At 33.5% G+C, this 56,564-nt stretch carries 71 protein-coding genes and 1 pseudogene (1 of these 72 running past the window's edge); 43 read left to right on the forward strand and 29 right to left on the reverse strand.

All coding sequences use genetic code 11. The features are described 5' to 3' along the window. Positions 1-2,030 (forward strand): BspA family leucine-rich repeat surface protein (locus BHU68_RS07115; protein WP_069473726.1); only part of this gene is annotated, 2,030 nt, incomplete at its 5' end. 202 nt (positions 2,031-2,232) lie between these two features. On the opposite strand, the gene BHU68_RS07120 is transcribed toward BHU68_RS07115, so the two are convergent. Both BHU68_RS07120 and BHU68_RS07125 read right to left on the reverse strand, forming a co-directional pair. After that, positions 2,233-2,715 (reverse strand): hypothetical protein, encoded by a 483-nt coding sequence (locus BHU68_RS07120; RefSeq protein ID WP_069471598.1) that lies wholly within the window; start codon positions 2,713-2,715, stop codon positions 2,233-2,235. Beyond that, complete coding sequence (locus tag BHU68_RS07125; protein WP_069471597.1) at positions 2,712-3,041, reverse strand: UPF0175 family protein; 330 nt, start codon at positions 3,039-3,041, stop codon at positions 2,712-2,714. The genes BHU68_RS07120 and BHU68_RS07125 overlap by 4 nt, the downstream gene beginning before the upstream one ends. Positions 3,042-3,213: 172 nt before the next feature. Between BHU68_RS07125 and BHU68_RS07130 the strand changes: the two genes are divergently transcribed. The 8 genes from BHU68_RS07130 to BHU68_RS07160 all read left to right on the forward strand — a co-directional run bounded on the left by BHU68_RS07130 (position 3,214) and on the right by BHU68_RS07160 (position 11,185). Continuing rightward, positions 3,214-5,175, forward strand: a complete 1,962-nt coding sequence (locus tag BHU68_RS07130) for an LVIVD repeat-containing protein (RefSeq protein WP_069471596.1) — start codon at positions 3,214-3,216, stop codon at positions 5,173-5,175. 143 nt (positions 5,176-5,318) lie between these two features. After that, positions 5,319-5,636: a hypothetical protein gene (locus BHU68_RS07135; protein ID WP_069471595.1), complete on the forward strand. Its 318-nt coding sequence runs from the start codon at positions 5,319-5,321 to the stop codon at positions 5,634-5,636. A 398-nt stretch (positions 5,637-6,034) separates the two neighbouring features. Next, entirely contained in the window at positions 6,035-6,193 is a 159-nt protein-coding gene (locus tag BHU68_RS18320; RefSeq protein ID WP_216092553.1) for a recombinase family protein, read from the forward strand. Between the two features lie 155 nt (positions 6,194-6,348). Continuing rightward, positions 6,349-7,272: an RNA-guided endonuclease InsQ/TnpB family protein gene (locus BHU68_RS07140; protein WP_256359150.1), complete on the forward strand. Its 924-nt coding sequence runs from the start codon at positions 6,349-6,351 to the stop codon at positions 7,270-7,272. A 21-nt stretch (positions 7,273-7,293) separates the two neighbouring features. Next, positions 7,294-7,983, forward strand: coding sequence for a peptidoglycan-binding domain-containing protein (locus BHU68_RS07145; RefSeq protein WP_069471593.1), 690 nt, complete (start codon positions 7,294-7,296; stop codon positions 7,981-7,983). 7 nt (positions 7,984-7,990) lie between these two features. Next, positions 7,991-8,704: an ABC transporter ATP-binding protein gene (locus tag BHU68_RS07150; RefSeq protein ID WP_216092554.1), complete on the forward strand. Its 714-nt coding sequence runs from the start codon at positions 7,991-7,993 to the stop codon at positions 8,702-8,704. Continuing rightward, entirely contained in the window at positions 8,695-9,606 is a 912-nt protein-coding gene (gene ftsX, locus BHU68_RS07155) for a permease-like cell division protein FtsX (protein ID WP_069471592.1), read from the forward strand. The genes BHU68_RS07150 and ftsX overlap by 10 nt, the downstream gene beginning before the upstream one ends. A 412-nt stretch (positions 9,607-10,018) precedes the next feature. Beyond that, positions 10,019-11,185 (forward strand): LamG domain-containing protein, encoded by a 1,167-nt coding sequence (locus BHU68_RS07160; protein ID WP_069472933.1) that lies wholly within the window; start codon positions 10,019-10,021, stop codon positions 11,183-11,185. Between the two features lie 111 nt (positions 11,186-11,296). Here BHU68_RS07160 and BHU68_RS07165 read toward each other — a convergent pair whose 3' ends face one another. Next, entirely contained in the window at positions 11,297-11,908 is a 612-nt protein-coding gene (locus BHU68_RS07165; protein WP_069471590.1) for a 4'-phosphopantetheinyl transferase family protein, read from the reverse strand. A 45-nt stretch (positions 11,909-11,953) separates the two neighbouring features. Here BHU68_RS07165 and BHU68_RS07170 point away from each other — a divergent pair, with 45 nt between their 5' ends. The 10 genes from BHU68_RS07170 to era are packed head-to-tail and all read left to right on the forward strand — an operon-like array spanning position 11,954 to position 19,635. Then, positions 11,954-12,379 (forward strand): hypothetical protein, encoded by a 426-nt coding sequence (locus BHU68_RS07170; protein ID WP_141698832.1) that lies wholly within the window; start codon positions 11,954-11,956, stop codon positions 12,377-12,379. 1 nt (position 12,380) lies between these two features. Beyond that, complete coding sequence (locus BHU68_RS07175) at positions 12,381-12,869, forward strand: DUF29 domain-containing protein (RefSeq protein WP_069471603.1); 489 nt, start codon at positions 12,381-12,383, stop codon at positions 12,867-12,869. Further along, positions 12,833-13,396 (forward strand): pyridoxamine 5'-phosphate oxidase family protein, encoded by a 564-nt coding sequence (locus BHU68_RS07180; protein ID WP_069471588.1) that lies wholly within the window; start codon positions 12,833-12,835, stop codon positions 13,394-13,396. The genes BHU68_RS07175 and BHU68_RS07180 overlap by 37 nt, the downstream gene beginning before the upstream one ends. A 1-nt stretch (position 13,397) precedes the next feature. Next, positions 13,398-13,799 (forward strand): SoxR reducing system RseC family protein, encoded by a 402-nt coding sequence (locus BHU68_RS07185; RefSeq protein ID WP_069471587.1) that lies wholly within the window; start codon positions 13,398-13,400, stop codon positions 13,797-13,799. A 5-nt stretch (positions 13,800-13,804) separates the two neighbouring features. Continuing rightward, positions 13,805-15,220 carry a DegQ family serine endoprotease gene (locus BHU68_RS07190; protein ID WP_069471586.1) on the forward strand — a complete coding sequence of 472 codons (1,416 nt, stop codon included), beginning with the start codon at positions 13,805-13,807 and terminating at the stop codon, positions 15,218-15,220. Next, positions 15,217-15,468, forward strand: coding sequence for a glutaredoxin family protein (locus BHU68_RS07195; protein ID WP_069471585.1), 252 nt, complete (start codon positions 15,217-15,219; stop codon positions 15,466-15,468). The genes BHU68_RS07190 and BHU68_RS07195 overlap by 4 nt, the downstream gene beginning before the upstream one ends. Beyond that, positions 15,468-17,261: a translation elongation factor 4 gene (gene lepA / locus BHU68_RS07200; RefSeq protein ID WP_069471584.1), complete on the forward strand. Its 1,794-nt coding sequence runs from the start codon at positions 15,468-15,470 to the stop codon at positions 17,259-17,261. The genes BHU68_RS07195 and lepA overlap by 1 nt, the downstream gene beginning before the upstream one ends. Positions 17,262-17,283: 22 nt before the next feature. After that, positions 17,284-18,084: a signal peptidase I gene (gene lepB, locus BHU68_RS07205; RefSeq protein WP_069471583.1), complete on the forward strand. Its 801-nt coding sequence runs from the start codon at positions 17,284-17,286 to the stop codon at positions 18,082-18,084. Positions 18,085-18,086: 2 nt separating this feature from the next. Beyond that, on the forward strand, positions 18,087-18,764 hold the full coding sequence (rnc, locus tag BHU68_RS07210; RefSeq protein WP_069471582.1) for a ribonuclease III: 678 nt from the start codon (positions 18,087-18,089) through the stop codon (positions 18,762-18,764). Continuing rightward, positions 18,754-19,635 (forward strand): GTPase Era, encoded by an 882-nt coding sequence (gene era, locus BHU68_RS07215; protein WP_069471581.1) that lies wholly within the window; start codon positions 18,754-18,756, stop codon positions 19,633-19,635. Before rnc ends, era begins: the two co-directional genes overlap by 11 nt. 63 nt (positions 19,636-19,698) lie before the next feature. Here the strand turns inward: era and argA are convergent, their stop codons facing one another. After that, complete coding sequence (argA, locus tag BHU68_RS07220; RefSeq protein WP_069471580.1) at positions 19,699-20,931, reverse strand: amino-acid N-acetyltransferase; 1,233 nt, start codon at positions 20,929-20,931, stop codon at positions 19,699-19,701. 86 nt (positions 20,932-21,017) lie between these two features. Between argA and BHU68_RS07225 the strand changes: the two genes are divergently transcribed. Then, positions 21,018-21,314, forward strand: a complete 297-nt coding sequence (locus BHU68_RS07225; protein WP_069471579.1) for a hypothetical protein — start codon at positions 21,018-21,020, stop codon at positions 21,312-21,314. Here the strand turns inward: BHU68_RS07225 and argE are convergent. Both argE and BHU68_RS17230 read right to left on the reverse strand, forming a co-directional pair. After that, on the reverse strand, positions 21,291-22,448 hold the full coding sequence (argE, locus tag BHU68_RS07230; RefSeq protein ID WP_069471578.1) for an acetylornithine deacetylase: 1,158 nt from the start codon (positions 22,446-22,448) through the stop codon (positions 21,291-21,293). The genes BHU68_RS07225 and argE overlap by 24 nt on opposite strands. Before the next feature lie 306 nt (positions 22,449-22,754). Then, a complete protein-coding gene (locus tag BHU68_RS17230; protein WP_171899511.1) occupies positions 22,755-22,898 on the reverse strand; it encodes a hypothetical protein in 144 nt (47 codons plus the stop codon). 442 nt (positions 22,899-23,340) lie between these two features. On the opposite strand from BHU68_RS17230, the gene BHU68_RS07235 reads away from it, so the two are divergent. Next, a complete protein-coding gene (locus tag BHU68_RS07235) occupies positions 23,341-23,769 on the forward strand; it encodes a hypothetical protein (protein ID WP_141698945.1) in 429 nt (142 codons plus the stop codon). 178 nt (positions 23,770-23,947) lie between these two features. Here the strand turns inward: BHU68_RS07235 and BHU68_RS16890 are convergent, their stop codons facing one another. Both BHU68_RS16890 and BHU68_RS07240 read right to left on the reverse strand, forming a co-directional pair. Continuing rightward, the gene (locus tag BHU68_RS16890) at positions 23,948-24,151 is read right to left on the reverse strand and encodes a hypothetical protein (RefSeq protein WP_069471576.1); all 204 of its coding nucleotides are present in this window, start codon (positions 24,149-24,151) and stop codon (positions 23,948-23,950) included. Positions 24,152-24,218: 67 nt separating this feature from the next. Next, complete coding sequence (locus BHU68_RS07240; RefSeq protein WP_069471575.1) at positions 24,219-24,434, reverse strand: hypothetical protein; 216 nt, start codon at positions 24,432-24,434, stop codon at positions 24,219-24,221. A gap of 49 nt (positions 24,435-24,483) precedes the next feature. On the opposite strand from BHU68_RS07240, the gene BHU68_RS07245 reads away from it, so the two are divergent. The 5 genes from BHU68_RS07245 to BHU68_RS07265 are packed head-to-tail and all read left to right on the forward strand — an operon-like array spanning position 24,484 to position 26,438. After that, a complete protein-coding gene (locus BHU68_RS07245; protein ID WP_069471574.1) occupies positions 24,484-24,909 on the forward strand; it encodes a GNAT family N-acetyltransferase in 426 nt (141 codons plus the stop codon). 20 nt (positions 24,910-24,929) lie between these two features. Continuing rightward, positions 24,930-25,556, forward strand: a complete 627-nt coding sequence (locus BHU68_RS07250) for a riboflavin synthase (RefSeq protein WP_069471573.1) — start codon at positions 24,930-24,932, stop codon at positions 25,554-25,556. Between the two features lie 13 nt (positions 25,557-25,569). Next, a complete protein-coding gene (locus BHU68_RS07255) occupies positions 25,570-25,974 on the forward strand; it encodes a 6,7-dimethyl-8-ribityllumazine synthase (protein ID WP_069471572.1) in 405 nt (134 codons plus the stop codon). 51 nt (positions 25,975-26,025) lie between these two features. After that, on the forward strand, positions 26,026-26,220 hold the full coding sequence (locus tag BHU68_RS07260) for a type II toxin-antitoxin system HicB family antitoxin (protein ID WP_069471571.1): 195 nt from the start codon (positions 26,026-26,028) through the stop codon (positions 26,218-26,220). Further along, on the forward strand, positions 26,220-26,438 hold the full coding sequence (locus tag BHU68_RS07265) for a type II toxin-antitoxin system HicA family toxin (protein WP_069471570.1): 219 nt from the start codon (positions 26,220-26,222) through the stop codon (positions 26,436-26,438). Before BHU68_RS07260 ends, BHU68_RS07265 begins: the two co-directional genes overlap by 1 nt. A gap of 185 nt (positions 26,439-26,623) precedes the next feature. Here BHU68_RS07265 and BHU68_RS07270 read toward each other — a convergent pair whose 3' ends face one another. The 5 genes and pseudogenes from BHU68_RS07270 to BHU68_RS17235 form a co-directional block, all read right to left on the reverse strand. Beyond that, the gene (locus tag BHU68_RS07270; protein ID WP_069471569.1) at positions 26,624-26,935 is read right to left on the reverse strand and encodes a hypothetical protein; all 312 of its coding nucleotides are present in this window, start codon (positions 26,933-26,935) and stop codon (positions 26,624-26,626) included. Then, the gene (locus BHU68_RS07275) at positions 26,935-27,144 is read right to left on the reverse strand and encodes a hypothetical protein (protein ID WP_069471568.1); all 210 of its coding nucleotides are present in this window, start codon (positions 27,142-27,144) and stop codon (positions 26,935-26,937) included. The genes BHU68_RS07270 and BHU68_RS07275 overlap by 1 nt, the downstream gene beginning before the upstream one ends. Before the next feature lie 306 nt (positions 27,145-27,450). Next, positions 27,451-27,804, reverse strand: a pseudogene (locus tag BHU68_RS16400) (DUF4276 family protein); the annotation flags it as partial. 57 nt (positions 27,805-27,861) lie between these two features. Continuing rightward, on the reverse strand, positions 27,862-28,731 hold the full coding sequence (locus BHU68_RS07280) for an AAA family ATPase (protein WP_216092677.1): 870 nt from the start codon (positions 28,729-28,731) through the stop codon (positions 27,862-27,864). A gap of 321 nt (positions 28,732-29,052) precedes the next feature. Then, complete coding sequence (locus BHU68_RS17235; protein ID WP_171899617.1) at positions 29,053-29,214, reverse strand: hypothetical protein; 162 nt, start codon at positions 29,212-29,214, stop codon at positions 29,053-29,055. A gap of 74 nt (positions 29,215-29,288) precedes the next feature. Between BHU68_RS17235 and BHU68_RS07285 the strand changes: the two genes are divergently transcribed. After that, positions 29,289-29,507 carry a BrnT family toxin gene (locus tag BHU68_RS07285; RefSeq protein ID WP_216092678.1) on the forward strand — a complete coding sequence of 73 codons (219 nt, stop codon included), beginning with the start codon at positions 29,289-29,291 and terminating at the stop codon, positions 29,505-29,507. Further along, positions 29,494-29,703 carry a hypothetical protein gene (locus tag BHU68_RS07290; RefSeq protein WP_069471567.1) on the forward strand — a complete coding sequence of 70 codons (210 nt, stop codon included), beginning with the start codon at positions 29,494-29,496 and terminating at the stop codon, positions 29,701-29,703. The genes BHU68_RS07285 and BHU68_RS07290 overlap by 14 nt, the downstream gene beginning before the upstream one ends. Here the strand turns inward: BHU68_RS07290 and BHU68_RS07295 are convergent. Beyond that, the gene (locus BHU68_RS07295) at positions 29,677-29,868 is read right to left on the reverse strand and encodes a hypothetical protein (RefSeq protein ID WP_069471566.1); all 192 of its coding nucleotides are present in this window, start codon (positions 29,866-29,868) and stop codon (positions 29,677-29,679) included. The genes BHU68_RS07290 and BHU68_RS07295 overlap by 27 nt on opposite strands. A 305-nt stretch (positions 29,869-30,173) precedes the next feature. Here BHU68_RS07295 and BHU68_RS07300 point away from each other — a divergent pair, with 305 nt between their 5' ends. Then, positions 30,174-31,661: a DUF2779 domain-containing protein gene (locus BHU68_RS07300; protein ID WP_083234985.1), complete on the forward strand. Its 1,488-nt coding sequence runs from the start codon at positions 30,174-30,176 to the stop codon at positions 31,659-31,661. Positions 31,662-31,742: 81 nt separating this feature from the next. Here the strand turns inward: BHU68_RS07300 and BHU68_RS07305 are convergent, their stop codons facing one another. Next, positions 31,743-33,032 (reverse strand): DUF6035 family protein, encoded by a 1,290-nt coding sequence (locus tag BHU68_RS07305; RefSeq protein WP_069471565.1) that lies wholly within the window; start codon positions 33,030-33,032, stop codon positions 31,743-31,745. A 124-nt stretch (positions 33,033-33,156) separates the two neighbouring features. Between BHU68_RS07305 and BHU68_RS07310 the strand changes: the two genes are divergently transcribed. Together BHU68_RS07310 and BHU68_RS07315 are read left to right on the forward strand one after the other, a co-directional pair. After that, positions 33,157-34,209 carry an AAA family ATPase gene (locus tag BHU68_RS07310; RefSeq protein WP_069471564.1) on the forward strand — a complete coding sequence of 351 codons (1,053 nt, stop codon included), beginning with the start codon at positions 33,157-33,159 and terminating at the stop codon, positions 34,207-34,209. A 78-nt stretch (positions 34,210-34,287) separates the two neighbouring features. Next, entirely contained in the window at positions 34,288-34,941 is a 654-nt protein-coding gene (locus BHU68_RS07315) for an HNH endonuclease (RefSeq protein ID WP_141699501.1), read from the forward strand. A 72-nt stretch (positions 34,942-35,013) separates the two neighbouring features. Here the strand turns inward: BHU68_RS07315 and BHU68_RS18030 are convergent, their stop codons facing one another. From BHU68_RS18030 to BHU68_RS17615, 10 genes are all read right to left on the reverse strand, one after another. Continuing rightward, on the reverse strand, positions 35,014-35,148 hold the full coding sequence (locus BHU68_RS18030; RefSeq protein WP_256359149.1) for a hypothetical protein: 135 nt from the start codon (positions 35,146-35,148) through the stop codon (positions 35,014-35,016). Positions 35,149-35,219: 71 nt separating this feature from the next. Continuing rightward, positions 35,220-36,557 (reverse strand): hypothetical protein, encoded by a 1,338-nt coding sequence (locus BHU68_RS07320; protein ID WP_069471563.1) that lies wholly within the window; start codon positions 36,555-36,557, stop codon positions 35,220-35,222. 45 nt (positions 36,558-36,602) lie between these two features. Beyond that, positions 36,603-37,100: a hypothetical protein gene (locus tag BHU68_RS07325; RefSeq protein WP_069472935.1), complete on the reverse strand. Its 498-nt coding sequence runs from the start codon at positions 37,098-37,100 to the stop codon at positions 36,603-36,605. Positions 37,101-37,218: 118 nt separating this feature from the next. Next, the gene (locus BHU68_RS07330) at positions 37,219-37,581 is read right to left on the reverse strand and encodes a PIN domain-containing protein (protein ID WP_171900391.1); all 363 of its coding nucleotides are present in this window, start codon (positions 37,579-37,581) and stop codon (positions 37,219-37,221) included. Between the two features lie 10 nt (positions 37,582-37,591). Beyond that, positions 37,592-37,816, reverse strand: a complete 225-nt coding sequence (locus tag BHU68_RS07335) for a hypothetical protein (RefSeq protein WP_069471825.1) — start codon at positions 37,814-37,816, stop codon at positions 37,592-37,594. Between the two features lie 288 nt (positions 37,817-38,104). Beyond that, a complete protein-coding gene (locus BHU68_RS07340) occupies positions 38,105-38,320 on the reverse strand; it encodes a BrnA antitoxin family protein (RefSeq protein ID WP_069471824.1) in 216 nt (71 codons plus the stop codon). Positions 38,321-38,432: 112 nt separating this feature from the next. Then, a complete protein-coding gene (locus tag BHU68_RS17600; RefSeq protein ID WP_069471823.1) occupies positions 38,433-39,638 on the reverse strand; it encodes a hypothetical protein in 1,206 nt (401 codons plus the stop codon). Positions 39,639-39,750: 112 nt separating this feature from the next. After that, on the reverse strand, positions 39,751-39,921 hold the full coding sequence (locus BHU68_RS17605) for a hypothetical protein (protein ID WP_216092889.1): 171 nt from the start codon (positions 39,919-39,921) through the stop codon (positions 39,751-39,753). Further along, positions 39,903-40,046, reverse strand: a complete 144-nt coding sequence (locus tag BHU68_RS17610) for a hypothetical protein (protein ID WP_216092923.1) — start codon at positions 40,044-40,046, stop codon at positions 39,903-39,905. Before BHU68_RS17610 ends, BHU68_RS17605 begins: the two co-directional genes overlap by 19 nt. Before the next feature lie 90 nt (positions 40,047-40,136). Beyond that, positions 40,137-40,472 carry a hypothetical protein gene (locus tag BHU68_RS17615; RefSeq protein WP_171899513.1) on the reverse strand — a complete coding sequence of 112 codons (336 nt, stop codon included), beginning with the start codon at positions 40,470-40,472 and terminating at the stop codon, positions 40,137-40,139. Between the two features lie 14 nt (positions 40,473-40,486). On the opposite strand from BHU68_RS17615, the gene BHU68_RS07355 reads away from it, so the two are divergent. From BHU68_RS07355 to BHU68_RS07365, 4 genes are all read left to right on the forward strand, one after another. Then, the gene (locus BHU68_RS07355) at positions 40,487-40,711 is read left to right on the forward strand and encodes a hypothetical protein (RefSeq protein ID WP_069471821.1); all 225 of its coding nucleotides are present in this window, start codon (positions 40,487-40,489) and stop codon (positions 40,709-40,711) included. A gap of 57 nt (positions 40,712-40,768) precedes the next feature. Then, positions 40,769-40,903, forward strand: coding sequence for a type II toxin-antitoxin system VapC family toxin (locus BHU68_RS18035; RefSeq protein ID WP_141698835.1), 135 nt, complete (start codon positions 40,769-40,771; stop codon positions 40,901-40,903). A gap of 73 nt (positions 40,904-40,976) precedes the next feature. Further along, the gene (locus BHU68_RS07360; RefSeq protein ID WP_069471820.1) at positions 40,977-41,909 is read left to right on the forward strand and encodes a hypothetical protein; all 933 of its coding nucleotides are present in this window, start codon (positions 40,977-40,979) and stop codon (positions 41,907-41,909) included. After that, a complete protein-coding gene (locus BHU68_RS07365; RefSeq protein WP_069471819.1) occupies positions 41,903-43,426 on the forward strand; it encodes a class I SAM-dependent methyltransferase in 1,524 nt (507 codons plus the stop codon). Before BHU68_RS07360 ends, BHU68_RS07365 begins: the two co-directional genes overlap by 7 nt. A gap of 1,055 nt (positions 43,427-44,481) precedes the next feature. Here the strand turns inward: BHU68_RS07365 and BHU68_RS07370 are convergent. Then, positions 44,482-47,784, reverse strand: coding sequence for an FAD-dependent oxidoreductase (locus BHU68_RS07370; protein ID WP_069472936.1), 3,303 nt, complete (start codon positions 47,782-47,784; stop codon positions 44,482-44,484). A gap of 30 nt (positions 47,785-47,814) precedes the next feature. On the opposite strand from BHU68_RS07370, the gene trxA reads away from it, so the two are divergent. The 8 genes from trxA to BHU68_RS07410 all read left to right on the forward strand — a co-directional run bounded on the left by trxA (position 47,815) and on the right by BHU68_RS07410 (position 54,111). Beyond that, a complete protein-coding gene (gene trxA / locus BHU68_RS07375) occupies positions 47,815-48,141 on the forward strand; it encodes a thioredoxin TrxA (RefSeq protein WP_069471525.1) in 327 nt (108 codons plus the stop codon). A gap of 81 nt (positions 48,142-48,222) precedes the next feature. Next, positions 48,223-49,479: a transcription termination factor Rho gene (gene rho / locus BHU68_RS07380; protein WP_069471524.1), complete on the forward strand. Its 1,257-nt coding sequence runs from the start codon at positions 48,223-48,225 to the stop codon at positions 49,477-49,479. Between the two features lie 5 nt (positions 49,480-49,484). Beyond that, the gene (locus BHU68_RS07385; protein ID WP_069471523.1) at positions 49,485-50,339 is read left to right on the forward strand and encodes a glycosyltransferase family 2 protein; all 855 of its coding nucleotides are present in this window, start codon (positions 49,485-49,487) and stop codon (positions 50,337-50,339) included. Continuing rightward, entirely contained in the window at positions 50,336-52,006 is a 1,671-nt protein-coding gene (gene mutL, locus BHU68_RS07390; RefSeq protein ID WP_069471522.1) for a DNA mismatch repair endonuclease MutL, read from the forward strand. Before BHU68_RS07385 ends, mutL begins: the two co-directional genes overlap by 4 nt. 11 nt (positions 52,007-52,017) lie before the next feature. Continuing rightward, positions 52,018-52,341: an FHA domain-containing protein gene (locus BHU68_RS07395; RefSeq protein ID WP_069471521.1), complete on the forward strand. Its 324-nt coding sequence runs from the start codon at positions 52,018-52,020 to the stop codon at positions 52,339-52,341. 20 nt (positions 52,342-52,361) lie between these two features. Further along, positions 52,362-52,799, forward strand: a complete 438-nt coding sequence (locus BHU68_RS07400; RefSeq protein WP_069471520.1) for an FHA domain-containing protein — start codon at positions 52,362-52,364, stop codon at positions 52,797-52,799. Next, complete coding sequence (locus BHU68_RS07405; protein WP_069471519.1) at positions 52,774-53,571, forward strand: PP2C family protein-serine/threonine phosphatase; 798 nt, start codon at positions 52,774-52,776, stop codon at positions 53,569-53,571. The genes BHU68_RS07400 and BHU68_RS07405 overlap by 26 nt, the downstream gene beginning before the upstream one ends. Positions 53,572-53,580: 9 nt before the next feature. Further along, positions 53,581-54,111, forward strand: a complete 531-nt coding sequence (locus BHU68_RS07410; RefSeq protein ID WP_171899620.1) for a helix-turn-helix transcriptional regulator — start codon at positions 53,581-53,583, stop codon at positions 54,109-54,111. 56 nt (positions 54,112-54,167) lie between these two features. Here BHU68_RS07410 and BHU68_RS07415 read toward each other — a convergent pair whose 3' ends face one another. The 3 genes in view from BHU68_RS07415 to BHU68_RS07425 are tightly spaced (at most 8 nt apart) and all read right to left on the reverse strand, a layout consistent with a single transcriptional unit that may run on beyond the window. Further along, positions 54,168-55,253: a glycosyltransferase gene (locus tag BHU68_RS07415; protein ID WP_069471517.1), complete on the reverse strand. Its 1,086-nt coding sequence runs from the start codon at positions 55,251-55,253 to the stop codon at positions 54,168-54,170. Beyond that, on the reverse strand, positions 55,250-56,428 hold the full coding sequence (locus BHU68_RS07420; RefSeq protein WP_069471516.1) for an oligosaccharide flippase family protein: 1,179 nt from the start codon (positions 56,426-56,428) through the stop codon (positions 55,250-55,252). The genes BHU68_RS07415 and BHU68_RS07420 overlap by 4 nt, the downstream gene beginning before the upstream one ends. An 8-nt stretch (positions 56,429-56,436) precedes the next feature. Beyond that, positions 56,437-56,564: the 3' end of an ArnT family glycosyltransferase gene (locus BHU68_RS07425; protein ID WP_069471515.1), read on the reverse strand. The gene runs 2,152 nt beyond the window's last position; 128 of the gene's 2,280 nt are visible here — the last part of the coding sequence; its start codon lies off the right edge, out of view; it ends in the stop codon at positions 56,437-56,439.

A 56,564-nucleotide genomic window follows, 5' to 3' on the forward strand; every position in this document is an offset into this window, starting at 1 on the left:
TAAGCGGCAATGCTGTGGCTGATGAGGTTTCCTCAAAAGCTATTTACGATTCAAAATTTAAAACACTATCTTTAGATGGTATTTTGGTTCCTTTTATAGATGAGTTCACTGGTAAAGAAACTGATAATAAAGGAATCTTTGATGCTCAATTGCAAGAAAAAACCAAGCTCGTATTTGAATTGATTCCTTGGAGTATCAATTTTAAAAACACATTTAATGGGGAAAATACTAGCGGCTATATTTTGTATGATCATAACACCAGATCAGTTAAGATTCCTTGTTTTGAAGTTACTACTATTGCTAAGTTTGGTGATGGTATTCAAGGAGAATCCATATATTACAAAGATGTAAACATGAAGCAGCGGCATGTAGCCTATCCAATATTTCATGTTGATAATATGACAAAAACTGATAGTTGTGAAAATTCAGTAGAACCAATTCAAAAACCAACTTTAACAACAACTCCAACAACAACTAAAGATGACACTGTAGAAGTTGAAGTTAATGGAGAAGATGGAACAACTGTTTTTGTAAATGGTATTGATAGTGGAAAAACTATTGATTCAACAGGGAAAGTTAAAGTCACACTTGATACTAGCGGTGATTATGGGGATAAACCTTTTTCTATTAGTTTGAAAGATAGTGCTGGTAATGAGAGTGAGGCTTTGACTTTTAGTATTACTAAACCACAAATAATTAATTTTCAGTTTAGTTATATTGGAGTATATAAGCCTGATGCTAATAATATTGTTGAATTTATAGCACAAAGTGATGGACTAAAACCAGTAGATATGACAATAAAATGGGATGATAACACAATAGAAAAAGTGGAAGTAGCTATTAATGGTTCAAAAACGATAAGTCATACATATAGTGATAATGAAAACAAAGATATATATATGAATGGCTTTGTTGGAGTGAAAAATACCAAGGGCAAAATTCAAGATGTGAATAGATGGGGTAAAGAGACCAAGTTTGTGTATATGAGAGAAATGTTCAAAATGTATGAAAAGACTGATTGGACTGCTACTGATACCCCACATACTAGGTATGTAACTAATATGACATATATGTTCAGTGGTAATAGAAGTGGTAAAAAGATTTCTCTTAATCCTAATATAGGTGATTGGGATGTCTCAAATGTGACTAATATGACATCTATGTTTTATCAAAACATTGGATTTAATCAAGATATATCAAATTGGGATGTATCAAATGTGGTTACTATGAATACTATGTTCCAAGTTGCTACAAGTTTCAATCAAGATATTGGAAATTGGGATGTATCCAATGTAACTGATATGTCATATATGTTTCATGTAGCTCGTAGTTTTAATCAAGATATTGGGAATTGGGATGTTTCTAAAGTAACTAGCATGAGAACTATGTTTGAAAGCACTCCTTTTAATCAAAATATTGGAAATTGGGATGTATCTAATGTACAACAGATAGGAGGAATGTTTAGTAGTACAGCTTTTAATCAAGACATAAGCAACTGGGATGTTTCTAATGTAGTTTACATGGATTATATGTTTAGTGGGGCAAGATATTTTAACCAAGATATATCTAAATGGAATGTTTCTAAGGTGCAAAATATGTATATGATGTTTCGGAGAGCGAATTCTTTTAATCAAGATATAAGCAACTGGGATGTTTCCAATGTTCGAGATATGCAATGGATGTTTGGAGGTACAACCTCATTTAATCAAGATATATCAAAATGGGATGTTTCTAATGTAAATAATATGTATTCCATGTTTAATGGTGCAAGTTTTAATCAAAATATAGGTAATTGGAATGTATCTAAAGTTAGAAGTATGAAATGGATGTTTAGAAATGCAATCTTTTTCAATCAAGATATAAGTAACTGGGATGTTTCAAATGTGACTGATATGGCACTGATGTTTGAAAATGCTAATTCATTTTCAAATAATGATCTATCAAATTGGGATGTATCAAAAGTATCAAGGCGTGAAAGATTTGCAAATAATTGGGGAAGTGGAAACACAGAACCAAATTGGAAAAATTAGCTCGTAGAATATATAAGCGATAGCCCGTTATACACCAAAACCTAATCGATGTAGTTTCGAACACTCGAAACCCCGCTTTGCTTATACATCCTACACTGGCTGTTATATATTCTGTAGGTTGGACTTAGCATCTGATACATGTAAAAATTGCAAATTGATTTATCATTAGGTGAATTTTGCTAGACACATGGTATTGGTACTGTTAATCAAATTCATAAACTAATGCTTTTAGATTATCAGATAATCTGAATTTATTTGCTTCTACTTCCTTTATAATCTCTATTGCTTTATTTTTTGTAATTTTATTACTCTCTATCAATTTCAAGAGAATACCAATCAAACCAACAATACCAATTCCAAGTGATTTTGCAACAGAACGTCCTTTTTTTTCGTCAATCAGCAAAGGTAGCTGAAGTTTCTTTGCTAAAACAATAGATTCAGATTCTCCTCTATCCAATCTTTTGATTAATATTTCATAAAATTCATCATAAGTTATAGATTGAGAAAATATTTTAGCATGTTTAATATAAGTATCAATGGTTAATTTATGTTTACTTTTATTAGTAACTTCCTTGTAAACTTCATTGGTTATGATTATTTCATCAAAAAACTTAAAAAGAAGGTTAAAATTATCTGTATCTAACAGTGTTATAAGTGTAGAACTATCAACAACTATTTGTTTCATAAATTATCAAGAAGCTCAAGCTCATCTTTTATATCATCAGTAGAGTAATTAATTACTGGCATATTAAGTGTTATAAACATATTACGAAGTTTTTCTTTACTAACATTAAGAAGTTCAGCCAATTTTCCAAAAGATATTTCTCCAGTTTTGTAAAGATCAAAAAGGAGAAGTTCTTTTATGCTTTGATCAACCATGTTATCTTTTAGAGGAATTGTAATCCCAATGGGTTTACTATGCTCAGTTAAAAAAATAGGCATTCCTCTCGCCAAACAACTACTTATGGTAGTTGTATTCTTTTTTAGTTCATTAATAGTTACACTTTGCATTAGTTATCTATCTCATATTCAGTTAGTTTAATGTTTGGTATTGTACCATAAAGCGTTGCTTGAAAACAGAGTTAAAAATTCCTTGAATTCCAATGAATGGCCCATACTATCACAAACAGGCCATTTCAAATATTGTTTCAAATGTTTTTCAATATTAACATCAATAAAAATTATGACTAAATTTAAGTTAATAAATACTATGCTTTTATTTGCCGTATTAAGCGGCAATGCTGTGGCTGATGAGGTTTCCTCAAAAGCCATTTACGATTCAAAATTTAAAACACTATCTTTAGATGGTATTTTGGTTCCTTTTATAGATGAGTTCACTGGTAAAGAAACTGATAATAAAGGAATCTTTGACGTTCAATTGCAAGAAAAAACTAAACTGGTTTTTGAATTAATCCCTTGGAGTATCAATTTTAAAAACACATTTAATGGGGAAAATACTAGCGGCTATATTTTGTATGATCATAACACCAGATCAGTTAAGATTCCTTGTTTTGAAGTTACTACTATTGCTAAATTTGGAGATGCAATTGAAGGAGAATCCATATATTACAAGGATGTAAATATGAAGCAGAGGCATGTAGCCTATCCAATCTTTCATGTTGATAATATGACAAAAACTGATAGTTGTACTCCAACACCTCAAAAACTAACTTCTAAAGCACAACTGAAAGGCAACCTATCAAATGCAAATGTAAAAATATATAGAGTAGAAGATAATGCTGATAAAACTCTTCTTTATCAAGAAAAAACCGATTCTGATGGCTTATTTTATGAACATAAAGATGAACTTGAAAATGATAAGTTTTATATTTATGAAGTTAGTGATGGTGGTATAGAGGGAACAATTCGAGCCGTTAGCAAAGGAGCTTGGATTACCAAAGATTTCAAAGTTTCTTTAGCATCTGAAATTGCTTATATCTTTTTGGCTAAGGATTTGAAGTATGATTTTAATGCTACAAAAGTTGAGAATAGATTGAATGAAGTGGCTAAGACTATTCTTAATGGTGATATAAATGAGGATGGGAATATTGATGTTTCTGATTTATTAGTGTTTGATTATCAAACTAATTTAAATGATATAAATAGTTCGGAATTTTCTAGTGATAAGTTACAACAAATTGTTTCGGAGATTTATCGAGGTGATTTAAGTTATGCGGATCGTATTTCTAGTGCTACTGTTGGACATTACAATACAAATGGTATTGCAAACTCTGTAGCCTTATCCCAAGATGAAACAAAAGCATTTGTAACAGATAGACAAAATGGTTTGGTGATAATAGATATAACAAATCCAACAAATCCAACTAAAGTTGGTCGCTATAATACAAGTACTTATGCATATCAAGTAGTCTTATCTCAAGATGACACCAAAGCATTTGTAGCAAATTATCTTAATGGCTTAGTAGTCATAGATATAACAGATCCTAGCAATCCAAGTCAATTGGCTCATTATAATGCAAGTGTGTATGGATTTGGAGTAAGCTTATCCAAAGATGGAACAAAACTATTCGTAGCGGATAATCCTAATGGTTTACTGATAGTAGATATAACAAACCCAAGCAATCCAACTACAATCGGTCACTATAATACAACTGTTCCAGCAATACGAGTAACTTTATCTCAAGATGAAACAAAAGCATTTGTAACAACAGGCGATTCTCATGGTTTAGTCATAGTGGATATAACAGATCCAAGCAATCCAACTCAAATTGGTCACTATTATAATAAAAATTATTTTACATATGGAATAAGCTTATCTAAAGATGGAACAAAAGCATTTGTAACAGGTGGTTCTACTTATTTTATCATAGTAGATATAACAGATCCAAAGAATCCAAGCAAAATAGGTCAATATAAGGCGGCAACTGGTAATACAAGAGGAATAACCTTATCCCAAGATGGAACAAGAGCATTTATAGCAGACTATAAAAATGGTTTAGTTGTTATCAATATAACAGACCCAAGCAATCCACGTAAAGTGAATCACTATAATACAAATGAAGCATATGAAGTAACACTATCAGGAGATGGAACAAAAGCGTTTGTAGCAGATGCTAATAATGGCTTAGTAATAATAGACTTAGAACTATTCACTCCAATATCAAATAATTCATCAACTAAGTAGAAAATTTTACACACATATTTTCTATCTGTTATATATTCTGTAATTTTTAAATCTCAATAACACACAATCATGACTATTCAAAAAAAACTTAAATCAACAATAATATCTATAGCAATGATGAGCTGTTTAGGAGACCAAAACCAATGAAAGTACTACTAATAATATTACAGTTATTTTTTGTAACCAAGCTTCATGCAATAGAACTTTATCAGTTTGATAATGATGATGAATTAAAAAAAATTTCAATTCTAAATCCTGCCGGTGTTTATATCGAAAATGGCTATTTAATTTTTGAGCGCACTGAGCAATCTGAGCATGATCATACTGGTATTTCTACTCTAAAAAATTATCTTGGTGATCTTGAAGTTGTACTTGAGTTTGCTGATTTAAGTTTATTTAAAGTTAATCATTTTGTGTTAGAGGATGCGGCAAATGTCAATGTTCATATCAATGTGCTGTAGCCGATTATGAAAAACTTCAGGTTTCACTCTCAGATATATTTCCAAATAATAATTTAGATGTTTCCTTACATAAAACCACCAATAATAAACTCTTAATCATTGTTAAAAATGACAATAAACATAAACAGACTCTTGCAGCTCAGCTTCCGGGATCAGCAAAAGCCGCAATTTATCAAGATTTAACTTTAAAAGGTGATAGTGATTGGCGACAACTAGAAGCTGTGTTTAATGTAGCTGAAGATATGAACGCAACGCTGTATTTCTTTAATTGATAAAACTTGGGTAATGGTGGTTAAATAGTAGGAATTATTAATACACAAACATATAATATCATATTATAATGTATATTGTTAAAAAGTAATAAGACAGTATTGCATATTTTATGCTATTATCTAAACATGAATGTTATATACGCAAGAGTTTCAACCTATAAACAGAAGAAAGACTTACAGAACCAGATAGACAACATTGAAGCTTACATGAACAGCAATGGCTATAAGGTAGATAAAATCTATAAAGATATAAAAACCGTGAACAAGAACTGTTTGAAGATTTAATGCAGGTTGTTCATTCTTTTTCTATGAAAATGTATTCGCGCAGAAAACTATGCAAAGAGTAGAACGTCATATCATAATCGATTCACATGCTTTAAATGAATTAACATTCAAAGCAAAAAACCTCTATAACGTGGCTAATTATCAATTTTGCAGTCATTCGTGAATGGAAAAAGAACCCGTCAAAGTTTAAAGGTATGCCTAAAATACCAAATTATAAAAAAAAGAACGGACACTTTGTTGCAATATTCACTAATCAGCAGGTAAAAGTTAAACAGGGTTTTATCCATTTTCCAAAAGCTGTCAATATTTCACCTATGAAAACATCAGTTTCCAAACCAAAGCAGGTACGAATAACACCTCAAGCTACCTGTTTTGTTGTAGAAGTGGTGTATGAAAAAGAAGTGCAAAAAGTAGAAACTTTGCCTGATAGTTTTGTTTCCATTGATCTCGGTTTAAATAACCTTGCAACGTCTTTTAACAATGTAGGATTAGCTCCTTTCATTGTAAACGGTAAGCCACTTAAATCAATCAACGCATGGTTTAATAAAAGCAAAGCTAAGTTACAAAGTCAATTACCTAAAGGTATATTTAGCACATTACAAATAAACGATTACATCCATAAAACATCCCGATTTATTATTGATTATTGTGTTGAAAATAAAATAGGCACGATTATTATCGGTAACAATGAAGGATGGAAAAATAGTATCAACATAGGAAAGCGAAATAATCAAAACTTCGTTCAAATACCCCATACTAAGTTAATCCGTTCCATAGAATATAAAGCTGATGAGTTTGGGATTTTGGTAAAAATAACGGAAGAAAGCTACACCTCAAAGACTGACAATTTGGTGCTTGAACCTTTAAAAAAGCATGGCTCAAATAAGATTCGAGGCAAAAGAATCAAAAAACCAAGTTTGGGTAAGCGTGGATTGTTTCAATCTTCAAATGGAATGTTAATAAATGCAGATTGTAACGGTGCAATTGGTATTGCTAGAAAAGTAGTCGGTGATTTGGCATTAAAGCCAATAATCGATAAGAGCATTGCGTTAATGCCAAGACATAGGTTTTCTTTCTGATGTTTTTAGGAAGATTCGTAAATGTCTAAATATGTCCGTAGTAACTATGGAAATTCTGACGTGACAAATGTACTATTAAAAATAATATTTATAATCACTTTCTTACAATTAAGTAATATTGCCTGCTCAAAAATAAATAAACCATTACCTCCATTACCTACTAATATAACAACATACAAAGCAGCAGATATATATAAAGTAGCTGCTTCTTTAGCTGAACTAGGTTATTTTAGCTATTCTCTTAGACAAGCTGATATTGAATCAGTAAAAGCCGCTGTCAAATTATTTCAACAAGATATTAAAGTTGAACCTACTGGTTTATTAGATGATATTACTTGGGGAAAATTACAAAAAGTTAAATTAAGTAAAAATAGACGAGCAGTATTTGTAATCGACAAAATTGAATGTAAAAGTTCAGATGAAGCATTTGTTTTATTTTATCGAGGCGAGTTAGAAAACAATGATAAAGTAAATATAAATAAACGCTATGCCTTATGGTACGATACTAAACGCAAAGGAATTAATAGAAAAGATTGGTGGTGTATTCCAAAAAAACGCTTTTGTTCTTCAGAGATTAATTTTACTGATTGGCGCGGAAAATTAAAACCGGGGGATATAGGAACTTTTAACAGTACAATGATTACAAATAGTCGTTCAAATTTGGAATCATTGGTAGCGACAACTTTTAAAAGTTCATGTAAAAAGGATTAAAACTATTATGATTTTAGAAATGAAAAATGTCATCAAGCGTCGTCAACAAGGAGGCATTACTTTTGAATTACAGATACCAGAAATACGTTTATTAAAAGGGCAATTTGTAGCTATAGTTGGTAATAGCGGTTGTGGCAAAAGTACATTATTAGATATGTTAGCCTTAGTATCTCGCCCAAATAGTTGTGAAAGTTTCAAATCCAACGATTTTGATATTAATCAATTATGGCAACAAGACAAGGAACAAACACTTGCCGCTATACGTTGCGAAAAATTAGGCTATGTACTGCAAACTGGAGGCTTATTACCATTTCTAACAGTGTGGCAAAACATAGAATTACCATTAAAATTAAATGGTTTGAATGATACTAGCTATATAAAAAGCTTAGCACAACGTCTTGAAATAGATAGCTTATTAAATAAAAAGCCTCAGTTTTTATCTGGTGGGCAACGACAAAGAGTAGCGGTATTACGCGCTTTAAGCCATCGCCCAGCAATAATTCTAGCCGACGAACCAACAGCGGCTGTAGATGAGCAACGCGCAAAGGCGATTGTTCAAGATTTCCACCAATTAGCAAAAGAAACAGGAACTACCATAATTATGGTGACTCATAACAAAGATTTAGTAATGCCATTGGCGGATAAAATTTATAGCTTTAAAGTGGAAGATGTGTCTAAAAGTATGATTAGTTCTACTTGTTATGAAATGCTATGCAAATAAATGCTTGGCTAGTTCATAATTTTGCAGTCTTGGTTTCTAGTTTTAGGCAAATTATTCATACTCCTTTGCCTAGTGCCATGACTACTAGTGTTATTGGTATAGCCTTGGCTTTACCTGCTGGTTTATATGTATTATTAGATAATGTGCAAAATATTAGTGGTGAATGGGGTGGGGTTGCACAAATTTCTTTGTTTCTTAAACCAAATCTTGCTGAAAAACAAGTTCATAAGTTAGCTGATCAATTATTGAATAAGAATGAGATTGCTAGTGTGCAAGTAATTATGCCTGAAGAGGCTTTGGCTGAATATAAGAAATTATCAGGCTTTGGCGAGGCTTTAACGGCTCTTGAAAGTAATCCTTTGCCGCCAGTATTAGTGATTCAACCTACTAATACTGATGCTAGCACTGAAAATTTATTAGAATATTTAAGTCGATTGCCTCAAGTTAATATTGCTCAATTTGATATGTTGTGGTTAAAGCGGCTATTTGCGATTGTCAAAATTGTGCAACGTGGAGTTGTATTATTAGCGATTTTACTTTGTCTTGCAGTATTATTAGTAATAGGTAATACTATTCGTTTAGCAATTGATAATCGTCATGATGAAATAAAAATCACCAAGTTAGTAGGCGGCACTGACGCTTTTATTCGTCGTCCATTTTTATATACTGGTTTTTGGTATGGTTTATTAGGAAGCTTGATTGCATGGATATTAATTCAATTGTCTTTTTGGTTATTACAATCTCCAGTTGAACAATTAACCGCTTTATATTATAGCGATTTTGAAATGATAACTTTAAATTTCTTCTCAAGCATAACATTAATAATTATTGGCTCTAGTTTAGGCTTTTTAGGAGCTTGGGTAACAGTTGGAAAACATTTAAAACAAATACAACCACATTAGTAATAAATAAAAAACTCACCGCCCATTTATATTTTGTTCTCAACCAATACTACCCCATTCTTTTATCCTGCCTGATATGCTTTATCTACATACGAAATCTTAGCATTATTTGAGATTTTTTTCTAGCCGCTATTCTATATATGTACAAACACAAAAAAATTATTTTTAGATTGTGTTAAGTACAGCGAATTACGTGGATAAACGAATTATCTATCTAACTTGTTTACATTCGTTTATCCACGTAATTCGCTGTACTCATATTATGTTTGTTTTATTACAAAAGGCTGGTGCGTAACATCAGATAAATAATATAAATCGAACATAAAGAAAAACTTTTTTGCTATTGAAAACCATATTATGGCCATTATATTTATCCTAATGGCCCAATTTAATTCTTAAAGGAGAAACTTTCTTGAATAAATATACTTTTATAAATGCTATGGTTTTATTTGCTGCATTAAGCGGCAATGTTTTGGCTGATTTGAATGATGGGTTGGTGGCTTATTATCCGTTTAATGGGGATGCTAAGGATGAATCGGGGAATGAGAATGATGGAACGGTTAATGGCGCGACGCTGATTGAGGATCGGTTTGGGAATAAGGAAAGTGCTTATAGTTTTGATGGAAATGATGATTGTATTCTAGCTAATGATAGTACAACATTAGACATTCAAAATAATATTTCGCTAATAGCTTGGATAAAAACAAGGGGAACACATAAGACCAATTCGGGGATGATTGTGGCAAAACATTATACTCATTGGGCTAGGGCATACGCACTTTATGATCAGAAAGTTTATTCTTCACAAAAATATCCTGACGGCATTATTTTATCCTATGTTGATATTCACAACAATGATCACGTAACAATTACTGATAGAACTGATGATAACAACTGGCACCTAATTGTTGGTACATATAATAAGTCAACGGGAATATCTGAATTATATGTTGATGGCATTTTAAAAAATAGCAAAAACTTTGGTAAAATTAATTTAATGCAAACATCCATCCCTGCTTCGATAGGCTGTTATCTTTCAAGCAATTCTGGAACATCTAAAAGGGAGTTCTTCAATGGTCTCATTGATGATGTTCGCATCTACAACCGCGCTCTATCAGAATCAGAAATCCAACAACTTTATAATGCTGAACAAGAGAAAGAAGAACAACCACCAACAGAAATTTCATCAAAAGCCATTTACGATTCCTTAACAAATACATTATCTTTAGAAGGTATTTTAGTTCCTTTTATAGATGAATTTACTGGCAAAGCAACTGATAAAAAAGGAATCTTTGATGTTCAATTAGAAGAAAAAACCAAACTTGTATTTCAAGTGATTCCTTGGAGTATAAATGTCAAGGGAACGCTTGAAGGAGAAAATACTAGCGGCTATATCTTGTATCATCACAAAACTAGATCAGTTGAGATTCCTTGTTTTAAAGTTACTACTATTGCTAAACTTGGTGATGGAATTGAAGGGGATGCGGTATATTATAAAGATGTAATTATGAAACAGAGGCATCTGGATTATCCGATATTTCATGTTGAAGATATGACTGAAGCTGATAGTTGTAAATAAATACCAATTGTCAGAATCAGAATTTACAAGATTTAATCCTGTAAATCCTGATTCTGACAATGAAAGATTATAGATAAAAATTTTAGTCTAAAAACCTGACAGGTCTGAGACTTAAAATTTAATTCCCTCCATATTAATGTCGTTATTTTGCCAACTAGTAACTAAATGACAAACATAATTTATACCAATATCAATTTTAGAAATATTCCATGTTTTATCATATAAATAAGCTTTATTTATATCAAGCTTAATGTCTAATAATGGAATAGACAAGCCTCTACCATCCGCCTTTATCACAGCCTCTTTAATCGTCCATATTTCATAAAACTCTTTATATGATAGTGGTTTTGTTTCCATATATTGATTAAAATCTGATATATTAATTGCTTTGATTAACTCAATATCTATTCCAAGCCGCCCTTGATCAGAAATAGCACATACTACATATTCACCGGCATGTGAAATATTAAAATCAATTTTATTATCAATAAATGGTCTATTATATAGTTCATATTTTAATTGATTTAGACAATCACTATTATAACCTGCTTGACGTAAAGCATGTTTTAGTAACAATTTACTAAACAAAGCGGCATGTTGATCTTGCCATCGCCTAAAATTACTAATTTTTTGTTGAATATTTTTAGGTAATTGGCAAAAATATATTTGCCACTGTTCAATAGAAAGAGGGCTAGTAAAATGTGTATAAAAAATTTTAACCATAATGGAGTATTTATGAAATATATTATTAATATATTATTCATTCTAATGTTATTCGATATAAGTGCTTGTTCACAAGGCAATAAACAAGTAGCTGCAACCGTTACACCAGTAGCATCAATTAATAAAGAATCTGAAAAGAAAAAGCCAGAAGAAGACAATACAGCTCATATAGATCAACTAAATATTTTAACTTATGAATCATTTCCAGTACAAAGCAATATAATTGTAAAGGGATATTTAGCTAATAATTGTGTTTCTATTTCCGATATTATGGAATCACGACAAGATAAAGAATTACAATTTGAACTTGTAACAACTCGTCAAGCCGGTAATAATTGTATCAAAAAGCAACACAACTTTGAAGAAATAATTCCTATTAATACAAAGGGATTAAAAGCCGGATTTTATACTGTAAAAGTTAATGACGTTACAAAAACTTTTGAATTGATAGTGGATAATATTGTTAGATAATATGTCTGAATTAAGTAGCTTATATGATCAGAATTATACTGAATGGGCACATCAAAACGCAGTCTTGCTTAAAACCAGACGTTTTGCTGAATTGGATATTGCACATTTATTAGAGGAACTAGAAGATATGGGTAAAAGTGACCATCGAGAATTAGCAAGTAGGTTGCGGATTTTATTGGCACATTTACTAAAATGGCAGTTTCAGTATCAACAGTTATCTGATAAATGGCGAGAATTTGATGGGCGAAGTTGGAGAGCAACAATTATTGAACAATGCACATCTATTAATATTTTATTGCGCAAAAAACCGGGCTTAAAGTCTGTGATTATTGATGCTATTAACGATGCCTATCCTGAAGCTGTAGAATTGGCAACCAATGAAACTGGCTTGTCTATTGATACATTTCCAAAGACTTGCCCTTATACAAAAGAACAAATTTTGAATACAGAATTATGGGAAAAAAATACTCAGAAATACCAGACAAGTTAATTGAATTTATCAAAGCTCAAAAAATATTTTTTATCGGCACTGCCACTACTGATAGTAGAGTTAGTGTTTCCCCTAAAGGTATGGATAGTTTAAAAGTTCTTGATAACAATAGAGTTGTTTGGCTAAATGTAACCGGTAGCGGCAATGAAACCGCTGCTCATGTTCAAGAAAATCCTCGCATGACTATCATGTTTTGTGCTTTTGAGGGTAATCCTATGATTTTACGACTTTATGGCACCGCTAAAGTCATTCATCAAAATGATCCTGAATGGAAGGATTTATTCAGCTTATTTGAACCACTGCCCGGTGCTAGACAAATATTTGATGTCTCAATTGATTTATTACAGACTTCATGTGGAATGGCAATTCCATATTATGATTATGTAAGTGAAAGAGAACAACTAAATAAATGGGCAGAAAAAAAAGGGGAAGATGGAATTAAACAATATTGGATTGATAAAAATCAAGAAACTATTGATGGAAAACCAACTAATATTGTTAGCATGAATAATTTAATTCAGGCATAATATGTTAAAAGAAAATGCTATTGTTGTTGAACTCAGCAAGCAGTTTGCAGTCGTGGAAGTTATACCCACTAATCATCCTTGCACTCAGTGTCAGAATGGTTGTGGTATTGCCAGTTTAGCCAAAACTAATAAACATGTTAGTAAGATTAAAGTTATTAATTTAGTAAATGCTAAACTGGGTGATAAAGTAATAATAGGCTTAAAGGAACAAGCCTTGCTTAAAGCTTCATTGATCTTATATTTGCTACCATTGGTCAGTATGTTTGTTATAGGTATTGCAATGAATACAGTGCTAGCCGCTGTGCTTGGTTTTACCATTGGTATCTTATTGGTTCAAAAAATAGTGAAAAATCAAATGTTTAATAATGTAGATTATCTACCAAAAATAGTGAAAGTGTATTAGTTATTATGATGAAATATATAGTATTTTTAGCGTTTAGTTGGTTCTCAACCACAATATATGCACATGGATTACCTGATTTTACCAAATTGGTAGAACAATATAGCCCAGCAGTAGTTAATATTAGCACCAAAGGTAAAAAAGCTAAAACTAGTAGTAAGAAGCGTTCTATTCCTAATATCCCGGGCTTACCTGAAGATTTAAATGATCTGTTTCGTAAATTTTTTGATGAAGATAATTTGTTTCAACAAGATCAACGCCCTTCAAAATCGTTAGGTTCTGGCTTTATAATTTCTGAAAATGGTTATATTATAACTAATAATCATGTTACCAAAGATGCTGGTGAAATTATTGTACGTTTAACTGATAGACGTGAATTTATTGCAACATTAGTCGGTGCAGATGAACGTAGTGATATTGCCTTACTTAAAGTGAAAGCAAACAATTTACCTACAGTAAAATTAGGTTCTTCAAGTGACTTAAAAGTTGGTGAATGGGTATTAGCGATTGGTTCACCATTTGGTTTTGAGCATACAGTTACTTCTGGTATTGTCAGCGCGAAAGGCAGAAGTCTTCCAAATGATACTTATGTTCCTTTTATTCAAACAGATGTAGCTATTAACCCCGGTAATTCAGGGGGTCCATTATTCAACTTAAACGGTGAAGTTGTAGGTGTTAATTCACAAATATATAGCCGTACTGGTGGATTTATGGGTTTATCATTTGCCATTCCAATCGATGTAATGAAAAATGTTATTGAACAATTAAAAACTAATGGTAAAGTTACACGCGGTTGGTTAGGTGTTTTAATTCAAGATGTAAATCGTGAATTAGCTGAGTCATTTAATATGGATAAACCAAAAGGAGCCTTAGTGGCAAAAGTTATGCCTAATAGCCCTGCATCAGCCGCTAAAATTAAAGTTGGTGATATTATCATTCGTTTTGATGGCAAACGGATCAGTCGTTCTGCTGATTTACCGCCAATTGTTGGTAGCACTAGAATCAACTCAACGGTTCAGACAGTGGTAATACGTCATAGCAAGCATATAATGTTAAATGTTACAATCGGTGAATTACCTTCTGATAATAAACTTAAATTATCATCTCGCAAAGCTCCAAAAACTAATAGCACAGTTACAAATCAGCGTTTAGGTTTAAGCATTATTGATTTAACTGAAACACAACGTGAAGAATTTGGTATGATCAGCGGCGGAGTGTTGGTTAAGAAAGTTGAATCTGGTGTAGCACGTGATGCTAGTATTCGTAAAGGTGATCTAATCAGTATGGTAAATGGTATTGAAATTCACAATGTTTCACATTTTCAAGACACTATAAACAATATTACAGTTGCTACAACCGTACCTGTATTAGTTTATCGTCAACGTTCTCCACTATTCTTAGCAGTAAAAATTCCAGCAAAATGACCAATCCAGTCAGTTTGACACTCTATTTAAGACAAGGGTGTCATTTATGTCAAGATATGGAACGACAGGTAATGTCGTTCCAACAACAGTATGGTTTTACCTTACATATTGTTGATATTGATGCAGATAAATTACTCAAACTACGTTATGGTGAACGAGTGCCAGTGTTAGCCGCTGGAGAACATGAAATTTGCCATTATTTTTTTAATAAAGACTTATTGCAACAATATTTAAAAGCACATTGCTGATGAAGTACATTCGTAATTTTTCTATTATAGCTCATATTGATCATGGTAAATCCACCATCGCAGATCGTTTTATCCAAATTTGTGGTGGTTTAACTGAGCGGGAAATGTCTCAACAAGTTTTAGATTCTATGGATTTAGAACGTGAACGAGGCATTACCATTAAAGCTCAAAGTGTGACTTTATATTATAAAGCTAAAGATGGTAATACTTATCAATTAAATTTTATTGATACTCCCGGGCATGTAGATTTTTCTTATGAAGTTTCGCGTTCATTAGCCGCTTGTGAGGGGGCATTATTAGTAGTTGATGCCGCTCAAGGAGTAGAAGCGCAAAGCGTTGCTAATTGTTATACTGCCCTTGAACAAGGGCTTGAAGTTGTACCGGTATTAAATAAAATTGATTTACCCTCAGCAGAACCTGAACGAGTGATAGATGAAATTGAAAATGTCATTGGTGTAGAAGCTGAATCTGCCTTGAGGGTAAGTGCAAAAACAGGAATAGGGATTGAGGATTTACTTGAAAATTTAATTGCACGTATTCCTCCACCTGAAGGTGATCGCGATAAGCCACTAACTGCTCTGATTATTGACTCTTGGTTTGATAATTATTTAGGTATAGTTTCTTTAGTTAGAGTCATGCAAGGGCGTTTATCAAAACGACAAAAAATCCTAGTAATGTCAACAGGGCGACGAGTACAGGTAGAAAAAGTCGGGATTTTCAATCCCAAGTTAGAATATCGTGATGTGCTTGAAGCTGGCGAAGTTGGATTTGTAGTAGCTAGCATTAAAGAAATTGAAGGAGCGCCTGTTGGTGATACTTTAACTGATGCTGTAGAACCTATAGATAAACCATTACCCGGTTTTCAACCAGTGCAACCGCGTGTATTTGCTGGTATGTTTCCTATTGATGCTAATGATTATGAATCTTTTCGTGAAGCTTTGGCTAAGTTACATCTCAATGATGCTGCTTTACATTATGAACCAGAAACCTCTAAAGCTTTAGGTTTTGGATTTCGCTGTGGTTTTTTAGGTATGTTGCACATGGAAATTGTGCAAGAACGTTTAGAGCGTGAATATGAATTAGATCTTATTACAACTGCACCAACAGTAATTTATGAAGTAGTGACAACTGCGGGTGAAGTTTTAATGATAGATAATCCAGCTGATTTACCTCCACCTAATCAAATTGCAGAAATACGCGAACCTATTGTCGAAGCTAATATGTTGTTACCACAAGAATATTTGGGTAATGTCATTACGCTAAGCATTGAAAAGCGAGGAATTCAAACTAAATTAAATTATACAGGTTCACAAGTAGCATTAAGTTATGAATTACCTATGAATGAAATGGTGTTAGATTTCTTTGATAGACTTAAATCAGTCAGTCGTGGTTATGCTTCTTTAGATTATAATATGTTGCGTTTTCAAGAAGCTGATTTAGTTAAATTAGATATTCTAATCAATGGTGATCGTGTAGATGCTCTTTCGATTATAGTTCATAGAAATAAAAGCGTCAGTCATGGTAATGAATTAGCCAAAAAAATGAAAGAATTTATACCAAGACAAATGTTTAATGTCGCGATACAAGCAGCAATTGGAACTAATATAATTGCTCGTCAAACAGTCAAAGCATTTCGTAAAAATGTCACCGCTAAATGTTATGGTGGAGATATTAGTCGTAAACGTAAATTGCTTGAAAAACAAAAAGAAGGTAAAAAACGCATGAAGCAAGTAGGTTCTGTTAGTATTCCTCAAGATGCTTTTCTCGCCATACTACATGTTGGCAAAAAATAACAATATAAACAGGTAATTATAAATGACTTGGGATTTAGCAACAATTTTAGTAGTATTAACGGCTGTAAGTGGTGTAATCTGGATTTTCGATACATTATTCCTAGCACCAAAGCGTGGAAAAAATCCTGAATCAGAAGACAATATTCCATTTGTTATTGATTTAGCGCGTTCCTTACTTCCTGTATTTTTTATAGTATTATTTTTGCGTTCATTTTTAGTTGAACCATTTCGTATCCCTTCTGGCTCTATGATGCCTACTTTATTAATAGGTGATTTTATTTTAGTTAATAAATTCAGTTATGGTATTCGTCTGCCAGTTGCCAATAAGAAAATTATTGAAATTGGAAAACCTGAACGAGGCGATGTAGTAGTATTTCGTTATCCTGAAAATCCTGCGATTCCGTTTATTAAAAGAGTTGTAGGTTTACCGGGTGATAAAATCACATATAATGATACTAATAAAATACTTTATATTAATGGTAAAGTTGTAGAACAGGAAGTGATTGGTAGATATATGGGTGTTGGTTCTGGCAGTGGTATGACTGGTAGAGAACACCGCAAGGAAGATTTAACTGGGGTAGAACATGATATATTAGTTAAATTTGAAACTAATCCTTATACCTCTTTTGGGCGTGGAGAATGGGTTGTTCCTGAAAAACATTATTTTGTTTTAGGCGATAATCGTGATAATAGTAAAGATAGTAGGTTCTGGGGTTTTGTACCTGAAGAAAATTTAATTGGTAAAGCTTTTTTTATTTGGATGAATTGGGATTTAGCAAATGGCGGTGTTAGTGCGCAACGCATTGGCACACAGATTAAATAATCATGGCGAATCAAGATTATTCTGGTTTATACCAAGCTTTAAATTATAAGTTTGAAGATGAAAATAATTTAATAACTGCACTCACTCATCGGAGTGTAGGTATGCCAAACAATGAGCGTTTAGAATTTTTAGGCGATGCTTTACTGAGTTGTGTTATTGCAGAAGTATTGTTTGAACGTTTTCCTTCTGCCCGTGAAGGGCAATTAACACGTTTTCGTGCTAATTTAGTTAAAAGAGATACATTAGTAACAATTGCACAGCAGTTAAATTTGAGTCAATATTTACGTCTTGGTAGTGGTGAAGTAAAAAGTGGTGGTGAACATCGTGCTTCAATTTTGGCAGATGCTGTTGAGGCTATTTTAGGTGCAATTTATCTTGATGGTGATATCCATAAATGTCAAGCAGTGCTATTGCAATTATGGGAAGGGCAGATAAAGAATTTATCAGCTCAACAAATTAAAGATCCTAAAACTTGTTTACAAGAATATTTACAAGCACAACAGCAGCCGTTACCAGATTATCGAATTTTAGAGGTTAAAGGTAGCCCTCATAATCAATTGTTTGAAATCGAGTGTATAGTTCCTTGTTTAAAAGAATCTTCTTATGGTAGTGGAAAAAGTCGCCGTCGTGCTGAGCAATCAGCAGCGGCTCAAGCTTTGAGTATGTTAAATGTCGAATAAAGAACGTTGTGGCTATGTGGCTATCATTGGTCGCCCTAATGTGGGTAAATCAACTTTACTTAATCATTTGATTGGGCAAAAAATAAGTATTACTTCGCATAAACCACAAACAACCCGTCATCGTTTATTGGGTATAAAAACTGAAAATGAGTGTCAAATAATATATGTTGATACTCCGGGGATACATCTACATCAAGCAAATGCTATGAATCGTTATCTTAATCGAGCGGCTACTAGTAGTATTGAAGGTGTTGATTTGGTTGTATGGTTAGTGGAAAGTTTACATTGGACAAAGGAAGATGAATTTGTACTGAAGACTTTGAGTCAATATTCTGTGCCTGTGATTTTATGTGTAAATAAAATTGATCAAATTAATGATAAAAATAGGTTATTGCCATATTTACAAGATATAGCGAGTAAATATAAGTTTACTGATATTTTTCCTATTTCTGCTAGCAAAGGGTTAAATCTTCCAGAATTAGAACAGAAGATCATTGATTTATTGCCAACAAATATCCATGTTTTTCCAGAGGATCAACTGACAGATCGTAATGAACGTTTTTTAGCGGCAGAGATTATACGCGAAAAATTGTTAAAGCGTTTAAATGCAGAAATACCTTATCGTTTAACGGTGCAAATAGAAACCTTTACTGAGAAGCATATAGGTGCAATTATTTGGATAGAGCGTCAAACTCAAAAAAGTATAATTATTGGTGCAAAAGGCAATGTGCTAAAAGCAGTTGGAGAAATGGCGCGTAAAGATATAGAAATAATGCTAGAAAGAAAGATCTTTTTAGAATTATGGGTAAAGGTAAAGCAGGGCTGGTGTGATGATGAACGCGCTTTGCAGCAATTGGGTTATGTTGAATAAAGCTTTACAACAAAAAAATTGCCCTTTTTTTTGAACAAAAAGGGCAACCATAAAGGATTGCCCCTACAATCCCTTAACAAAAACCTTAGAATTACGCTGAAAATTATATAAAGTACGTCGCGACACTGGTAAAGATTCTAAATCTGCCGCTACAAATCCCCTTTCTTGAAACCAATGGGCTGTACGTGTTGTTAGTACAAATAAACTATTAATAGCTAATTGTCGCGCTTGACGTTCTACAAAATTTAATACAGCATCGCCATGATTACTACCACGATAGTTATTATGAACTACTAAACATGCTAGTTCTGCCATTTTATCTTCAATAAATGGATACATTGCAGCACAAGCTATAATCATTCCTTCTCTTTTTTGTACTATAAAATGTTGAATTTCCATTTCTAACTTTTCACGAGAGCGGCGTACTAAATGTCCTTGTTCTTCTAAAGGCTTTATTAATGCTAAAATACCGCCAACATCTTCAATTGTCGCTTGCTGCATCTGATCAAAAGAATCAATACTAATTAATGTACCAATACCATCACGTGTAAATAATTCTTGTAATAAGGCTCCTTCAATTTGTTGATCTAGTATATGTACTCGTTTTACATGGTTTTCACAAGCTTTTACTGCATGAAAAAAATGTTGTCGCGCTTCATGTAAACTTAATTCTCGTTTAGTTTGCGGCTGCTCAGTTAAACAAATCCATTTATCCGCTTTTAAACTTATTGCTACTCTCATTGCCACTTCTTCTGTTAGCAAATTAAACACTTCACCAGTTAATGAATAACCAATTGGTGATATTAGTACAATTGAATCTTGATCAAGTTGATGGCTAATAGCAACAGCGTCAACACCACGAACTTGACCAGTGTAACAATAATCCACGCCATCACGTATTCCATATGGACGCGCTGTAATAAAATTACCACTTATAGTAGTAATCTTACTATTTGTTACTGGCGAATTAGTTAAACCCATAGATAATAAACCTTCAATCTCACTACTAACTTCACCACTAGCTGCTTTGACACATTGAAGCGCAATCTCATCGGTAACACGAATACCATTTACATAACGTGATTGTTGTTTACGTGCCTCTAATTCTTTCTCAATTTGTGGGCGAATGCCCGGCACTAATATTAAACGAATACCTAAACTATTCAATAAAGCAACATCATGAATTAAACTAGGATTTTGTTTTAAAACCTCGCCACCAAAAGAAATAACGAAGGTACGCCCTCTATGAGCATGTATATAAGGAGAAGCACTTCTAAACCAATTTACAAAATTCATACAAATAATTTGACTAATAAAAAAAAACGGCTAATACTTAACCCATAACAACATTTAATTATTAATAACAACAAGGATATTTACTAATGACAAAAACAACATCAAAAACTCGTGCCACAACAACTAAAGCACCTCAGAGTGAAGAAAATACTCGTTTAAGAGCTGATATTAAACGTTTGCGCATTGAAAAGGAAGATTTACGACAACAAACTTTGAAGTTGAAAAAGCAAATTACTGGATTGAATGAAGAAATCTTATTACTTCGTGATGAACTTCAAGAGGAGCAAACAATGTCTTCTGATAAAGACATTGATCTTGCTACTGAAAATGTGTTTTATCAGATGTTACAAGAGGAACATTTAAAGGGTTGTTGGGATCGTTAATTGCCTGATCATTTGCGTTAATATGTCAATCATTGGTTGCAAACTCTTTAATGTTATAAATTCATCAGGCTGGTGTGCCTGCGCAATATTACCCGGACCTAAAATAATTGTATCCATGCCCAAATCTTTTAAATATGGTGCTTCAGTTGCAAATGCAACGGATTCAGCACTGTAATTTGTTAAACGTTCTGCAATTTGAACAATCTCAGCTTCAGCAGGCGTTTCTATCGCTTCAATACCTTGAAATAGTGGTATAAATTCTACTTTTAAGCCGCTATCTTTTAAAGTATTTGTCACACGTTCCCGTAATATTGCGCGTAATTCCTCTATAGCCATTCCCGGCAATGGGCGCAAATCTAAATGTAATTCACAATTTGCACAAATTCTATTTGGATTATCTCCACCATGAATATGCCCTAAATTCATTGTTGGTATTGGTACCGCAAAGAAGGGATTATTATAATGCGTTTGCAATTCAGTTCGCCATTTTCTTAATTCCTCTATGACAAGATACATACCTTCTAAAGCACTATTGCCTAAACTAGGATCACTAGAATGTCCAGACAAACCATGTAACTTAATACATTCCATAAAAATGCCTTTGTGCATTCTTACTGGGCGTAAAGCCGTAGGTTCGCCTATTATACTATGACGCGCTTTTGGATAACCAGCCGCTGCTAAAGCACGCGCACCTGACATGCTAGTTTCTTCATCAGCGGTGGCTAAAATTATTAAAGGTTTAGTTAGCGAATCTGCTGAAAATTGAGCAGCGGCAGTAAGTGCCAAAGCAAAAAAAGCTTTCATATCAGCAGTGCCTAAACCATATAAACGATCATTTGCCTGTTTTAACTTAAAAGGATCAGATTGCCAAGCACCAAAATCATAAGGAACAGTATCAGTATGCCCAGATAAAACCAAACCACCATCACCACTACCTAAAGTAGCTACTAAATTAAATTTACCAGAATTTTCTGGTACTGGCAAAATTTCAACTTTAAAACCTAAATCTTGACACCAATGAGCTAACAACTCAATTACAGCTTGATTACTTTGATCTTCTTTAGGATTAACACAACTAATAGATGGAATTGCAATCAATTCACTAATCATTGTTAAGACTGAAGGGATTTTCATGTTTGTATGCCTTAAATCAATAAAATGGTTTAAATATTAACATAGAAGCAAGGAGCTATGTAGGGTGGGTGAAAGACAATTAAGTACTCATGTTATTTCATGGGCAACACTACGGATTATTTTAGCTGGATTTTTATTTAATGGAGCGCAGCGGAATAATAAATCATGTTCAAAACATGATTAGACAAGATCTATTAGGCTAATAAATATTTCCACACTGGAATAACATCTATATCAATACCATTTTCTTCTAATTGTGCTTCTTGATCCATAGTCAAGATAATCCCCTTTGATGTCTTACAAAATTTACAAGCCGCGATTATTATGTGTTGAAGCTTCAGTTAAATCATGCCACGGATAAATTGCCACTAGATTCTCAAGCAATTTCCCCTTATCTTGTCCAACTTGCCAATTCAGCGCATCCAACACAGGGTCATATTTTTGCGCCAACTGTAATAAATTTACGATATAAATAAAATTATGAATATAAGATACTTGAAAATATCGAATAAGTGTTTTTAATAATTCTTTCTTTAATTTTCATATTTGTATTCCTTAAAATCAATAAAATGGTTTATATCCTATAATTAACAGTCTTAAAAGTAACAGAAACTGAATATTGGGAACCTTCATCACTTGGAGTTCGTTCATTTTTAAACTAATAATAAAAAAAATTAAAAATTTTGTTGTTTTTTTATATTTTATCATATATACTATATAGAGTATATAATGTTATATACAAAGCGGTTATTATTTAACTAGCAATTTCTTTTATTTATATAAAATACTTAGGGTTATATATATGCAATATCAAAAAACTTATAGAATTTTCTTCTTACTCTTTTCTGTTTTGTTAGTTCATAATTCTCAGGCAACTGACTGGAACGATGTGGTGGGGATATTTTCTGAAAATGGCAAGTTTCGATTGGACATAGGTACATGGGCAATGAAAGAAAATATTCCTGCATCTCACAATTCTTGGGCAACTCGGCTAGTAATCAAACGTTTAGATGGTCCTAGCCGGGGAGCAGTATTGCCTAATCATGTGGTGGGAATATTCTCTGAGAATGGTCGAGTTCGATTGGATATCGGTACATGGGCAATGAAACGGAATATTCCTGCATCTCACAATTCTTGGGCAACTCGGTTAAGAATTGTCCCTTTAAATAAACTAGCTCTTGGACGGATTACTTATGGTACTGTTGTTGGAATCTTCTCTAAGAATGGCAAGTTTCGATTGGACATTGGTAGACGCGCAGTCAAAAAAGAGGTGCCTGCATCACATAATTCTTGGGCAACTCGATTAAAAATTAGAAAATGACATTAATACCTACATTCATCATACTTTAAACTCAATTTTGATAAACCGACCATTCGGTGTTGAATCCAATCTTATTTCATGGGCAACACTGTTGGTCGGTTCCGTAAACTTCACCGACCCTACTGATTATTTTTGCTGGCAGTAAGAAAATCATGTTCATCCATGTTAATGCTTATGTTTATTTTTTGAGCTGCCATTGTAAGCATTGGGCGCATACGCCTTTTAGCATACATTGCATTGGACCATGTATTGATCCCACTATTATAACACTTGTTACTTCTTCTAAAGCAATTGTTGAGTTGATTAGTACTTCTAGTCTGTTGCGGCTTCTAATTCTGATTGACGATAAATTTAATTTTTGTGTTGGAAGTTGCCAATACATATTTCCTGCCGCTCTTAATGTTTTCTATAATTGGTTTTTAGTTTGCAATAAATCTTGTCTCAGGCTTCTAAATACGCCAAACCAAGCCAACCGCAATCGCAACATGGTCAAAACCTAATGACCATGCTTTATCTATAGTTATAGTGCCACCAAAGCCAGTTGTGATACGATTATCTAATTTTGCTTTTAATTCTGAATAATTTCTGATAGGATGTTTAAGAAATTGATCTGGTAAGGGTTCAATTTTAAGTCCATCTATACCTACAATGGCACAACCTTCCATTAAAAGAGATGTGCCAAGGTAAAACCGGCGGTTAATACCGTGGAATATTATGTCAGATAAAGAGATAAAAATAATCACCAAAACACCAACACCAAAACAATATAATAACCTACGTAAAGCAGTTGGCTGGCACTGTTTAGAATATGAAAGAGCTGAAAAAGCACTTAACAAGTCACTCTTCTCTGTTTGTGCGATTGCAAATAAAAAAGTTATAGGGTTTGGTAGAATTGTAGGAGATGGAATTTATTTTTACATACAAGATGTTATCGTAGAACCTAAACACCAAGGACAGGGAATTGGGCATAATATTATGAAAATACTTATGAAATATTTAGATAGTCATGCTCCAAAAAAATCTGGAGCATTTGTCGGTCTAATGATAGCTCCTGGAATTGAGAGTTTTTATCGTCAGTATGGATTTGATTTCTTACCTGATGATAGCCCATTCATGTGCGAAGGGAGAAACGGTCACTAAATTAAATTAGGAGTATAAAAATGTTTACTGGCATTATTGATGGCTTTTCTATCGTATCTAACATTAATAAACTTGAAAATTTTCAATCATTTTCTGTTTTGCTAAATGGTGGTTTGTCAAGGGATCTTAATATTGGGGCTAGTGTGTCAATTGACGGGGTATGTATGACAGTTTCCAAAATTGACGGGGAAGATATTTACTTTGATGCAATGAAAGAAACTCTTGAACGCACTACATTAGGTCTTTTAGAAAAAGGTTCAAATGTTAATATCGAAAGATCATTAAAATATGCAAATGAAATTGGTGGTCATATTGTTTCCGGGCATGTCCACGGAAAAGCACAAATAACAAAGATAGATAAATCAAATCAAAACAATTGTGTCATGTATTTTCGTGTTCCGGAAAGACTTATAAAATATCTATTCCCCAAAGGTTTTGTTTCACTTAATGGAGCAAGCTTAACCGTAGTTGATGTTGATACAGTCAATAAAAGCATTAAAGTTTCATTTATCCCAGAAACCTTAAGAAATACAACTTTTGGACTCAAAAAGATAAATGAGGATGTCAACCTTGAAATAGATAGCCAAACACAATCAATTGTAGATACTGTTGAACGGTATCTTAATGAATCAAAAATAACATCATAAAGGAAAGTAATATATGAAAAAAAATATCGCTGTTGTTCTCGGATCATTTCATAAAAATGAAGCTGATGAAATGCTTGATGAAGTTAAAAAGTTTTCACAACAACATGATTTAAATATTGTAGAAATAAAGTGGGTTCCGGGGTCAATGGAAAAACCTCTAGCATTGAAAAGACTACTATTAAATTCTGAAATAGATGGTGCTGTTGCTCTAGGTATCATAGAAAGTGGTGAAACAAAACATGGTCTTGTTATGGCAACCTCAGTAGTTGATGCAATAATAAATCTTCAGTTAGAACTTATGAAGCCAATTGGTGTAGGAATTCTCGGTCCAGAAATCTTACCCAACCAAATTCCTACAAGAGTTAGACCGTATGCAGTAGCAGCAGTAGCAGCAGTCAAAGAAATGCTGAGCGAATAAAAAAATATTATCTGGCATGATAATGTTAGAAAGTGCTAGTGAGAACAAATTATGAGATATAAAGTTAGTATAAAAAAAAATGAAGAAGGTTATACAGTATCATGTCGGGGTTTACCCGGCTGTTGGTCACAAGGAGATACTGAAGAAGAAGCATTAGAGAATATTAAAGATGCTATAGAAAGTTATTTGATTGTGAGAGATGAGTTAATTGAAGAAGAGGAACTTCGTTATGTGGAACTTGCATAATGCCTAAATTATCAGGTATTAATCATCAACAGGCAGTTAGAGTATTTAAAAAAGTTGGATTTGAGATTGCACGACAAGGTAAGCATGTTACCATGACAGATGGAGAACGTATTATTACAATACCAAGAGCAAATCCTATTAATGCTTATACAATGGGCAGTATTATAAAAGACGCTGGTTTAACAATTCAAGAATTTAAAAAACTTTTGTGGTTATAGGGCAATCATAAAAGGATTGCCCCTACTTTATCCTTCTTTAATCGTCAATAAAGACTCAACCCACAAATTATCAATATCCACAATATCCAATGGTTGATCTTGCCATGAATACACTGCATTGGACCATGTATTGATGCTGTAAATTTCGGTGAATATTGCTTTAATATGCCTTTTCTAGCATCTTGTTAATCTCCCACTATTATAACACTTGTTACTTCTTGTAGTTCGCCAGTAGCACTATAATCTTGGAGGCGATTTTTCTTAATCGGTTCACCTTCAGCAGTAATCCAAACTATAGCGTCTGTTGCCGCTTCTAATTCTGATTGACGATAAATTTCATTTTTGTGTTGGAAGTTGCCAACATATAGGACTTTATTTCCTGCCTCTTTTAATACTGGTGCTACTGTACGAATATCTGCCGCTGCCAAATTATTGCCAATTATCATAATGGTTTCGCCGCCATTAGGAATATTAGTTTTTGTTCCAGTTGGTCCCATTAATGAAATAGGGTCTCCGGGGCGGAAAATACTACACAGGCGTGAATTGTCAGTTCGATTATATTATCGGAATGACGCTGAACTTGTTCGATTTTGGTTTCTAAGTCGTCAAACCTGACAGGTTTTAAAAACCTGTCAGGTTTAATATGTTCAAGTGATTTCATAATATGTGGATAAGTGCGTTTAGCTGAAGCTACTGCTTTTACCACATTACCATGAAATGCTGGATGAGTATCACCAACAAATGTGACGCGAGCTTGTGAGGTAAATGGACCAAATTGTTTGTCTTTACAATGAGCAATATTTGAAACCGCTTCTAATTTACCATCTATATTTTCATAAGGCTGATATTGAAATAAGCCTTCGCGTTCAAATGAACCACGATGTTCAAATTCATAAGCAACATTAGGCTTAGCACCAGTGGCTACAAAAATCGCCTTTGCCGCTAATACAATTTCTTCATCACCACGCTGACAAACTAAGGCTTTTACATGTCCATATTTATCTATTCAATCTCAGATTACCTTCAATTTTTCAATCCATTCTTTAAAATGTTGGTTTTCGTCACATATTTTTTTTAAACCAATTTCTAAAGCAATCAGAGAACCAGCAATTTTTTTATCATATTCTGGCAAAATGGCTTTAATTCTCTTAGAAGGAGCTGTTTCAATTCCTTGATTAATCTCTTCAGGAGAGTTAAATTGTGATCTAATATCTATTAGTTGTTGAATTTCGGCTTGTCTATTTGGATAAATTGATGCAAATTTTTTAGGTTCAGTAAATAATAGTGCTTCAAATTCATGGATTTGAATATAAGGTATGAAACGATAATCATTTATTTCTTCAAAAAACCTTGTTTCTAAAATTTTTACCTGATCTAGCTCCTACTAATACCACCACCGCTATATTTTCGTCCAGCTTTACGGCTAGTTGCGACACAACGGGCATCGAGATGGACTCCCGCCAATGACATTTTTTTCCCACAGTTCACTAAGAGTATAATCTTCACGCCATAAACTTAATTGTTCCATATTCAGACGTTTAAATAAAGATTTGCCTTGCCGCTGTTCTACAACTATCACATCTTCAGGCTCAAATTCATCTAAGAAATTCGTGGATTGAGTCGATAAAATGATTTGCGTATATATAGATGCACTACGAATTAATGCCGCTATTAAACTTATAGCATAAGGATGAAGCCCTAATTCTGGTTCATCCAATATAATCAATGACGGTAAATTATTTTCATCTTGCAATAATAATGTTATTAGTGCTATAGTCCGTAAGCTACCATCAGATAATTGATGTGGTCCAAATTCGTAATCTGAATCACGCGCTCGCCAGCGTAGTTGAATTTGATTAGGGTTAATTGTTAAAGGTTTTAACAAAAAATCATCAAAAAAAGGTGATATTTTACGAATAGTTTTTATTATTCTTTGATAATAAGGTGCTTGTGTTTGTTGTAATTTATACAAAATAGCCGCTAAATTACTAGCATCATTTAACAACACTCGATTATTATTAATATCACAACTGCTACGCATTTGGGCAGTTTCTGAAGTATCATGAAAATGAAAAACTCGATAATGACCAATATCATCTCGCATAAGTTTATCATCTATTAAAGCACTTTCTTCACCAATTTTACTTGGTTTAAAATTAATAGATTCTTCAATTATCATGCGATTAACTGGCGCGTATGAAAGATTGAAACCATAGATATTATCTCCATTTGTGGTTTCAATCCGCAATTGTGCCGCTATTTGCAATGTGGTTTTAATACCATAATGTAACAAGCTATTCGCACCACCAGAATGTCCAATATAAAATTGTAATCTACCAGCACCATTAGCACCTATTAAGACATTAATTTTATTAAGTGATAACTTGGTTTGTTTAATGGATTTAAAACCTGTTATTTGTATTTATTTTAGCATTTTTTATTTAATAAAGACTCCACCCACAAATTATTAATCTGTTCCTGCAAAGCCGCTCTTGTAAATTATCAATATCTACAATATCCAATGGTTGATCTTGCCATGAGCAGGAGAATACTGTATTCAGTTATAATCACCCACTATTATAACACTTGTTATTTATTCCAGCACCGCGCATTGCTAAGGGTTCTGTTTGCAGGCGAGTAATAAACTTTGTATCTGGCTTTTAAATAAGCCTTGACGATGCTTATAAACTAAGGCTTTTACACCACCAAAGCCAGTTGTGATATGATTATCTAATTGTTCTTTTAATTCTGAATAATTTATGATAGGATGTTTCATAAATTGTTCAAAAACGGGGTAATAAGTGAAATTTGAATGGGATAACCGGAAGGCTGCAAATAATCTGAAAAAACATGGAATTTCAAGAAGCAGTATCGGTTTTTGGCGATCCGTTGGTAATTACCTTTGATGATCCAGATCATTCCACTTATGAAGACAGATCACTAACATTTGGTACTACCAGAACCAGAAAGATGATTATTGTGTCTCATACTGAACGAAATGGTTCAACACGAATTATCAGCGCACGCCTTATGCAAAAACATGAGAGAAATATTTATGAAGAAGGTTAAAGATAATGACGATATGAGAGCAGAATACAAACGAGAAGATTTAGGCGTTGGTGTTCGTGGAAAATACTATGAAGATTACAATGAGGATCATAATATAGTTCTTCTGACTCCAGAAGTAGCGAAGGCGTTTCCATCTGAAGATGGTATCAAATATAACACTACGCATCTTTTATTGTTCTCGCATAGCATTTTGTAATTCCAGACCATCAGTTGATGATGGAATTATACCAAATAGAGAATTAACACTAGCTGAGTTGCTTAGCTCGTGGTTATTGATACCAATATTAAAGCGTTTTGCTTTGATTTCTAATTTAACCCAACCTACAGGATATATCAAGGTTAGAAGAGTTGTGCGTAACATCACTTAGTTATTATTTTTTCATCAATTCCATCAATAGATAATGTTGCCATATTTATACTCGCTCTTGGTTTAAAAAAGACTCAACCCACTATTATAACAACATTTATACCTATCGTAATTGGGTAGCTCATGCTAATCCCAAAAAGATGAATTCGGGACATGAGTTGAAAACTACTTTTAAGACAGCAGAGCCGCAGACACGCGAATTTAAGCAGTATGTTATAATTATAACTCTTTGCAGCCAAAAAAATGTGAGTTGAAAAACATTTTTTAGGCACTATCGATAATTTATTAAAGGAAAATTAATGCACCTATCTAAATCTCTGTATATTAGAGGTAGACAATGTATAAAAGCACTTTGGCTAAAAAAATATAAACAAGATGTTTTAATTCCACCATCAAGTAGTACAGAAGCTATTTTTGATACGGGAAATCTTGTAGGAAATTTGGCTTGTAAGCTCTTTCCTAATGGTAAAAATGTACCTGATGTTGGTACAACTTTTGAAGAAAAAGCAAAACTTACAAAAGAATGGTTAAGTAAAGGTGCTACAAATATCTATGAAGCTACATTTGAGTATGATGGCATAATTATTATTGTTGATATACTCCATATAAATAGTGATGGTAATGTAGAAATTTTTGAAGTAAAAAGCTCTACAAGTATTAAAAATAAAAATGTGTACATTGATGATGTTTCTATTCAATATTATGTACTTGATAATCTTGGTTATAAAATAGATCGTACTTGTATAGTTCATCTTAATAAAGAGTATATTAAAGGTGATGAATTAGATATAAATGAACTTTTTTCTATTGTAGATATACAAGATAAAGTCATTAAACTTCAACAAGATATTCCAGAAAAATTAAATTATTTTGAGAAGTTTTTAGATGATAAGGACAATGAACCTAATATAGAGATAGGAGTTCATTGTAATATTCCTTATGATTGTGATGGGATTGATTATTGTTGGAAACATATACCACAAAACTCTATATTTGATATATCAGGACTTCGCAAAAACAAGAAGTTTAAACTTTATAATGATGGTATAATCACTTTTGAACAAATAACAGATTATAGTCCATTTTCAGAATCTCAACGGATTCAAATTGAAAGTGAATGCAACAATAAAACGATGATAGATAAAGTAGCTATAAAAAAGTTTATAGATACTCTAACTTATCCGATCTATTATCTTGATTTTGAGACATTTCAGCAAGCTGTACCACAATGGGAAGGTGTTAAGCCATATGCACAACTACCTTTTCAATATTCTCTTCATATAGAGTATGAGGATGGAAAATTAGAGCATAAAGAGTTTCTGGCTAAAGAAGGAATTGACCCACGATATGAGATCGCAAAAAGATTAGTAGAAGATATACCAAGAAATGTAACTGTATTAGCTTATAATATGAGTTTTGAAAAAGCAATAATTGATAAATTAGCTAAAGAATATGAAGAATTTCGTGATGATCTATGCATGATACATAATAATATTAAAGATCTGATGATACCTTTTAAATCCAAATATTATTATACTCCAGCCATGAAAGGAAGTTATTCTATTAAGTATGTACTACAAGCATTAGTACCTGAAATTACAAAGTCTTATAAAGATCTTGATTGTGTACAAAACGGTAAGGAAGCTATGCAAATTTATGCAAAACTTAGTGATATTGAGAATAAAGAAAAAGTAGTACAACATAGGGATGCACTACTTGAATATTGCAAACTTGATACTTTAGCAATGGTGAAAATTTTAAAGAAATTAAAGGAAACAATTAATTGAAAATTTTAAATGGGTTTAGTACAGCAGCGTTGACTGCGTATCGCTGACATTCTACCCATTCTATGCTTGCTATAGTAATTATCACTTGTTTTTTAGATGTTCTCTTAATTCTGGAAACAATGTTGAGAACAACACATCATATTTTTTTTCTTGTTTGTAGGCTGGATCATTATTCTTAATTCTATCCTTATATCGATCTACTTTCTGTCTAAATTTATCTGTTTTATCCGAATTAAGAATTTCTTCTTTTAGTTTATAAACAGCCAATCCCCATAAAAAAACTCTTGTAAATTGTTTTCTGTATTCCAATATATTATGAGCTAAAGAAATAAAACTTTTAAATTCATAACCAATCATTTTTCTAAATTTTACCGAGTAAAGCGCGTTTAAAATGTGTTCTAAAGGTTCATTAAAATGGTCAAGATAAATTTCATTATTTGAAAACTTCTTACAAAACTCACTATCAAGCAATGATCTTTTTTCCCAGCCACAGTCGGTACGAGTTAACCAATATTGTTCAAAGTCTTTTACAAGAAGCTCTTTTCTTATTTTTTCCTCTTCTTGATCCAAATCAAAATAATAAACTTTGAATGTTTCATAGTCAAAACAAAGATCATCAAATGTTACTAATTGATCATTCCATTTGTATTGAATTTTTCCATTGTTAATATATGGAAATTTATAATAACAACGAAAAATAAGTTCACCCCGTTGTTCTGATTCCGCTGTTGTTTTATCGTCAATAACAAAAGCATTGCATTTATTTGCATAATATATATCTTTCTCTGTAAAACGATGAATCTCAAATTGATCGAAAACCCATAAGATAAAAATACCTTCTTTACGATAAAAAGATTCCCTATCGACGATTACATTAAGATATGTCGTAGATAGTTGTATTTCAAAAACTAATTTTTTATCACCAAAAATTGACGAAACATCTGGTCTTTTCCACTCCTTTTGAATACCAGTGGATTTAATAGTTTTTTCTTGCCTTACTGAACTAAATCGACTATCAGAAATGAGAGAATTATAGATATAATCTTTTAGTTCTTTATGCCTCTCGCTTTCCTTAACGCCATTGTATTTCATTCGATTTATTTCTTCTTGGTTGTATTTGCCCTTAGTTTTTATAGGGCAGTCGCCTCTTTCGTGACGGTGTTTGAAAAAAAACTCTCCATTTCGAGTCCCGGCGATATAAACTGGCTGATAGCATAAACTGCAAACAATATAATCTTCATTGTTTTTGTCACATTCTGTCAATTTTCTTCTCAGTTCAAAAATCTTATCTTCAGGCTGTGCAAAAATATCATTTGCATTGAGTTCATTGCCATATTTGAGATTTAAAAGCTCTTGAATTTGTCTTTTCATATCAATTCCAATATCTTTTGAGTTAAAAATATATTATATTAATAATATTAATATATCAATGCCACTTATTCCAGCGAACTAATTTGTTAGATAAAAAAATACGAGGCAACCATAAATAATTAAGATGAACAATCGACTTCAAACCCACACACCAAAACAGGCTTATTTGAAATCTTTAACCATTGAAAATGTCAAATGTTTTAAAGGAGAGCAAACCTTAGATTTATCTGATGGTAATGGTTTGCCGGCACAATGGACTGTGATTTTGGGAGATAATAACACTGGTAAAACTACGCTTTTAAGGTGTTTAGCTAAACAATATCATGCTAGCATCTATGGCTATGGAACTTCCAGAAGAATGGGAGAAAGTTCATTCTTAGAATCAAATCATGAAGAAGATACCGCAAGTCTATTTTCTGATGAAGTGACTTTAATTAACGCTGAGGAATGGTTGTTACAAACAGATTACGCGGCTAAAAATGGAGCCAAACGTGCTGAATCAAGGTTAGCCAAAATCAAACAAGTTTTAACCAGTGGTATTTTACCAGATGTCAGCAATTTCCGTTTTACCACCACTGAAAATTTAAACAGTTTTGTAGAAGTTCAAACTGATTACGGTTGGATTCGTTTTTCAGAACTTGGGTATGGCTATCAAACAACTATTGCTTGGGTGGTGGATTTGGCTAAACGACTTTTTGATCGTTATCCAAACAGTCAAAATCCCTTAGCCGAAGCAGCTATTGTATTGGTTAATGAAATTGACTTGCACTTGCACCCTGCATGGCAAAGAAAAATCATCCAATTTTTGACTCTTCAATTTCCTAACACCCAATTTATCGTTACTTCACATAGCCCTTTAGTTGTACAATCAGCCAACCAGATTAATTTAATTTTGTTGGAGAAAAAAGGCGATCATGTCAAAATATTACGATCACAATTCACAACTTACCAAGGTTGGAGCGTTGAGGAAATTTTAGATGAATTAATGGGTTTAGGCGAAAAAACGCAGTCAGAAAATTATTTAACGTTGATAAAACAATTTGATAAAGCCTTAGATAAAGAAGATTATGCTAATGCAAAAATTGCTTATGATAAATTAGATAAGATTCTGCATCCAGAAAGTAATCAACGAAAATTACTGCGTCTTCAAATGTCATCTTTAATGCCAAAAACATGATTAGATTACCAGCTACGCCAAAACCTACCGAATTAACACCAGATGTAACACAAGAACTGACAGCACTTTATAAAAAAAATGGCACTGCGGTTTGGAAAAAACCTTACATTAAAAAAGCATTATTGGAAATGTCTTCCCTATTGTGAATGTAAGCTTACGGAAACAAGTAATTATTTAGAAATAGAACATTTTCATCCGAAAAGTTACTATCCCGATAAAGTTATCGTCTGGGATAACTTATTGCCGGCTTGTAAAAGATGTAATGTCAATAAAGCTAATCATGACACCAAAAAAGAACCTATAGTTCATCCGATCAAAGATAATCCTAAATCACATTTAATTTTAAGAGCTTATAGATTTTATAATAAAACTGACTTAGGACAGATGACGATTGAGGTTATTGGTTTAAATAATAGGGAACGTTTAGTCAAAAAACGCTTTGAAATTGGAGTGGAACTAATTGAACAACTAGAAATTTTATTAGAACTCACCACTGAATATGACAATGGTAACAGTTCATCAACCAGAAGAAGAAATAGAATTATTGAAACCTTAAAAAATTTAATGAGAGAAGGTACGCGCCAATATGAATTTAGTGCGACGGCGGCAACGGTGATTTTGCATGAAGAAAGTCATGCCAAAATTAAACAACTGTTTATCAAAAATAAGTTATGGGATGATGAGTTGATTGATTTAGAAACAGAAGTTAAATTTGGTGCTATTAATGAATAAAATATTGATTATATTAAATTATTTTATGCTGTGATTGTACAAAAAAAATTAAATCAAGCAATAGAATTAATATTAGATACTCTCTTGCTTCAATAAATATTCCACCCACAGATTATTAATCTGCTCCTGCAAACGATTCTGACTAAGCCGCTCCTGCAAATTATCAATATCCACAATATCCAATGGTTGATCTTGCCATGAATACATTGCATTGGACCATGTATTGATGCTGTAAATTTCGGTGAATATTGTTTTAATATGCCTTTCCTAGCATCTTGTTAATCTCCCACTATTATAACACTTGTTACTTCTAGTAGTTCTCCAGTAGCACTATAATCTTGTGGGCGATTTTTCTTAATCGGTTCACCTTCAGCAGTAATCCATACTATAGCGTCTGTTGCCGCTTCTAATTCTGATTGACGATAAATTTCATTTTGGTGTTGGAAGTTGCCAACATATAGGACTTTATTTCCTGCCTTTTTTAATGCAGGTGCCACAGTACGAATATCTGCCGCTGCTAAATTATTGCCAATTATCATAATGGTTTCGCCACCATTAGGAATATTAGTTTTTGTTCCAGTTGGTCCCATTAATGAAATAGGGTCTCCGGGGCGGAAAATACTACACAGACGTGAACTTGCTCCTTGTTGCATTACCATTAATGATATAGTACCTTTTTCTCGATCAATTCCAGCACAGCGCATCGCTAACGGTTCTGTTTGCAAGCGAGTATTTTCTATTATTGGTGCATAGGTTTCAAAGTTTTGGAGGCGGAAAAATTGTCCGGGTTTATATTGTTGTGCCGCTAATGGGGCGTGAATTGTTAGTTCGATTATATTATCGCCATGACGCTGCACTTGTTCGATTTTAGTTTCTAAGTCGTCAAACCTGACAGGTTTTAAAAACCTGTCAGGTTTAATATGTTCAAGTGATTTCATAATATGTGGATAAGTGCGTTTAGCTGAAGCTACTGCTTTTACCACATTACCATGAAATGCTGGATGAGTATCACCAATAAATGTGACGCGAGCTTGTGAGGTAAATGGACCAAATTGTTTGTCTTTACAATGAGCAATATTTGAAACCGCTTCTAATTTACCATCTATATTTTCATAAGGCTGATATTGAAATAAGCCTTCGCGTTCAAATGAACCACGATGTTCAAATTCATAAGCAACATTAGGCTTAGCACCAGTGGCTACAAAAATCGCCTTTGCCGCTAATACAATTTCTTCATCACCACGCTGACAAACTAAGGCTTTTACATGTCCATATTTATCTAATTCGACCTTTTTAGGTTCAACAGCCTCAGCGTAAAAAATACCTTCTTCTAATGCTTTTGCGACTTCTTCATGATTACTTTTATAAGCAGGTGATTCTTGTAAACTGCGTCTATAAGCAACTGTTACTCCACCCCATTTATGTATTAAACCTTGTATATCATCTGTGCTTTCTAATTGTTTTGCATGACTTAAAAATTCATCTAATATTTCAAGTGAAGCCGCATCTAAATGTTGACGAACTTTGCTACCTAATTTCTCATAACGAGCTTTAATTTTTTTAATTTGTACTAAATAATAAGCCTGAACCTCAGTCGCAGTATCAATTCCAGTCAAGCCAACCGCAATCGCAACATGGTCAAAGCCTAATGACCATGCTTTTTATACAGTTATAGTGCCACCAAACCGCACACCACCATAAACTTGAAAATAAGGGCGACGTAATAAAGTTAAATAAATTAAACTTAAAAAATTTTTATCCCAACGTACTGTAATGCCATATTCAGCAACACCACCAAAGCCAGTTGTGATACGATTGTCTAATTCTGCTTTTAATTCAGAATAATTTCTGATAGGATGTTTAAGAAATTGATCTGGTAAGGGTTCAATTTTCATGCAATCATTACAAATGCGATGTCCAGTTACTGGGCACATAGGATTATCTAACATCACCATAGCCAAAGCGGCAATGGTATTACCATCGCGTTTTAGTAGCTGCATTTCAGATATTTTTTCTTCTAATGGGCAGCCTGTAAGAGTATTACCCAAAGGATCAGTTTTGAACCCTAAATCATATCGAGCTTTTTTTACTGGAAAACCTTTAGAACAGAAATCACCATTACAATAATTAATTTCATTTTGTACTTGCAGTAATGACATGCGCTGATCTGTTAATTTAAAATCTTGACGTTGGCGACGATGCTTTACTTTTGTAGTACTTAACCATTTTTTAAATTTAAAAACCGTTGATTGATACTAACCAGAACCATTAGCATATTTAACTATTCTCCTTCCAAGGATTTTCTACTTCTATACCTAATTTATTAAAGTCATTTACATTTCTTGTTAGTACGGGATAATTGGACTTTTTAGAAATAGCAGCAATGAGTAAATCAGGCATTTTCTTTTTAACTCCTTGCTTTCTCCATGAAATAATTTGTTCCCAGTGTTCCATATTGATTGGTAACATTTCAAGAGAAGCAAAATATTCTCTGATTGCCTTTTCTTCTGTTGGAGTAATTTCCTGCCATCCTAACACTTCAGCAAAAACTACTGGTGTTAATACTGGTACCAGCTTTCCTTGGGCAATTTCATTTTTTAAGTTAATGAGTTCTGATCTGCCTTCTATCAAATATAACACTACGCATCTTTTATTCTTCTCGCATAGCATTTTGTAATTCCAGACCATCAGTTGATGATGGAATTAGACCAAATAGAGAATTAATACTAGGTGAGTTAGTTAGCTCATGGTTATTGATACCAATATTAATGAACTGTATCACTAATTTATTAATATCAATATTAAAGCGTTTTGCTTTGACTTCTAATTTAGTTATTATTTTTTCATCAATTCCATCAATAGATAAAGTTGCCATATTTATACTCGCTCTTGGTTTAATAAAGACTCAACCCACAATCTCCAATGCTTGATCATGCCATGATCAGCAAAATACTGTATTCAGTTATAATCACCTACTATTATAACACTTGTTACTTTTTGTAAAGCAATTGTTGAGTTGATTAGTACATATAATAGTTCGTAAGTGGCAGTCTTGTGGGCGATTTGTAGTAATCCACACAATAGCATCAGTTGCCGCTAATAAAATACGGTTACTAACCAAAGAAGTATTTATTGAATTATTAAATAGAGTTTCAGGTAAAAATTAATTCATGCGTTGTCCCATTGCCATTAGTGTCTGGTTAATAAGTGTTTGATATTCTAATCCATAAGCTTCAGCTTTTTCCCGAAAACTTTGGAGAACTTCATTATCTAACATGATCACAACACAAGTTTTATCTTTAGTCTCGGATTGTAATTTTGATAGATGGGGTACATGGTTTGCTCTTTTGGCATTTGAAAAATCATATTCTTTACGCATAGTTCTTTGCCTCATTTTTAGTTGCTTAACTTTCTCAACAAAATCCGTTTATTCCGTAAACGAAGTAACGAAACGAAGTGAAGTAAATCCGTTGTACTAATTATTACCTTATTTATCCTTTAATCGTCAACAAAGACTCCACCCACAAATTATTAAGCACTTCCTGCAAACGATTCTGACTAAGCCGCTCCTGCAAATTATCAATATCCACAATATCCAATGGTTGATCTTGCCATGAGCAGGAGAATACCGCTTTAGTTCTTTCTCCAGTTTTAGGATCAATTTGCCATTGTAAGCATTGGGCGCATACGCCTTTTAGCATACATTGCATTGGACCATGTATTGATGCTGTAAATTTGGGTGAATATTGCTTTAATATGCCTTTTCTAGCATCTTGTATTTTGCGTATCAACTTATAATCACCAACTATTATAACACTTGTTACTTCTTCTAAGGCAATTGTTGAGTTGATTAGTACTTCTAGTAGTTCGCCAGTGGCACTATAATCTTGGGGGCGATTTTTCTTAATCGGTTCACCTTCAGTAGTAATCCAAACTATAGCATCTGTTGCCGCTTCTAATTCTGATTGACGATAAATTTCATTTTGGTGTTGGAAGTTGCCAACATATAGGACTTTATTTCCTGCCTCTTTTAATACTGGTGCTACTGTACGAATATCTGCCGCTGCCAAATTATTGCCAATTATCATAATGGTTTCGCCGCCATTAGGAATATTAGTTTTTGTTCCAGTTGGTCCCATTAATGAAATAGGGTCTCCGGGGCGAAAAATACTACACAGACGTGAACTTGCTCCTTGTTGCATTACCATTAATGAGATAGTGCCTTTTTCTCGATCAATTCCAGCACAGCGCATCGCTAAGGGTTCTGTTTGCAAGCGAGTATTTTCTATTATTGGTGCATAGGTTTCAAAGTTTTGGAGGCAGAAAAATTGTCCGGGTTTATATTGTTGTGCCGCTAATGGGGCGTGAATTGTCAGTTCAATGATATTGTCGCTATGACGCTGAACTTGTTCGATTTTGGTTTCTAAGTCGTCAAACCTGTCAGGTTTAATACTCTGAAGCGATTTCATAATATGTGGATAAGTGCGTTTAGCTGAGGCTACTGCTTTTACAACATTACCATGAAATGCTGGATGAGTATCACCAACAAATGTGACGCGAGCTTGTGATGTAAATGGACCAAATTGTTTGTCTTTACAATGAGCAATATTTGAAACTGCTTCAGCATAAAAAATACCTTCTTCTAATGCTTTTGCTACTTCTTCATGATTGCTTTTATAAGCAGGCGATTCTTGCATACTGCGTCTATAAGCAACTGTTACCGGCTAAACTATTTGGAATAGCTAAAGCTTGTGGTAAACCTGCACCAACCGCAATCGCAACATGGTCAAAGCTTAATGACCATGCTTTTTATACAATTATAGTACCACCAAAGCTAGTTGTGATACGATTATCTAATTCTGCTTTTAATTCTGAATAATTTCTGATAGGATGTTTAAGAAATTGATCTGGTAAGGGTTCAATTTTAAGTCCATCGATACCTACAACGGCACAACCTTCCATTAAAAGATGATGTGCCAAGGTAATTCTAAGACATCAGTAAGTACGCGGGTTTCAATTTGTGGAATATTTACAGGCTCTTGTTTTTGATAAATACAACTTTTCATGCAATCATTACAAATGCGATGTCCAGTTACTGGGCACATAGGATTATCTTACATCACCATCGCCAAAGCGGCAATGGTGTTCATTTAACCATTTCGTTAATGTAGTAAAATTTTTTTCTAATGATTTTTTCAAACGTCGTCGTGCGCGACGCAGTACCATTTTTTAAAATAAAAAATTGGATTATTTACATTAGTTTGCTGGCGTGAGCCTTGCATTTTTTTAGAAATGTCGAAAAACTCCACCAAAAAAGCTTCTAGTATTTTTGCACAATCTATCAGTAATTCGCTCAATTCTACAGTTGTAAAACTGTGTTGCTCATGACGATAAGCTAGTAAATCAATATATCTTGCAGGATTTTCAGCCTTTAAATAATTTAAAAACTGTTGATCGATACTATAAAGTGTATCTGGTTCAAACATTTTAGTAAAATTAAAATCACCTAATTCAACAACATTTAAAGACAAGCACAGAGGTTAAGATGAAAACTAAAGAATTATCTGAAAAAAACTTTCATAGATGCAAAAAAAAACCAGAAAATAGCCAACTTCCGCAAATGACTAAAGAACAAAGAGAAAATATCTTAGCATCTATAACGAAAACCAAATATCCAAATGAGGATGCGGATTCAGAACAATGGATTAGAGATATTAAAGCGTATTTATTGCTTAAATGCCTTAAAAAAGCAAGAAAAAAAAGTGCTTGAAATTATTAATTCTATTAAAAATAATGCCACAGTATATATGGGTGAACATTAGGATAATTGATATTTGGTGCAGAAAATTCACAAAGAAAAGAATATAACTTAGAACAAATTAAGATTTTCAAACAAGCTATTCTGCCTTTGTCAGTTGATAAAGAAGTTTGGGCTATTTTTGGAAAAATAAAAGCTATATAAAGAAAAATAGGAAAACCTATATCAGATATGGATAAACTCGGTTGCGCCAATAGATACATATAGAGAAAGAAGTATGGAAATGAATATTAATAGAAGATTATATGAGCAAAAAGAGGTGATCCTGCACTATCTGAGAGATAGAGCAGCAGAGTCTTATGGTGAAATTATTAAAATACATGGCGAGCGCGATTTTAAAAAGAGAGCAAGAGCTATTAACAAGGCAATCAAAGATAAAGCTCAAACTCTAAGAACAATCATTATTCAGCGTTCGATAGCTCAATCATGGTCTAAAACAGAAATTCTGAATAATATTTTAATGATCACTTATTGTTCATACGTCATTATGATTGAATATAGAAATCGAACATGGCCATATGAGTATATGGCATTTGCCCGTAGGATAGGTGAGTTATGGGAGCCATTTTGTAAGAATTGTTTTGATTTTCCAGCCAGAGATGATGTTGAATTAGTCGAACCCCCTCTTTTTTCAGAAGTCAGGGAGCAGCTACAGCAAGAAATTCGTGAGTATATAGAAAATATAAGTTTATCAGAATTGGAAAAGAACCAACTTCTCAAGTATTATGACAAAGTATGGAGCCTTGTAACTTCAGGAGAAATTAAGCTTGAGTTAGATCTGCATTTTAGGATAGATGGAAAAAATTATAATGTAGATTTTAAAAGTGGCTTTCAATCTAACGAAAAGGGGAACACTAATAGACTATTATTAGTCGCTTCGATTTACAAAAATATTCTTAGTGAAAATAACGAGTGTTTACTCTTTGTTCGAACGGAAGAGGATGATAACAACCACTATTTGCAAATACTAAAAAAATCAGAAGTATGGGACGTTTATTGCGGAAATGAGACGTACTCTCAAATAGAAACTTATTCAGGTTTTGATATTGCATCATGGATTGCTGCAAACATAGAATGGGAAAAAGACCTAGATCAGGATACTTTGACACACTTTAATGAAAATGATTTGGTTAAGTATCTATCATGGTAGCTCTAGCAAAACGAAAGCAGGATGAGTTCCAAGCTTTCTATACAAACTGTAATTACATTACTTCGTACATGATAGGTCTTTTGCAATGTTATGGAGAAATGTCGGTTCTTGAACCTTGTGCTGGTGAGGGCGTTTTTATTGACGGGTTAAGGAAGATAGATGGCATTCCCCATATTACAGCTTACGAGCTGAATAGTGATAGCGTAAATATTTTACAAAGTAAATATTTGGGTATTTCAAATATCCAGATTGAGCAAGAAGATTTTTTGTTAGCGTTTCAGTTGAATTTTGATAAATTTGATAGAGTAATAGCTAATCCTCCTTACGGAGCATACCAGTCACCAGAGAAAAGAAAACAATTAAAAAATGATTACCCACAGTTATATGTGAAAGAGACATATGGACTTTTTTTAATTAAAGCAATGGAATTGCTAAAAGATAATGGTCGTCTTGTATTTATCATACCAGATACATATTTGACCCTTCACATGCATGAAGGCTTGCGGAAAGAATTACTTAGACATTATGAAATAGAATCAATTGTTTTATTCCCTTCTAACTTTTTTCCTAGTGTAAACTTTGGTTATGCGGGGTTGAGTATTATCTCAATTGTTAATAAAACACCAAGTTATTCTTATGACTTTCCTGTCTATAATGGTCTTAAATCACCCAAAGAATTGCCAGAGTTATTAACTGAACAACGCAAAAAATACGAAATTTGCCGTCTGTCATATTGCCAAGTTAGTAACAATCCATCAAGTGCATTTTTCCTTCCCTCTAAAAGTTGGATTAATTTAACCCTAAGCACAAAGACCTTGAAAGTTGGAGATATATGTTCAGTTGTTACTGGGTTTTATTCTGGTAATGATGGTAAATATTTAAGACGCTCAGAATCTGTTACAAGGGGGATTAAAAAATATGCCATTATCAACAGTGATGATGTTTGCAATGATGATCTATCCATATGCCCTCCACTTAATGGACTCAGCAATTCATCTTGTTGGGTGCCAATTGTGAAAGGTGGAAATAGGAGGTTTTATAAACACTCTGAGTGGTTCATGGATTGGAGTGAAGAAGCAATTTACGATTATAAAGTAGCAAATAAAAAACGAGCAAGATTTCAAAACGCTCAATATTATTTTCATCAGGGTATTGGGGTACCAATGGTGTCTTCGTCTTCAATTACCGGATCATTAATAGATGGCAGACTCTTTGATCAGTCTATTGTTGGCATATTCCCTAACAAGAAGTATGAAAATTTAATTTATTTTCTTCTCGGGTTATTTAATAGTATTGCTTGTAATGATCTAATAAGAACAATAAATGCCAGCACAAACAATTCAGCAAACTACATTAAAAAAATACCGATAATCATTCCTAAAGAAAAGATGTTGAGTAAAATTACTGATGAAGTAAAAAGGATTTTATTGTTATCAAAGCAATGTGATGTTGCAGATGATGATTTGATAAAACTAAATAAATATTATGATGAAGTGTATGGTGCAAAAAGCGCATAACAAGGCGCTGCAATCGGACAAAATAAAGCGGCGTTTGTTCCTCATTAAAATGAATTGAACCTTGGTTTACAGGTCGTAAATCATGCGAAGCTAGAGCTACCATTCGGCTGCCAAAACGGCAATGTCGGGCAGGTAGGTGAGTGTCAACGGCGAGTCTACACATCTGTAGATATGATCGGCTCACAGAAGGGTTCTAAGTCAGCGCAAGCTAACGATAAATATTCATACTAGCTCTTGCTTCAACAAAGACTCAATTCCTGCAAAGCCGCTCTTGCAAATTATCAATATCCACAATATCCAATGGTTGATCATGCCATGAGCAGGAGCAAAATACGAGGCAACCATAAATAAATATCATGCTAACATCTATGGCTATGGAACTTCCAGAAGAATGGGTTCTCAGAATCAAATCATGAAGATGATACCGCAAGTCTATTTTCTGATGAAGTTACTTTAATTAATGCTGAGGAATGGTTGCTACAAACAGATTACGCAGCTAAAAATGGAGCTAAGCGTGCTGAATCAATAATCAAAACTCCTTAGCCGAAGCCCCTGCATGGCAAAGAAAAATCATCCAATTTATCGTTACTTCACATAGCCCTTTAGTTGTACAATCAGCCAAGCTGATTAATTTAATTTTGTTGGAGAATAAAGACGATCATGTCAAAAAATTAGATAAGTAGGTACGCAAAAGTTTATTAACAAAAATAAGTACAACGAATTACGTGGATAAACTAATAAAGTTTAATTTAAATAATTTGTTTATCCACGTAATTCGCTGTACTTAATATTATGTAAATATGTTAAAATATTTATACGTATCGACATAATATTCTGCATCCAGAAAGCAATCAACGAAAGTTACTACGTCTTCAAATGTCATCTTTAATGCCAGAAACATTATAAAAAAGATTGAAATTATTGTTTTAATTCAATATAATATTGATTATATTGAATTATTTTTATGCTGTGATTGTATAAAAAAATCCGTTTATTCCGTAAACGAAGTAACGAAACGAAGTGAAGTAAATCCGTTGTACTAATTATTACCTTATTTATCCTTTAATCGTCAACAAAGACTCCACCCACAAATTATTAATCTGTTCTGACAAACGATTCTGACTAAGCCGCTCTTGCAAATTATCAATATCCACAATATCCAATGGTTGATCTTGCCATGAGCAGGAAAATACCGCTTTAGTTCTTTCGCCAGTTTTCGGATCAATTTGCCATTGTAAGCATTGGGCGCATACGCCTTTTAGCATACACTGCATTGGACCATGTATTGATGCTGTAAATTTCGGTGAATATTGCTTTAATATGCCTTTTCTAGCATCTTGTATTTTGCGTATCAACTTATAATCACCAACTATTATAACACTAGTTACTTCTTCTAAGGCAATTGTTGAGTTGATTAGTACATCTAATAATTCACCAGTGGCACTATAATCTTGTGGACGATTTTTCTTAATCGGTTCACCTTCAGCAGTAATCCATACTATAGCGTCTGTTGCCGCTTCTAATTCTGATTGACGATAAATTTCATTTTGGTGTTGGAAGTTGCCAACATATAGGACTTTATTTCCTGCCTTTTTTAATGCAGGTGCCACTGTACGAATATCTGCCGCTGCCAAATTATTGCCAATTATCATAATGGTTTCGCCACCATTAGGAATATTAGTTTTTGTTCCAGTTGGTCCCATTAATGAAATAGGGTCTCCGGGGCGAAAAATACTACACAGACGTGAACTTGCTCCTTGTTGCATTACCATTAATGATATAGTACCTTTTTCTCGATCAATTCCAGCACAGCGCATCGCTAACGGTTCTGTTTGCAGGCGAGTATTTTCTATAATTGGTGCATAGGTTTCAAAGTTTTGGAGACGGAAAAATTGTCCGGGCTTATATTGTTGTGCCGCTAATGGGGCGCGAATTGTTAGTTCAATAATATTATCGCCATGATGCTGAATTTGTTCTATTTTGGTTTCTAAGTCGTCAAACCTGACAGGTTTTAAAAACCTGTCAGGTTTAATATGTTCAAGCGATTTCATAATATGTGGATAAGTGCGTTTACCAGAAGCTACTGCTTTTACAACATTACCATGAAATGCTGGATGAGTATCACCAATAAATGTGACGCGAGCTTGTGAAGTAAATGGACCAAATTGTTTGTCTTTACAATTAGCAATATTTGAAACCGCTTCTAATTTACCATCTATATTTTCATAAGGCTGATATTGAAATAAGCCTTCGCGTTCAAATGAACCACGATGTTCAAATTCATAAGCAACATTAGGCTTAGCACCAGTGGCTACAAAAATCGCCTTTGCCGCTAATACAATTTCTTCATCACCACGCTGACAAACTAAGGCTTTTACATGTCCATATTTATCTAATTCGACCTTTTTAGGTTCAACAGACTCAGCATAAAAAATACCTTCCTCTAATGCTTTTGCGACTTCTTCATGATTACTTTTATAAGCAGGCGATTCTTGCATACTGCGTCTATAAGCAACAGTAACTCCACCCCATTTATGTATTAAACCTTGTATATCATCTGTGCTTTCCAATTGTTTTGCATGACTTAAAAATTCATCTAATATTTCAAGTGAAGCCGCATCTAAATGTTCACGAACTTTGCTACCTAATTTCTCATAACGAGCTTTAATTTTTTTAATTTGTACTAAATAATAAGCCTGAACCTCAGTCGCAGTATCAATTCCAGTCAAACCGCCACCAATTACCACTGCCGGTAAACGTACTTGTAAATTAGCCAAACTATCAGCTTTAGCGGCACCACTTAACTGTAAACTCATAAGAAAATCAGCCGCTTGACGCATTCCGGGGGCTAAACTATTTGGAATAGCTAAAGCTTGTGGTAAACCTGCACCAACCGCAATCGCAACATGGTCAAAACCTAATGACCATGCTTTTTCTACAGTTATAGTGCCACCAAACCGCACACCACCATAAACTTGAAAATAAGGGCGACGTAATAAAGTTAAATAAATTAAACTTAAAAAATTTTTATCCCAACGTACTGTAATGCCATATTCAGCAACACCACCAAAGCCAGTTGTGATACGATTGTCTAATTCTGCTTTTAATTCAGAATAATTTCTGATAGGATGTTTAAGAAATTGATCTGGTAAGGGTTCAATTTTAAGTCCATCTATACCTACAACGGCACAACCTTCCATTAACAGATGGTGTGCCAAGGTAAAACCAGCAGGGCCTAATCCGGCTATAAGGATTTTTAATCCATTATACGGTTTAGCAACCCATTGTTGTTGTCGCAGAGGATTCCAGCGAGTTAGTAAGTCATAAATTTCTACACCCCAAGGTAATTCTAAGACATCAGTAAGTACGCGGGTTTCAATTTGTGGAATATTTACAGGTTCTTGTTTTTGATAAATACAACTTTTCATGCAATCATTACATATGCGATGTCCAGTTACTGGGCACATAGGATTATCTAACATCACCATAGCCAAAGCGGCAATGGTATTACCATCGCGTTTTAGTAGCTGCATTTCAGATATTTTTTCTTCTAATGGGCAGCCTGTAAGAGTATTACCCAAAGGATCAGTTTTGAACCCTAAATCATATCGAGCTTTTTTTACTGGAAAACCTTTAGAACAGAAATCACCATCACGATCATGACAGTAAATACAATAATTAATTTCATTTTCTACTTGCAGTAATGACATGCGCTGATCTGTTAATTTAAAATCTTGACGTTGGCGACGATGCTTTATTTCTGTAGTAGAAACTAATTTATTATGATCTATGGGTTGTGGTAAGCGGAAACTGACCCAATTTTGCACATAGGCTTGTGCATCTGGGTTAGTTAAGGCATGAACACACCATTGTGTAAGTTTTTCAATGTCATCCGCGTATGTTTCTTTATCAGCTAAATATTGTTGCCCTAATTGCGCAACAGTTAATTCACTGATAACAGGTAACTGTTCATTTAACCATTTTGTTAATGTGGTAAAGTTGTTTTCTAATGATTTTTTCAAACGTCGTCGTGCGCGACGCAGTACAAACCATTTTTTAAAATAAAAAATTGGATTATTTACATTAGTTTGCTGGCGTGAGCCTTGCATTTCTTTAGAAATGTCGAAAAACTCAACCAAAAAAACTTCTAGTGTTTTTGCACAATCTATCAGTAATTCGCTCAATTCTACAGTTGTAAAGCTGTGTTGCTCATGACGATAAGCCAGTAAATCAATATATCTTGCAGGATTTTCAGCCTTTAAATAATTTAAAAACTGTTGATCGATACTATAAAGTGTATCTGGTTCAAACATTTTAGTAAAAGTAAAATCACTAAAATTCATTTTTATTGTAGGCATAATTATTAATTATTCAATTTAGGAAATATTATGAATGAACATATCATCGAAGTGACAGATGGTTCTTTTGAAGAAGATGTACTCAAATCTGAAATACCAGTATTAGTTGATTATTGGGCTGACTGGTGTAGCCCATGCAAACAGATTGCCCCAATCTTAGATGATGTTGCTTCAGAATATGTAGGTAAAGTCAAAATTGCCAAGTTAAATATTGATGACAATCCTAAAACACCTGTTAAATATGGTGTGCGTGGTATTCCTACCTTAATTTTATTTAAAAACGGTGAACTTGAAGCAACTAAAGTTGGTGCGCTTTCTAAATCACAATTAACAGCATTTTTAGATAGTAATTCATAGAATTCCATTCCTCTATTCTCGCCCACATCTTGTGGGTATTAAAAATATCTTTCCGCTTATACCCCCTTTAATCATATGATTATGAATCTAACAGAATTAAAAAAACAATCCGCCGCTGAACTAATGTCATTAGCTCAGTCTTTAAATTTAGAAGGAACTGCACGCTCCCGTAAACAAGATATAATCTTTGCTTTGTTAAAAGCACATGCTAAAAAGGGTGAAGATATTTTTGGTGATGGCGTATTAGAAATTTTACAAGATGGTTTTGGTTTCTTACGCTCTGCCGATAGTTCTTATTTGGCTGGACCTGATGATATTTATGTTTCTCCAAGCCAAATACGCAGATTTAGTTTACGTACTGGTGATACCATTTCTGGTAAAATTCGCCCACCAAAAGAAGGTGAACGCTATTTTGCTTTATTAAAAGTCAATGAAATTAATTTTGAAGCACCTGAGTTAGCCAGAAATAAAGTTTTATTTGAAAATCTAACCCCGTTATTTGCTAATAAACGATTTGAATTGGAAGTGGGTAATGGTAGCACTGAAGATTTAACTCCACGTATAATTGATCTAGCGGCACCAATTGGTAAAGGGCAACGTGGTTTGATCGTTTCACCGCCTAAGTCTGGTAAGACTATGATGTTGCAAAATATCGCTCAGTCTCTTGCGATTAATCATCCAGAGTGTTATTTAATTGTATTGTTAATTGATGAACGCCCTGAAGAAGTGACAGAGATGATACGTTCAGTGCGTGGTGAGGTGGTTTCAAGTACTTTTGATGAACCTGCTACTCGTCATGTACAAGTGGCTGAAATGGTTATTGAAAAGGCTAAACGTTTAGTTGAGCATAAAAAAGATGTGGTCATTTTATTGGATTCGATTACTCGTTTAGCTCGCGCTTATAATACTGTAGTGCCTAGTTCAGGTAAAGTGCTTACTGGTGGGGTTGATGCTAATGCTTTACATCGCCCTAAACGTTTTTTTGGTGCAGCGCGTAATGTTGAAGAAGGTGGAAGTTTAACTATTATTGCTACAGCTTTAATTGATACAGGATCACGTATGGATGATGTGATTTATGAGGAATTTAAGGGAACAGGTAATAATGAAATTCATCTTGATCGTAAGATTGCTGAAAAACGTATTTATCCTGCCATTAATATTAACCGTTCAGGCACTCGCCGTGAAGAATTACTTATCCCAGCCGACAAGTTACAAAAAATATGGATATTAAGAAAAATTCTGCATTCAAAAGATGAAATCAGTGCGATGGAATTTTTATTAGATCCTCTTAAAGTCACTAAAACTAATAATGAATTTTTTGATTCTATGAAACGATAATAACAATGGCTGTTGAATCAGTAGTTTCAGTTATTATTGTCAATTTTAATGCTGGTAAACTGTTAAGCCAATGTGTCAATTCTGTATTAGCTTCTAATATTCCAGTATCTATCTATATAATAGATAATGCCTCTCAAGACAATAGCTTAAAATATTTAGAAGCTGTTTTTGATAAAATAAAACTGATTAAAAATAGCAGTAATCTCGGTTTTGCACGCGCTGCTAATCAGGTTTTAGCTGATACTATTAAGAGTAAATATTTATTATTCCTTAATCCTGATTGTGTAATTCAGCCTGATACTATAGGTAAATTTGTAGCTGTAATGGATAAAAATCCACAAGCTGGTATGGCTGGTTGTGTGGTACGAAATCCTGATGGTTCTGAACAACGCAGTAGTAGGCGCAGTGTACCCACACCGTGGCGAACTATTATTCAAGTATTTCATTTAAATAAATTTTTTCAAAGTTTCTTATTAACAAATCAAGAATTACCCACACAACCAATTGCAATTGAAGGCATATCTGGTTCTTGCATGTTTGTAAGACGTACAGCCTTAGATATTGTAGGTGCAATGGATGAAACTTACTTCTTACATTGCGAAGATTTAGATTGGTTCATGCGTTTTGGTGCTAAAAATTTTAGTATTTTGTTTATTCCTAATATAGAAATAGTACATTTTAAAGGGGTTTGTAGTAGCAAAAATCCAATTAAAGTGGAATGGTATAAACATCGAGGTATGGTAAAATTTTATAGAAAATTTTTTAGACACAAATATCCGTTTATAGTTTTTTGGGGAGTGATAACAATGGTATGGTTACGTTTTATAGGTGTCGCAATTAGACAGTTATTTAAAAAATGATTGATCAAAATATTCCTTCTATTCAAGCTTTATCCTCATTAGTAGCTAAACAAATTGCCGCAGGTGAAATGGTTGATCGCCCTGCTTCCGCCTTAAAGGAATTAGTAGAAAATAGTTTAGATGCTAAAGCTGATAATATTGAAGTTCAAGTTGAGCAAGGTGGAATTGCTTTAATAAAGGTGCGGGATAATGGTTTTGGAATTCGCCCAGATGAATTATCTTTTGCCTTACATCGACACACTACTAGTAAGATTAGAAATTTAGAAGATTTACATAATCTAAATAGTTTAGGCTTTCGCGGTGAAGCTTTAGCAAGTATCGCTTCAATTTCACGATTAACTTTAAGTTCACGTTTTTGTCAAAATGATATTGGATATTCCATATATTTAGATGGGCAAGAAAAACCGACTAAGGCAACAGCTATAGCTCATTTAGTTGGAACTACAGTTGAAGTACGTGATTTTTTTTATAATACCCCGGCAAGAAGAAAGTTTTTGCGCCGCGAAAAAACTGAATTTGCGCATATATATGAAATTATGAAGCGTCTAGCTTTAGGTAATTTTCATATTAACTTTAAATTAAGCCATAATAATAAAGCATTAATACTAGTAAAATCAGCCTTAACTGAGGCGCAAAAATTACAACGATTAAGTTTATTATGTGGTATTGAATTTGTAGAACATTTATTAACAGTCAATAAGCTTAGTAGCAATATTAAGCTATCAGGTTGGATAAGCCAGCCAACTTTTTCACGTAGTCAAGCCGATTCACAATATTTTTTTATTAATGGGCGTTTTGTTCGTGATAAATTAATCACTCATGCTATACATCAAGCTTATAAGGATGTATTATATGGAACTCGTTATCCTGCTTATGTATTGTATTTGAACATTGATCCTAGTGAGATAGATGTTAATGTACATCCAACGAAGAATGAAGTACGTTTTGCTAAAGCTGAATTTGTATATAACTTTTTAATAGAGAGTTTAAAAGCTAAACTAGCTAAAACTTCACCGGGTAATAAATCATTAAAAATTCAAGAAACTCACCAAACTTATCAAACTAGCACTAAAAATTCAGCAGCTCCAGCTTTGGGTTATGCAGTCGCACAATTAGCAGGTATTTACATTTTAGCTGAAAATTCACAAGGATTAATAGTAGTAGATATGCACGCAGCTCATGAACGCATTAGCTATGAAAAGATGAAATCTGCTTATTTAAGCAATACAATAACTGCACAAATATTATTAGTACCAGAGTGTATTTCAGTCAGTGAACAAGAAGCGGATATATACGAGCAACATATTGAAATTTTTAACAAATTAGGATTTGATATTAATCGCGCTGGCAAAGAAATGTTGCTAGTACGTCAAGTACCTAATTTATTGCTGGAAGCCAATATCACAACTTTAGTACGGGATGTATTAGCAGATTTATTAGGTTTTGGAGTAAGTTCAAGATTAGAAGAATCTATGCAAGAAATTTTATCTACATTATCTTGTCATACAGCGATACGAGCGAAACGACAATTAAGCATCAAAGAAATGAATGCTTTATTACGAGAAATGGAACAAACAGAACGCAGTAATCAATGTAATCACGGGCGCCCTACGTGGATGCAAGTTAGTATAAAAGATCTGGATAGTTTCTTTTTACGTGGACGTTAGAAAATTATTTTATGAGAATAAAAACATATATTATAGGACGCAGCAAACAAGCTGATATTATCATTGACGAAACAGAAACATCTGTCAGCAATCTACATTTAGAACTTACAGTAGATAGCAAAGGCAAATATTATGTAACTGATCGTAAAAGTACTAACGGCAGTTATCGTAAACATGGTGGGCGTTGGATAGCAATTGAACAATCTTATGTTAGCTCAGATGATCGTTTATTATTGGGTAAATATTTAACCTCAGTAGAATACTTATTATCCAAGCATTCAATTAAAGCGGCGCGTAATCCTGAAACTGGTGATATTATTGCAGGAATATCCTAGATTTAACAGGAGAATATATAATGCCTATTTTTCGTGGTTTAGATGGTGAAGTAAAACAACAAAATAATGATGATGAAGAACTTATTACTCGCCAAATTATTAAAGACACTATAGATGATGATGATGATCCAAATACCCGTGTAATGTTTAAAGGTTCTTCTTCTTCAAAAGAAGAAAAAGAAGATCCTATTGTAGGATGGTTAGTAATTGTAAAGGGAAAAGGTAAAACTAATGCTCTAACTTTAGGTTATGGAATGAATAGCATAAGGCGTAGCCCAGATGAACGTATTAGCATCAACTTTGGTGATGAACAAATATCACGTAATAAACATGCTGTTATTACATATGATCCTCGTGGGCGTAAATTCTATGTACAACATGGCGGTGGTAAAAACTTAACCTATTTAGGTGATCAAGTGGAGAAGATTTCGATTGGCAACAAAACACGTAATAACTGAAGAACAATATGCTGGAGATCGGATTCAAGGCAAACGACAATATCAACAAGATGATTTTGGATTTGATAATAGTCGTGTCAACGATTTCCTAATGATTTTAGCAGATGGAATGGGCGGACATTCTGGTGGAGATATTGCAAGTGATCAGGTAGTTACCACTTTTATGGACACTTTTCGTAATGCTAATGGCACTGTAGGAGAACGATTATTTGAAGCATTAGAAGCAAGTAATCAAGCAATAGCTGCTTACACAAAAAAACATCCTAAGTTAATGGGTATGGGTAGCACCTTAGTAGCAGTTGTGATCAAGAAAAATACAATCCAATGGATTAGCGTTGGTGATTCACCGTTATGGCTTTATAGTAACGGTGAATTAAGCCGTTTAAATGCAGACCATTCGATGAAACCCATATTAGAACAAGAAGTTAAACAAGGAACACTGACAGTTGAAGAAGCGGCACAACATCCAGATCGTAATATGTTACGTTCCGCAGTAGTTGGAACATATATAAAATATATTGACCAATCACTACAAGCATTAGAATTATCTCCCGGAGATATAATTTTATCAGGCAGCGATGGCATAGAAACATTATCTGAAACAGAAATAAGTCAAATATTCAAAAAACCTGTAGCAGCAAAAAAGATGGTGAAGAAATTACTGAATGCTGTAGAGAAAAAAAACAAACGCTATCAAGATAATGCTACTGCTTTAATTGTTACTATTCCTAAAAAACCTAATTTTTTTAAGAGGTTATTTAACCTAACTTAATTAATGATGATGAATACTGAAGAATGGTTTGCCTCTGAAGCCCAAAATGCTTGGGATTTAGAACGCTTGTACACGGATTTAGCTAAGGCAAAAGGTAGAGCTCTCAGTCCAACGGAGAAATTATACTTACGTGGCTTACTATCTGGTCATAGCCCTGCTGAAATCGCTAAAAAATGTCACAAAAGTGCTGGAGGAGTTAAAGTATATTTGAGTACTACTGTCTATCAATATGTTAAGTTTCTCGCAAACAAGGAAAATGAAAAGTTAGAAAACTGGACAAATATCCGCAAATGGCTTGAGGGAATCGGCTATAAGCGATCTAGTTCAGATAAAAAAAATATATTTAAATTCCATAAAAGTGGGAATAACAATACTCGATGTCAAAATGTTAATTCTCCATCAACTGGAGAGACAGAACTTAAACATGAATTAGAAAAGGCACATTTAATTAATGAACAGCTACAAAAAGAAATTGATTATTTAAAACAACAGGTAAATCTATTAAATCAGATGGTAAACATGCTTAAATCAGGGGAATAGTACAACGAATTATGAAATAAACGAATTTAAATTCGTTTATTTATCAAGCAGTTGAACTATAAATTATTCACTACCTCTTGCATCTTCTCCAAAAACACTTCAGTTCTAAACAATTGCGCCCTTTCCTCACAAGCAGCACGCATATTCAAAGCCTTATCTTTAGACATAACAGACACAGCCTCAATAACTGCATCTACACTAACATCTTCAATTAAAACCCCAGTCTCACCATCCACAACCGTTTCCAACAAACCACCCTCAGCCACACCAATCACTGGTTTACCCGCTGCCATAGACTCAACTGGTGACATTCCAAAATCTTCATCTATCGGTATATAGATTGTTGCTATAGCTTTACCAATCAATTGTTGCCACTGTTCATCTTCACACCAACCAGTAAAACTAATATTTGAATAATCAGTTGCTAAATTCTGTAAACGTTCTAAATCACCACCACCTGAAGCAACAATTAATTTTTTATCCGGCATTTTCATAAATGCACGCACTATATATTCAATACGTTTATAAGATTCAACTCTAGCCGTAGATAAATAATAGTCACCCTGTTCAATCCATTGATATTTATCCACTTCAATAGACGGATAAATAACTACAGCATCACGATTCAAATATTTTTTAATACGCCGCTTAACATTGTTAGAATTAGCTATAATAATATCCATTTTCTCAATAGCGCGTTCATAACGCAACTTAACATAGTTAATCAGCAATTGTAGCAGCGGCTTTTTCCACCATGTTGCCCTAGAAAGATAATAATCTTTTAAATCATAAGCAAAGCGAGGAATTGTATGACAATATAGGATATTTTTGCCATTGGGATGATTATGAACCGCAACCGGAGCATTAGAACCACTAAAAATTACCCAATCATACACTGCTAAAAGTTTAGTTTGATGTCGAAACACAAACAATGTCTTTAGCGTCTGCCAACCAATAATTTGAGTAGGAGAAGTTAATTCACAAAAAGAAATCTTTTTCAGCGTTTCTGAGCTAAAGATTTCAGAATTTATAAATCCTACACATAAACTACTGTTAGGAAAATTATTAACTAAAGTCAGTGATAACTGCTCAGCTCCGCCTTTAACTAACAAAAAGTCATATAATAAAATACCTTTTTTCATAAATAAACACTCATTCGCAATAATAACCCAAAAAACAACAAACCCTCAGAAACAATAGTAGCCCATGCTGCTCCCATTGCCCCATAAATTGGTATCCACCAAATATTCAAAACTATATTCATCAGCGCGATGATTATTACCAAATAGGCATAAAACCATTCCTGATTTGCCGCAATAGCCGCTTGAGTCAAAATATAATTAGGTAAGATAAAAAACAAACTTAACAACAAACAATTTAATAAACCACTGGCTTGCACATATTCATCACCAAATAAAAAAGGCACTAATTTATCACTTAAACTATATCCAACTACAAAAATAATAGCCGCTAAACCCAACATCATTACACATAACCAAAACAACAGCGTCAGAAAAGCCTTCTTATTATCAGACTTTAACCTTAAATAACGAAAAGCAATCATTGCCACTGGTGTCATTATCAAAATAACACCTTCCAACAAACGATAAGCCGCTGCATAATTTCCAACAACCGACGAATCATCACCTAATTGCTCCAGCAAAATCATATCGCTTCTAAAATAAATCGCGGTAGCGGCATCAATAGTTAAAAAAGCCAAACTACCCTTAACCAGATTAAAGCGAAATAGCGGCTTCTGAATTACCGAACGCGCTATTGGTAACATCAACAGCATCAACATACCAATCAACCAAGCCCAAAAAATTGCTTCAACAGTAGGTGATATAAATAAAACCACCAATATTATTGCGATTGCGGTAAAACTTCTTTGCTGAACTTGCCACCACGCCTCTTGTTCAAACCGATTTTCACCCTTCAATTGTGACGAAATAAAACCGGCAATAGCAACTAAAGCAAAACAAAACAAAGCTGCTAATAGAGAAAATCTCTGCTCAAAAAGCAACAATAAAAACGCAATGACAGTTGTTACTATGACATGCGCTTGAGCAATAGGTAATAAAAATTGTTTATCAACTTTAAAGGATGTGGTTGACTGAGTGAATTCACGAAAAATCAGCGTGCGATAACCACCATCCTGAATTATCAGATAAAGGGAGGCGATACTGAGGATATAATTATATTGACCAAATTGGCTTGCACCCAAAGTTCTTGCCAAAAAGAAGACTAAGAACATGGAAACAGTGCCAACAAAAAGGGTGGCAAGCCATTGGGAGATTAGGGAGTTGGTTAGTTTCAACTTTTGTCTTATTTAGCTATTCTAACATCATAAAAGTATGACACTGTTTGCATATTATAATTTGAAAATGACATGCAAATTTGCGTAAAAGGTTTTTTTTGCCTTTGTGGAGTTAAATCAAATGTAATTGAGTTCC

It is taken from the genome of Candidatus Marithrix sp. Canyon 246, assembly GCF_001723685.1.
Taxonomy (GTDB): domain Bacteria; phylum Pseudomonadota; class Gammaproteobacteria; order Beggiatoales; family Beggiatoaceae; genus Marithrix.

Bases quoted from the DNA above. Each gene is read 5' to 3' on its own strand.
- BHU68_RS07130 (WP_069471596.1), top strand. From the start codon at position 3,214: ATGACTAAATTTAAGTTAATAAATACTATGCTTTTATTTGCCGTATTA.
- BHU68_RS07185 (WP_069471587.1), top strand. From the start codon at position 13,398: ATGTTAAAAGAAAATGCTATTGTTGTTGAACTCAGCAAGCAGTTTGCA.
- BHU68_RS07240 (WP_069471575.1), bottom strand. From the start codon at position 24,434: ATGGAAGGTTGTGCCATTGTAGGTATAGATGGACTTAAAATTGAACCC.
- argE (WP_069471578.1), bottom strand. From the start codon at position 22,448: ATGAAAATCCCTTCAGTCTTAACAATGATTAGTGAATTGATTGCAATT.
- BHU68_RS07135 (WP_069471595.1), top strand. From the start codon at position 5,319: ATGAAAGTACTACTAATAATATTACAGTTATTTTTTGTAACCAAGCTT.
- argA (WP_069471580.1), bottom strand. From the start codon at position 20,931: ATGAATTTTGTAAATTGGTTTAGAAGTGCTTCTCCTTATATACATGCT.
- BHU68_RS07150 (WP_216092554.1), top strand. From the start codon at position 7,991: ATGATTTTAGAAATGAAAAATGTCATCAAGCGTCGTCAACAAGGAGGC.
- lepA (WP_069471584.1), top strand. From the start codon at position 15,468: ATGAAGTACATTCGTAATTTTTCTATTATAGCTCATATTGATCATGGT.
- BHU68_RS07260 (WP_069471571.1), top strand. From the start codon at position 26,026: ATGAGATATAAAGTTAGTATAAAAAAAAATGAAGAAGGTTATACAGTA.
- BHU68_RS17235 (WP_171899617.1), bottom strand. From the start codon at position 29,214: ATGAAACATCCTATCATAAATTATTCAGAATTAAAAGAACAATTAGAT.
- BHU68_RS07190 (WP_069471586.1), top strand. From the start codon at position 13,805: ATGATGAAATATATAGTATTTTTAGCGTTTAGTTGGTTCTCAACCACA.
- BHU68_RS07145 (WP_069471593.1), top strand. From the start codon at position 7,294: ATGTCTAAATATGTCCGTAGTAACTATGGAAATTCTGACGTGACAAAT.
- BHU68_RS18320 (WP_216092553.1), top strand. From the start codon at position 6,035: ATGAATGTTATATACGCAAGAGTTTCAACCTATAAACAGAAGAAAGAC.
- BHU68_RS07310 (WP_069471564.1), top strand. From the start codon at position 33,157: ATGAACAATCGACTTCAAACCCACACACCAAAACAGGCTTATTTGAAA.
- BHU68_RS07360 (WP_069471820.1), top strand. From the start codon at position 40,977: ATGGAAATGAATATTAATAGAAGATTATATGAGCAAAAAGAGGTGATC.
- rho (WP_069471524.1), top strand. From the start codon at position 48,223: ATGAATCTAACAGAATTAAAAAAACAATCCGCCGCTGAACTAATGTCA.
- BHU68_RS07410 (WP_171899620.1), top strand. From the start codon at position 53,581: ATGAATACTGAAGAATGGTTTGCCTCTGAAGCCCAAAATGCTTGGGAT.
- BHU68_RS07400 (WP_069471520.1), top strand. From the start codon at position 52,362: ATGCCTATTTTTCGTGGTTTAGATGGTGAAGTAAAACAACAAAATAAT.
- BHU68_RS07340 (WP_069471824.1), bottom strand. From the start codon at position 38,320: ATGCGTAAAGAATATGATTTTTCAAATGCCAAAAGAGCAAACCATGTA.
- BHU68_RS07395 (WP_069471521.1), top strand. From the start codon at position 52,018: ATGAGAATAAAAACATATATTATAGGACGCAGCAAACAAGCTGATATT.
- BHU68_RS07125 (WP_069471597.1), bottom strand. From the start codon at position 3,041: ATGCAAAGTGTAACTATTAATGAACTAAAAAAGAATACAACTACCATA.
- BHU68_RS07335 (WP_069471825.1), bottom strand. From the start codon at position 37,816: ATGGCAACTTTATCTATTGATGGAATTGATGAAAAAATAATAACTAAA.
- ftsX (WP_069471592.1), top strand. From the start codon at position 8,695: ATGCAAATAAATGCTTGGCTAGTTCATAATTTTGCAGTCTTGGTTTCT.
- BHU68_RS07165 (WP_069471590.1), bottom strand. From the start codon at position 11,908: ATGGTTAAAATTTTTTATACACATTTTACTAGCCCTCTTTCTATTGAA.
- BHU68_RS17600 (WP_069471823.1), bottom strand. From the start codon at position 39,638: ATGCAAGAATCGCCTGCTTATAAAAGCAATCATGAAGAAGTAGCAAAA.
- BHU68_RS07295 (WP_069471566.1), bottom strand. From the start codon at position 29,868: ATGTTACGCACAACTCTTCTAACCTTGATATATCCTGTAGGTTGGGTT.
- lepB (WP_069471583.1), top strand. From the start codon at position 17,284: ATGACTTGGGATTTAGCAACAATTTTAGTAGTATTAACGGCTGTAAGT.
- BHU68_RS07270 (WP_069471569.1), bottom strand. From the start codon at position 26,935: ATGGGACCAACTGGAACAAAAACTAATATTCCTAATGGCGGCGAAACC.
- BHU68_RS07315 (WP_141699501.1), top strand. From the start codon at position 34,288: ATGGCACTGCGGTTTGGAAAAAACCTTACATTAAAAAAGCATTATTGG.
- BHU68_RS07245 (WP_069471574.1), top strand. From the start codon at position 24,484: ATGTCAGATAAAGAGATAAAAATAATCACCAAAACACCAACACCAAAA.
- BHU68_RS07265 (WP_069471570.1), top strand. From the start codon at position 26,220: ATGCCTAAATTATCAGGTATTAATCATCAACAGGCAGTTAGAGTATTT.
- BHU68_RS07290 (WP_069471567.1), top strand. From the start codon at position 29,494: ATGAAGAAGGTTAAAGATAATGACGATATGAGAGCAGAATACAAACGA.
- BHU68_RS07365 (WP_069471819.1), top strand. From the start codon at position 41,903: ATGGTAGCTCTAGCAAAACGAAAGCAGGATGAGTTCCAAGCTTTCTAT.
- BHU68_RS16890 (WP_069471576.1), bottom strand. From the start codon at position 24,151: ATGTATTGGCAACTTCCAACACAAAAATTAAATTTATCGTCAATCAGA.
- BHU68_RS07305 (WP_069471565.1), bottom strand. From the start codon at position 33,032: ATGAAAAGACAAATTCAAGAGCTTTTAAATCTCAAATATGGCAATGAA.
- BHU68_RS07180 (WP_069471588.1), top strand. From the start codon at position 12,833: ATGGGAAAAAAATACTCAGAAATACCAGACAAGTTAATTGAATTTATC.
- BHU68_RS07170 (WP_141698832.1), top strand. From the start codon at position 11,954: ATGTTATTCGATATAAGTGCTTGTTCACAAGGCAATAAACAAGTAGCT.
- BHU68_RS07175 (WP_069471603.1), top strand. From the start codon at position 12,381: ATGTCTGAATTAAGTAGCTTATATGATCAGAATTATACTGAATGGGCA.
- BHU68_RS07285 (WP_216092678.1), top strand. From the start codon at position 29,289: ATGGAATTTCAAGAAGCAGTATCGGTTTTTGGCGATCCGTTGGTAATT.
- mutL (WP_069471522.1), top strand. From the start codon at position 50,336: ATGATTGATCAAAATATTCCTTCTATTCAAGCTTTATCCTCATTAGTA.
- era (WP_069471581.1), top strand. From the start codon at position 18,754: ATGTCGAATAAAGAACGTTGTGGCTATGTGGCTATCATTGGTCGCCCT.
- BHU68_RS07120 (WP_069471598.1), bottom strand. From the start codon at position 2,715: ATGAAACAAATAGTTGTTGATAGTTCTACACTTATAACACTGTTAGAT.
- rnc (WP_069471582.1), top strand. From the start codon at position 18,087: ATGGCGAATCAAGATTATTCTGGTTTATACCAAGCTTTAAATTATAAG.
- BHU68_RS07300 (WP_083234985.1), top strand. From the start codon at position 30,174: ATGCACCTATCTAAATCTCTGTATATTAGAGGTAGACAATGTATAAAA.
- BHU68_RS07325 (WP_069472935.1), bottom strand. From the start codon at position 37,100: ATGTCATTACTGCAAGTACAAAATGAAATTAATTATTGTAATGGTGAT.
- trxA (WP_069471525.1), top strand. From the start codon at position 47,815: ATGAATGAACATATCATCGAAGTGACAGATGGTTCTTTTGAAGAAGAT.
- BHU68_RS07385 (WP_069471523.1), top strand. From the start codon at position 49,485: ATGGCTGTTGAATCAGTAGTTTCAGTTATTATTGTCAATTTTAATGCT.
- BHU68_RS18030 (WP_256359149.1), bottom strand. From the start codon at position 35,148: ATGTATTCATGGCAAGATCAACCATTGGATATTGTGGATATTGATAAT.
- BHU68_RS07415 (WP_069471517.1), bottom strand. From the start codon at position 55,253: ATGAAAAAAGGTATTTTATTATATGACTTTTTGTTAGTTAAAGGCGGA.
- BHU68_RS07195 (WP_069471585.1), top strand. From the start codon at position 15,217: ATGACCAATCCAGTCAGTTTGACACTCTATTTAAGACAAGGGTGTCAT.
- BHU68_RS07355 (WP_069471821.1), top strand. From the start codon at position 40,487: ATGAAAACTAAAGAATTATCTGAAAAAAACTTTCATAGATGCAAAAAA.
- BHU68_RS07225 (WP_069471579.1), top strand. From the start codon at position 21,018: ATGACAAAAACAACATCAAAAACTCGTGCCACAACAACTAAAGCACCT.
- BHU68_RS17610 (WP_216092923.1), bottom strand. From the start codon at position 40,046: ATGTGCCCAGTAACTGGACATCGCATTTGTAATGATTGCATGAAAAGT.
- BHU68_RS07255 (WP_069471572.1), top strand. From the start codon at position 25,570: ATGAAAAAAAATATCGCTGTTGTTCTCGGATCATTTCATAAAAATGAA.
- BHU68_RS07370 (WP_069472936.1), bottom strand. From the start codon at position 47,784: ATGCCTACAATAAAAATGAATTTTAGTGATTTTACTTTTACTAAAATG.
- BHU68_RS07250 (WP_069471573.1), top strand. From the start codon at position 24,930: ATGTTTACTGGCATTATTGATGGCTTTTCTATCGTATCTAACATTAAT.